The 43,306-nt window shown below is 69.9% G+C and carries 23 protein-coding genes and 1 tRNA gene; 13 read left to right on the top strand and 11 right to left on the bottom strand.

The genetic code is table 11. The features are described from left to right. From D7V88_RS07630 to D7V88_RS07620, 3 genes are all read right to left on the bottom strand, one after another. Nucleotides 1–3,466: condensation domain-containing protein (locus D7V88_RS07630; RefSeq protein ID WP_147448653.1), on the bottom strand; the 3,466-nt coding region annotated here is incomplete at its 3' end. After that, entirely contained in the window at nt 3,466–12,798 is a 9,333-nt protein-coding gene (locus D7V88_RS07625; protein ID WP_120539939.1) for a non-ribosomal peptide synthetase, read from the bottom strand. The genes D7V88_RS07625 and D7V88_RS07630, both read right to left, overlap by 1 nt. Beyond that, the gene (locus D7V88_RS07620) at nt 12,795–21,866 is read right to left on the bottom strand and encodes a type I polyketide synthase (RefSeq protein ID WP_120539938.1); all 9,072 of its coding nucleotides are present in this window, start codon (nt 21,864–21,866) and stop codon (nt 12,795–12,797) included. Before D7V88_RS07620 ends, D7V88_RS07625 begins: the two co-directional genes overlap by 4 nt. 293 nt (nt 21,867–22,159) lie before the next feature. Between D7V88_RS07620 and D7V88_RS07615 the strand changes: the two genes are divergently transcribed. After that, a tRNA-Leu gene (locus D7V88_RS07615) sits at nt 22,160–22,245 on the top strand. Nucleotides 22,246–22,252: 7 nt separating this feature from the next. On the opposite strand, the gene D7V88_RS44300 is transcribed toward D7V88_RS07615, so the two are convergent. Then, the gene (locus tag D7V88_RS44300; RefSeq protein ID WP_244238042.1) at nt 22,253–22,561 is read right to left on the bottom strand and encodes a tyrosine-type recombinase/integrase; all 309 of its coding nucleotides are present in this window, start codon (nt 22,559–22,561) and stop codon (nt 22,253–22,255) included. A gap of 607 nt (nt 22,562–23,168) precedes the next feature. Between D7V88_RS44300 and D7V88_RS07605 the strand changes: the two genes are divergently transcribed. Together D7V88_RS07605 and D7V88_RS07600 are read left to right on the top strand one after the other, a co-directional pair. Next, complete coding sequence (locus tag D7V88_RS07605; protein ID WP_341870662.1) at nt 23,169–23,807, top strand: DUF6310 domain-containing protein; 639 nt, start codon at nt 23,169–23,171, stop codon at nt 23,805–23,807. After that, on the top strand, nt 23,804–24,559 hold the full coding sequence (locus D7V88_RS07600; RefSeq protein WP_120539943.1) for a DUF5953 family protein: 756 nt from the start codon (nt 23,804–23,806) through the stop codon (nt 24,557–24,559). Before D7V88_RS07605 ends, D7V88_RS07600 begins: the two co-directional genes overlap by 4 nt. A 215-nt stretch (nt 24,560–24,774) precedes the next feature. Here the strand turns inward: D7V88_RS07600 and D7V88_RS07595 are convergent, their stop codons facing one another. Beyond that, a complete protein-coding gene (locus tag D7V88_RS07595) occupies nt 24,775–25,161 on the bottom strand; it encodes a VapE domain-containing protein (RefSeq protein ID WP_120539935.1) in 387 nt (128 codons plus the stop codon). Nucleotides 25,162–25,200: 39 nt separating this feature from the next. On the opposite strand from D7V88_RS07595, the gene D7V88_RS07590 reads away from it, so the two are divergent. Further along, nucleotides 25,201–26,115, top strand: coding sequence for a DUF6310 domain-containing protein (locus D7V88_RS07590; protein ID WP_120539934.1), 915 nt, complete (start codon nt 25,201–25,203; stop codon nt 26,113–26,115). A gap of 1 nt (nt 26,116) precedes the next feature. After that, entirely contained in the window at nt 26,117–26,875 is a 759-nt protein-coding gene (locus tag D7V88_RS07585) for a DUF5953 family protein (protein ID WP_120539933.1), read from the top strand. Between the two features lie 303 nt (nt 26,876–27,178). Here the strand turns inward: D7V88_RS07585 and D7V88_RS07580 are convergent, their stop codons facing one another. Further along, the gene (locus tag D7V88_RS07580; protein WP_147448652.1) at nt 27,179–27,430 is read right to left on the bottom strand and encodes a hypothetical protein; all 252 of its coding nucleotides are present in this window, start codon (nt 27,428–27,430) and stop codon (nt 27,179–27,181) included. A gap of 335 nt (nt 27,431–27,765) precedes the next feature. On the opposite strand from D7V88_RS07580, the gene D7V88_RS07575 reads away from it, so the two are divergent. Then, the gene (locus D7V88_RS07575) at nt 27,766–28,011 is read left to right on the top strand and encodes a hypothetical protein (RefSeq protein WP_244238041.1); all 246 of its coding nucleotides are present in this window, start codon (nt 27,766–27,768) and stop codon (nt 28,009–28,011) included. A gap of 55 nt (nt 28,012–28,066) precedes the next feature. Here the strand turns inward: D7V88_RS07575 and D7V88_RS07570 are convergent, their stop codons facing one another. From D7V88_RS07570 to D7V88_RS07560, 3 genes are all read right to left on the bottom strand, one after another. Beyond that, the gene (locus tag D7V88_RS07570) at nt 28,067–29,485 is read right to left on the bottom strand and encodes a hypothetical protein (protein ID WP_120539930.1); all 1,419 of its coding nucleotides are present in this window, start codon (nt 29,483–29,485) and stop codon (nt 28,067–28,069) included. Between the two features lie 163 nt (nt 29,486–29,648). Next, nucleotides 29,649–30,623: an NADP-dependent oxidoreductase gene (locus D7V88_RS07565; protein WP_208726166.1), complete on the bottom strand. Its 975-nt coding sequence runs from the start codon at nt 30,621–30,623 to the stop codon at nt 29,649–29,651. Nucleotides 30,624–30,735: 112 nt separating this feature from the next. Continuing rightward, nucleotides 30,736–33,753, bottom strand: a complete 3,018-nt coding sequence (locus tag D7V88_RS07560; protein ID WP_120539929.1) for a DEAD/DEAH box helicase — start codon at nt 33,751–33,753, stop codon at nt 30,736–30,738. Between the two features lie 383 nt (nt 33,754–34,136). On the opposite strand from D7V88_RS07560, the gene D7V88_RS07555 reads away from it, so the two are divergent. The 6 genes from D7V88_RS07555 to D7V88_RS07530 all read left to right on the top strand — a co-directional run bounded on the left by D7V88_RS07555 (nt 34,137) and on the right by D7V88_RS07530 (nt 40,498). Next, nucleotides 34,137–35,522 (top strand): di-heme oxidoreductase family protein, encoded by a 1,386-nt coding sequence (locus D7V88_RS07555; protein WP_120539928.1) that lies wholly within the window; start codon nt 34,137–34,139, stop codon nt 35,520–35,522. A 138-nt stretch (nt 35,523–35,660) separates the two neighbouring features. Next, nucleotides 35,661–37,109: a UbiA family prenyltransferase gene (locus D7V88_RS07550; protein WP_120539941.1), complete on the top strand. Its 1,449-nt coding sequence runs from the start codon at nt 35,661–35,663 to the stop codon at nt 37,107–37,109. Between the two features lie 13 nt (nt 37,110–37,122). Further along, nucleotides 37,123–38,514 (top strand): FAD-binding oxidoreductase, encoded by a 1,392-nt coding sequence (locus tag D7V88_RS07545; RefSeq protein WP_120539927.1) that lies wholly within the window; start codon nt 37,123–37,125, stop codon nt 38,512–38,514. A 14-nt stretch (nt 38,515–38,528) separates the two neighbouring features. Continuing rightward, nucleotides 38,529–39,266: an SDR family oxidoreductase gene (locus D7V88_RS07540; protein ID WP_120539926.1), complete on the top strand. Its 738-nt coding sequence runs from the start codon at nt 38,529–38,531 to the stop codon at nt 39,264–39,266. Between the two features lie 186 nt (nt 39,267–39,452). Next, a complete protein-coding gene (locus tag D7V88_RS07535) occupies nt 39,453–39,968 on the top strand; it encodes a redoxin domain-containing protein (RefSeq protein WP_120539925.1) in 516 nt (171 codons plus the stop codon). Then, a complete protein-coding gene (locus tag D7V88_RS07530) occupies nt 39,965–40,498 on the top strand; it encodes a DsbA family protein (protein WP_120539924.1) in 534 nt (177 codons plus the stop codon). Before D7V88_RS07535 ends, D7V88_RS07530 begins: the two co-directional genes overlap by 4 nt. 11 nt (nt 40,499–40,509) lie before the next feature. Here the strand turns inward: D7V88_RS07530 and D7V88_RS07525 are convergent, their stop codons facing one another. Beyond that, entirely contained in the window at nt 40,510–41,343 is an 834-nt protein-coding gene (locus tag D7V88_RS07525; RefSeq protein WP_120539923.1) for a mechanosensitive ion channel family protein, read from the bottom strand. A 239-nt stretch (nt 41,344–41,582) separates the two neighbouring features. On the opposite strand from D7V88_RS07525, the gene D7V88_RS07520 reads away from it, so the two are divergent. Next, nucleotides 41,583–42,746 carry an alpha/beta hydrolase gene (locus D7V88_RS07520; RefSeq protein ID WP_120539922.1) on the top strand — a complete coding sequence of 388 codons (1,164 nt, stop codon included), beginning with the start codon at nt 41,583–41,585 and terminating at the stop codon, nt 42,744–42,746. 4 nt (nt 42,747–42,750) lie between these two features. Here D7V88_RS07520 and D7V88_RS07515 read toward each other — a convergent pair. Continuing rightward, the coding region (locus D7V88_RS07515; protein ID WP_341870660.1) for a hypothetical protein at nt 42,751–43,306 on the bottom strand (556 nt) is incomplete at its 5' end.

Here is a 43,306-nt window from a genome sequence, read left to right as displayed (position 1 = left end):
GGGGAGCGCGGTCGACGCGCAGCCGCCGCGAGCCCTCGGGCCATTCGCCCCGCTCATCGATCCACGGTTGGGTGACGATCCACGTGGCTTGGCTCTGGGCCAGCAGGGCCTGACGCCGCTCCTTCGGGAGCGAGGGATCGACGGGGACGTAGGCGGCGCCGGCCATGAGGATGCCGAGCACGGCGACGACCTGCTCCCAGCCCTTCTCCATCACCACCGCGACCAACGTGTCGGGCTGGACGCCCGCTTCCCGCAACTGGTGGCCCAGATGCCGGGCCAGCGTGTCGAGCTCCCCGTACGTCAGCGTGGCGCTCGGCGTGATGACCGCGACGTCGCGCGGACGGAGCCGGGCCTGCTCCAGGAAGGGTTCGTGCAGGAGCTGCTCGGACAGGGGGGCTTCGGTGGCGTTGACGGCGGCCCGTCGCGCCAACTGCGCCGGCGGCGTGAGCTCCGGGTGGAGTTCGTGCCACGCGGCCCCGGAGTCCACCAGGCGCGCGAGGAAGCGACAGTAGGCCGCGAACATGTCGTCCAGGAGGCCGGGCGGAAACAGTGCCTCCACCGCGTCCCAGTTGAACAGCAGCGCCCCGTCCTGCTCGATGACCTGATGATCCAACCAGACCTGCGGCGTCTGGCCGACGGCGTAGGTCATTTCGCCGAACTGATTGAGGACGGAGGCCTCCTGGCCCGCGGCGCCGAGCGCCAGCGTGCTGGTGAACACCACGGGCATCAGCGCGCGCTGGCTGCCACCCTGCCGGCGGGCCAGCTCCCGCAGCACCCGCACGCCTCCGAAGTGGCGGTGATCCAGGTCCTGCCAGAGCTGCTGCTGGACGCGCTGGGCCCGCGCCGTGAAGGGCTCCAGGAGCGAGGCATCCACCTCCAGCAGCGACAGCGAGGTGAAGTCCCCGACGATCTCGTGGGTCTGCGGGTGCAGGGGCAGGCGGTTGAAGAGGGTCAGGTTGAGCGTGAAGCGGGGGCTCTTGCTCCAGCGGGCCAGCACCTCGGAGAACGCCGTGCAGAGGACGGCGGAGGGCGTCAGGCCTTCCTCGGCGGTCCGCTGCTTCAGCTTCTGCCAGTCCTCGCGGGACAGACGTGAGCCCCGGCGCTGGAAGCGGCCCGCGCCCACCGCGTCGGGCGTCCTCGCGAGCGGCAGTTCGGGAGCTGGCGCCATGCGCTCCACCCGCTCCATCCAGTATGCGCGCGAGCGTTCATACAGCGGCGTGCGCCGCAGCCCTTCTTCCGCGAGCACGTAGTCCCGGAACGTGAGCTCCAGCGGCGGCAACCGTGCCTCCGGCTCCTGGTAGAGCCGCGCCCACTCCTGGAAGAGACAGAACATGCTCCAGGCGTCGGCGATCAACGCGTCCAGTCCCACGTGGAGCCGCAGGTGCCCGTCGTCCAGCAGCGAGGCGCGGATCTCGAACAGCGGCCAGCGGTCGGCGGGGAGCACCTGATGGGACATCTCCTCGCGGACCGCGTCGAGCTGACGGGTGCGTGAGGCTTCGTCCTGTCCACGCAGCTCCAGGATCCGCAGGTGATAGGGCGGCACCTGCTTGAGCACCTGCTGACGGCCATCCGGGAGGATGACGGCGCGCAACATGTCGTGGCGGTCGATGAGCCGGCGCCACGCCTGCTCCAGGCGGGAGACCTCCAGCCCCTGACCGTTGATCTCGAAGTAGATGTGCGTGGACACCTGCCCCAGCTCGTAGTCGCCCGAGCGGCCCACCCAGTAGGCCTGCTGGATGTCGGTGAGCGGGAAGGGTTCGAAGCGGGCCTCCGGGGCGGGCGTCACCTGGGGAAGGGCCGTGCTGCTGGGGGCGCTCGCCGAGGGCGCCGTCCGCTGGAGTGAGGCAATTCGCTCAGCCAGGGCACCGAAGGTGGACGACTCGTAGAGGCCCACCAGCGGCAGTTGCACGGAGAACGCCTCGTTCACCGAACTCACGAGGCGCGCGGCCAGCAGCGAATGTCCCCCTCGCGCGAAGAAGTTGTCCCGCATGCCGACCCGCTCCACGCCCAACAGCTCCGTCCAGAGGCGGGCCAGACGCAGTTGCAGCGGGGTGCTCGGCGCTCCGCCTTCCGTGAGGGAGTCCGTGGGCGTGGCTTCGCGGGGCGCATGCACGGCGGGGATCAGGTCGTCCGGGAGCAGGGACAGCAGGGCGCCCAGCCGCTCCGGCGCTCCGTCCGCCACCGCGACGGACAGCGCCAGCAGGCCCTGGAGGACGCGCTCGGCGGACGCCGCATCCAGCCGTGAGCGGTCATGCACGAGCCGGACGGTCAGCTCGGAACCCGGGAGGATGAGCAGGGTGAGCGGATGGCGCGTCCTCGCGCCGATGGAGCGCAGGTCGGCCAGCGCGAGGCCGGGACCCGAGGACGACGAGGCCTGAAAGGCCTCCATCGGATAGTTCTCGTAGACGAGGATGCTCTCGTGGAGCGGGAGCGCTCCGGGCACTTCGCTCCACTCGTGGACCTGTCCCGCGGAGCAGTATTCGAAGGCGCGCTGGTCGTTGCGCTGGGTCTGCCCCTCCTGGAACCAGGACCACAGCTCGCGCGAAGGCTCCACGACCCTGCGCACGGGCAGGGTGTTGATGAACGGGCCGATGATCGACTCCACGCCCTCCAGCTCCGGCGGCCTGCCAGACACCGTCGTTCCGAAGACCACGTCCGTTTGCCCGCTGTAGCGGCTCAGCAGCACGGCCCAGAGCCCCTGGAAGAAGGAGCTGGGAGTGAGCCGGTGCTGCTTGAGCGTCGCGAGGAGCGCTTCCGTCCGCGCTGGAGGCAGGCCTGCCTGCACGACGCCATAGCCCGCGTCGGAAGTTGCCTGCGCCGCGGGCCTTCCGAGCGGCGTCGGTCGGGTGAAGCCCTTCAGACGGGCGGACCAGAAGCCGCGCGCGGCCTCGGGCTCCTGTCGCTTCAACCACGCGACATAGTCCCGGAAGGGGCGGCTCGTTCCCAGGCGGGGTGTCTGGCCCTGGAGGAAGGCCTGGTAACAGCTCAGGACCTCCTGAAGGAGCAGGGGCAGACACCAGCCATCCAGCAACAGGTGATGGAAGGTCCACACCAACCGGGCCTCGTCATCACTGAAGCGGAAGAGGGCCAGCCGCATCAGCGGCGCCTTCGCGAGCTTGAAGCCGCGCAGGCGCTCCGACTCCAGCTCCGCTTCCAGCCGCTGCTGCTGTTCGTCGGGAGGCAGCGCCCGCAGGTCCTGGCCGCGCAGGGGCACCGCGACGCGAGGCAGGACGACCTGGACGGGCTCCGACTGCTGCTTCCAGGCGAAGCCGGTGCGCAGGACCGCGTGCCGCTCCACGACGTGCTGCCAGGCGCGTTCGAGGGCGGCCTCGTCCAGGGGCCCCTCCATGCGCCAGACGAGCTGCTCCACGTGGATGCCGGACTCGGCGGCAGCGAGGCTCTCGTAGAGCATTCCCTGTTGCGAGGGCGAGAGCGGGTAGATCTGCTCGACTTGAGGCTTGCTCACTAGTCCTCCGTGGAGTCCTGCTCGAGCTCATCCAGGATGAGGTCGAGCTGGGACTGGCTCAGGTTGGCGTCGGGAAAGTCCGAGGCGGAATAGCCGCCCGCATCGGGCGACCGACAATGGGCGATGAGCCCGCGCAAGGCTTCGAGGTAGTCGCGGGCCCGCGCTTCGATGGTGGAGCGGTGGTGGACGCGGCTGCCGTACAGCCAGTCCACGCGCAGCCGTCCCTCCGTCACGACGGCGATGATGCTGAGCAGGTGCGGGCGCCGTCCGTTCGGATCATGCTCCAGCCCGAGCGTCGCGGGGGACGCCCGGAACGCGGCGCTGTCCTCCTGGGTCCGGGCCTGCTGTCCCAGGTAGTTGAAGCTCACCTGCGGTCGGGGCAGGGCGCGCAGGTGTTCGCGCAGCACGCCCTCTCCCAGGAAGCGAAGCACGCCGTAGCCGATGCCCGCATCCGGGATGCTCCGCAGCGCTTCCTTCACCTGCCGCAGGGCCTGTCCCTGCGATGACAGACCGCCCTGCTCCAGCAGCACGGGGAAGGTGGACGTGAACCAGCCCACGGTGCGGGAGAGGTCCAGTCCATCGAACAGCTCCTCGCGGCCATGGCCCTCCAGGTCCACCAGCACACGGGCGTGTCCGGTCCACTGGAAGAAGCTCCGGGCCAGCGCGGCGAGGAGCAGCTCGTTGATCCGGTTGTTGTAGGCCCGGGGCGCCTCACGGAGCAGGGCGTGGGTCTCCTCCGGCGTCAGCCAGGTGGAGACCGTGGCCATCGTGCCCAGCGTGTCTTGCGCTGCCTCCTGGGACACATCGACCGGCAGCGGGACCAGGGCTGTCCCTGCCAATCCCAGCCAATGCGGCGCGGAGCCTGCGACCCGCACGGGGCCATCCTTCTCCAGACGGCGGGCCCAGTGCGGGAACGAGGTGGTCCGCGCGGGCAGTCGCACGGGTTCGCCACGCTGGAGCTGCCGGTAGGCGGTGTCCAGGTCCTCCAGCAGGATCTGCCAGGAGACCGAGTCCACGACCAGGTGGTGCGCCACCAGCAGGAGGCGATCCGGCGGGGTGCCTCCCACCCGGATCAGGGCCGCCCGCAGCAGCGGTCCCTCCGCGAGTGACAGGCTGGCCTGGAGTCGCCCGGCGGCCTCGTGCACCGCCTGTTCGTCACCTCCACGCGCTTCCAGCAACTCGAGCGGTACCGCTTCCTCCGGCGGCGCGACGTGCTGCTGCCAGCCCGATGGCGAGCGGGTGAAGCGCAGGCGCAGGGCCTCGTGCTGTCGCAGCAAGTGCTGGAGCGCACCCGACAGGAGCTCCACCTCCACGCGGCCGGCCGCTTCGAGCAGGCACGACTGGTTGAAGTGGTGGGGCGAGGGCAGGTCCAGTTCGAAGAACCAGCGCTGGATGGGCGTGAGCGGCACCGCGCCGCTGGCCTCGGCTTCCTCGGGGGCGGCGTGGAGCGGCGTGGCCACGGCGGCCAGCTCCTCGATGACGGGGTGCTCGAAGATGTCCCGCACCAGCAGCCTGAGTCCGGCCTGGGTGGCGCGAGCGACGATGCGCATGCTGAGGATCGAATCGCCCCCCAGCTCGAAGAAGTTGTCCTGGACGCCCACGCGCTCCAGCTTGAGCGTCTCCGCCCAGATGGTGGCGAGCGTCTCCTCGTTGCGCGTGCGGGGCGCGACGAAGGTCCCCGCTTGCTCCGAGGGTGCCTGGGGCGCGGGGAGGGCGCGTGAGTCCGTCTTGCCGTTGGGCGTGAGCGGCAGCGCTGGCAGGTCCACGAGCGCGGACGGCACCATGTACGCGGGCAGCCGCTCCTGGAGGAACTGGCCGAGGTCCGCCAGGTCGAGCACCTGCCCGGCGTGGGGGACGGCGTAGGCCACGAGCCTCCGGTTGTCCGGCACGTCCTCCCGCACGAGCGCCACCGCCTCGCGCACCGAGGGGTGCCGCAAGAGCGTCGCTTCAATCTCTCCCAGCTCGATGCGGAAGCCGCGCAGCTTCACCTGATGGTCGCCGCGGCCGAGGAACTCGATGGCGCCGTCCGGCGACAGCCGCACGCGGTCCCCGGTCCGGTAGAGCCGGCCTCCGGGCTCCTTCGCGAACGGATCCGGCGTGAAGCGCGTGGCGGTGTGCTCCGGGTGGTGGAGGTAGCCTCGCGCCAGTCCCTCGCCTCCGAGGTACAGCTCGCCCGGCACGCCGATGGGGACCGGTTGCAGTTGCGCGTCCAGCACGTGCGCGCGCGTGTTGGAGATGGGCCCGCCGATGGGCAGGTTGGTCGCGCCGGGAGGCACCCGGTCCACGCGCCAGGACGTGGCGAACGTGGTGCTCTCGGTGGGGCCGTAGACGTGTTGGAGCTCACCGGGTGCGGACTGTTCCAGGGCCTCGCGCACCCAGCGGGGGTTGACCTGCTCGCCCCCGAAGAGGACGTAGCGCAGCAAGCGGAAGGCCCGGGGCGCCTCCCGGATGACCTGGTTGAAGAGCGCGGTGGTCAGGAACAGCACGCTGATCCGCCGCGCTTCGAGGAACGTGGCGAACTCCGGCGGGGACAGCGTCACGTCACGGCCCACCCCCACCACCGCGGCGCCATGCAGCAGCGCTCCCCAGATCTCGAAGGTCGCGGCGTCGAAGGACGCATTCGATGCCTGGGCGATCCGGTCGGTCGGCTCCAGCTTCACGTAGCGCGCGCCGAGCACCAGCCGGTTCACCGCCCGGTGCGTCACCATGACGCCCTTGGGCTGCCCGGTGGAGCCGGACGTGTAGATGGCGTAGGCGAGCTGCTCCGGATCCACGTCCCAGGACGGGTTCTCGGAGCTCTCGCGGGCGACCTGCTCCCAGTCCGAATCCAGGCGCACGCGCCGCGCCCCGGTGTTCGGCAGGCTCGCGGCGTGTCGCTCCTCGGTCAGCAGCACGGGGGCGCGGGTGTCCGCGATCATGAAGGCGATGCGCTCGGCGGGGTAGCTCGGGTCCAGCGGGACGTAGACGCCCCCGGCCTTGAGGATGCCCAGCATGGCGACCAGCATCTCCGGCGAGCGCTCCACGCAGAGCGCCACCATCGATTCAGGGCCCACGCCCAGCGCACGCAGGTGGTGCGCGAGCTGGTTGGCCCGCCCGTTGAGCTCACGGTAGGTCCAACGCCGCTCCCCGTACTCCACGGCCACGGCCTCCGGCGTCCGCGCCACCTGCGCCTCCACGAGGCGATGGATTGGCTGCTGCCGGGGGAAGTCGGTCCACGTCTGGTTCCACTCCTCCACCACGAGCCGCCGCTCGCTCTCCGCCATGGCGGGCAGTTCGCCCACGCGCTGGTGCGGGTGCGCGAGCAGGGCCGCGAGCAGCGTCTCGAAGCTGGCCGCCATGCGGCTGATCGTCGCCACTCCCAACCGGGTCGGGTCGTAGCTGAGCCGCGCGTTCAGCGGGGCGCCGGGCAGGACGACGAGCGCGAGCGGGTAGTGGGCCCGCTCCAGGTCATGCAGGTTGAGGATCTCCAGGTCGGCGACGGCGCCGTCCATGGGGTAGTTCTCGAAGACCACCATGCTCTCGAAGAGCGAGGTGCCCTGGGGCACTTCGCTCCAGCGCTGGATCTCCGCCAGCGGCGCGTAGGCGTACTGGCTGCCCTGCTGGAGCCGCGCCTGGAGATCCTGGAGCCACGGCACGAGCTGCGCGTCCGGGGCCACGTGCGCACGCAGGGGCAGGGTGTTGATGAACAGCCCCACCATGTCCTCGATGCGCGGCAGCTCCGCCGGACGTCCGGAGACGGTCGCGCCCCAGACCACGTCCTGCGTGCTGCCGTAGCGGCTCAGCATCAGGGCCCACGCGCCCTGCACCAGCGTGTTGGGCGTGAGCCGGTGTTCGCGCGCCAGGGCTTCGAGTCGGGACCCCGGCAGACGCAGCACGTGGCTTGCGCGGGCGCCCCGGCGGATGTCCGCGCGGGCCGGCTCGGCGGAGGGCAGCGGCGTCGGCGCGGTGAAGCCCGCGAGCGTCTGGCGCCAGTAGCGCTCCGCCGCGGGAAGGTCCTGCCGGTGGAGCCAGTCGATGTACGCGCGGAAGGCCGGCACGGCGTTCGCCGGCGTTGGCTGGCCCTGTCGCGCGGCGTGGTACGCGGTGAGCACCTGACGCAGCAGCAGCGAGAGCGACCAGCCATCCATCAGCAGGTGGTGATGGCTGCAGAGGAACTCACAAGCCTCGTCGCCGACGCGGATGAGCGTGCAGCGCATCAGCGGCGCCCGGTCCAGGGCGAACCCGCGCTGGCGGTCTTCTTCGAGCAGGGAGGCCATGCGCCCCTGTCGTTCGCTCTCGCTCAGTCCGCGCCAGTCCAGCTCACGCCAGGGCAGCTCCACGCGGGAGTGGACCACCTGCACCGGATGGGCGAGCGCGTCCCAGTGGAACGAGGTGCGCAGCAGGGGGTTGTCTTCCACCGCCTGCGTCCATGCGCGTTGGAAGGCGCCCGCGTTCAGCCCGTCGCGGAAGCGCAGGGTGAGCTGCTCGAAGTAGATCCCCGTCTCCGGCGCGTAGAGCGAGTGGAAGAGCAGCCCCTGCTGCATGGGCGCCAGCGCGTAGATGTCCTCGATGTCCCCGGGCTCCGTGCCCGCCGCCTGGAGGCGGGAGCGCAGCGTCTGGAGTTCCGCTGACGTCAGTGCCGCGGCGGGGAAGTCCCCGGACGCTGTCTCCGGGTTCCGGACGGGCCGCTCGCCTCGGAGGATGTCGCGCAGGGCCGTGAGGAACGCCTGGGCGAGGCGTTCGATGGTGGCCTTCGAGTGGACGCTGGGGGCGTAGATCCACTCCACCTGGAGCTGGCCCTGGCGCACGGCGGCCACCAGGTCGAGCAGGTAGCGCCGACGGTTGAGGGGGCCATGCTCCCGCCCCTTCGGTTCGTCGGCCACGGAGAACACGGCGTCGCCGGGCAGGAGCTGATCCAACTGGCCCAGGTAGTTGAAGCTGAGCTCCGGCTCGGGGCCTTGTGCGAATTGGCGCCGCGTCTCGTCCGGTCCGAGGAAGCGCAGCAGGCCGTGGCCGATGCCCCTCCGGGGGATGGCCTGGAGTTGCGCCTTGACCGCGTGGAGGGCTTCCACGGGATCGGCGCTCCGCCCCTGCTCCAGCAGCACGGGGAAGACGGAGGTGAACCAGCCCACGGTGCGGGAGAGATCCACCCCTTCGCCCATCGGCTCGCGTCCGTGCCCCTCCAGCGCGACGAGCAGGGGCGAGACGTTCGCGGCCTGATGGAAGCTTCGCGCGAGTGCCGAGAGCAGCACGTCGTTGATCCGCGTGCCATGCGCGGCCGGAACATCGCGCAGCAGGGCGCGGGTCTCCTCGGCACCCAGGCTGACGTGGACCGTCGCGCTCGCGCCCAGGGTGTTCGCCTCCGCTGGCGTTCGCGGCTCGGGGCGCAGCGTGGGCACGGGCCCGCGCGGCGCGGCCCAGAAGTCCCGCTCACGCGCCAGCTCCGGGGAGCGGGCATGGTCCTCCAGCCGCACCGCCCATTCCTTGAAGGAGGTCGTCTTGGGCGGCAGTTGGAGCGCCTCTCCACGGCCGAGCTGTGTGAAGAGCGTCTCCAGGTCCTCCAGCAGGATGCGCCAGGAGACGGCGTCCACCGCCAGGTGGTGGACGGCGAGCAGCAGCCTTCCCGGCGCTCCCTCGCCCCGGTCGAAGAGGACCGCGCGCAAGAGGGGGCCCTGTCGCAGGTCCAGGCTGGCCTGTGCCTCGTTCGCGGCGGCCTCCATCGCGTGGGTCCGCGCGTCCTCGGCAAGCGCGCCCAGGTCCAGCCGGTGCAGCGCGACGGGCTCACCGGGTGCGGCCAGCCGCTGGCTCCAGCCCGTACCCATGCGGGTGAAGCGCAGGCGCAGCGCATCGTGATGGCCCAGCAGGTGTTCGAGCACCCGCGCGAGCCCTTCCTGCTTCAATCCGGGCGGCGTCTTCAACAGCAGGGACTGGTTGAAGTGGTGCGGCTCCACGGGCTCCAGCTCGAAGTACCAGTGCTGGATGGGCGTCAGCGGGACCTCGCCCGTGACCGCGCTTTGTTCGGCCACGGCGGTGGGGAGGGTGGAGACCGCGACGGCGGCCAGCTCCGCGAGGGTCTGGTGCTGGGAGATGTGCTGGGGCGTGAGCTGGAGTCCGGCCCGACGCGCCCGGGTGACGACCAGGATGCCCAGGATGGAGTCGCCGCCCAGTTCGAAGAAGTTGTCGTGACGGCTCACGCGTTCCAGCCGGAGGACCTCGCTCCAGATGGGGGCCAGCCGTAGCTCCGCGTCGGTGCGGGGCGCCTCGCGGGGCGCGTGGGCGTCGTCGCTGGCGCGCGTGGGGACGGGCAGCGCGCGCGCGTCCACCTTGCCATTGGGGTTCAACGGCAGCCGGGCCAACGTCATGAACGTCGCCGGCACCATGTGGTCTGGCAGCCGCTCCTTCAGGAAGCGCCGCAGCTCCGCGGGCACCGGGGTCTGCCCTTCGCGCGGCACGACGTAGGCCACCAGTCGTCGGCCGAGCGGCTCGTTCCGGGCCACCACCACGGCTTCGAGCAGCGTGGGGTGCGCGAGCAGGGCCTCCTCGATTTCTCCCAGCTCGATGCGGAAGCCGCGGATCTTCACCTGCTTGTCCTGCCGGCCGAGGAACTCCAGGTTGCCGTCGGGCAGGTGGCGGGCGAAGTCCCCCGTCCGGTACAGCCGCGAGCCAGGGCTCGCGCCGAAGGGGTTGGGGACGAAGCGCTCCGCGCTCAGCGCGGGCCGCTCGAAGTACCCCCGGGCCAGTCCTTCGCCTCCCAGGTACAGCTCTCCCGCCACACCGGTCGGCACGGGCTGAAGGTGCCTGTCGAGCAGATACACCTGCGTGTTGGCGATGGGCCGTCCGATGGTCGGCGCGCGCTGGGAGGCGCCGTCCAGCAGCGCGAAGGTGGAGTAGGTCGTGTCCTCCGACGGCCCGTAGAGGTTGTAGACGCGCCGGACCGAACCGCCCCGGTGGATGCGGCGCACCAACTCGCTGGAGAAGGGTTCGCCCGCGAGGTTCACGGTGAGAACCGAGGGCGGCAGCCGCCCCACCTTCAGCAGCTCGTTGATGGCCGAAGGCACCGTGTTGATGAGGGTGACCTCCGCCGCGGCCTCCAGCGTGGGCAGGTGCAGGGCGTTCTCGGCCATCAGCACCTTGCCGCCCCAGCTCAGCGGGACGAAGAGCTCGAAGACCGAGAGGTCGAAGCAGATGGAGGTGGAGGCGAGGACGCCCGCGTACTCCTCGGGCGTGAACACCGTCCGCGCCCAGTGCAGCAGGGTGACGGCGCTGTGGTGGGTGATGGACACGCCCTTCGGCGTGCCGGTGGAGCCGGAGGTGTACAGCACGTACGCCAGGTTCTCCGCGCGCGACGTGTCGCCCAGGTTGGTGTCGTCTTGATCCGCGCCAGGAACCTCGTCCGGCCCCACGCAGACGCAGGTGGCCGTCTGGGAGGGCAGGCGCTCCAACAGCTTGCGCTGCGTGAGGAGCACGGGCGTGCGCGCATCCCCGATCATGAAGCGCAGGCGCTCCTCGGGGTAGGCGGGATCCAGCGGGACATAGGTGCCGCCCGCCTTGAGGATCGCCAGCAGTCCCAGCACCAGCTCCAGCGAGCGCTCCACGCAGACGCCGACCCGCACCTCGGGCCCCACCCCGAGCGAGCGCAGGTGTCGGGCGAGCCGGTTGGCGCGCGCGTTCAGCTCGCGATAGTCCAGCCGCCGCCCGCCATCCACCAGCGCCTCGGCCTCCGGGGTCCGGGCGGCCTGGGCCTCGAAGAGCTCGTGGATCCGCTGCCCGGTCGGGAAGTCGGCCCGGGTGTCGTTCCAGGTCCGCAACAGCCGCGCGGCTTCGTCCTCGGAGAGCAGGGGGAGCCGGGAGATGGGCCGGCGCGGCTGTTCCAGCACGCCCCGGAGCAGCGCCACGTAGTGCTCCTCCATGCGGCGCAGCGTGGCGGCGTCGAAGAGGTCGGTGTTGTACTTGAAGAAGCCGCCGAGCCCGTCCTGCGTCTCCATCATCTCCAGCGTCAGGTCGAACTGCCCCTCCTGCTGCCCCATCGCGAGGGGTTCCAACTGGAGGCCCGCCCACTCCAGCGAGGCGTGTCCGCCCGCCGGTGCCCAGAGCTCCATCAGTGGCTCCAGCCGGGGCGGCTTGTGCAGCGCGAACAGCACCTGGAAGACGGGCGACAGGCTCGCGTCGCGGTTGGGCTGGAGCCGCTCGACGAGCAGCGGGAAGGGGTAGTCCTCGTGGCGCATCGCGCCCAGGACGCGCTGCCGCACCTGCGCGAGGAAGTCGCTGAACGTGGGGTCGCCGGACAGGTCCGCGCGAAGGACGACGGGGTTGACGAAGTAGCCCGTCACCTCGGCGAACTCGGACTGGCCGCGTCCAGCCATCAGCGAGCCCACGAGGATGTCCTGCTGATCCGTGTAGCGGTGGAGCAGGACCTGGAACGCGGCCAGCAGCACCGTGTAGACGGTGGCGCTTTCGGACCGGGCCAGCGCCTTGATGTCCCGGGTCAGCGAAGGACCCAGCCGGAAGCCATGCGAAGCGCCCCGGTACGTCTGCACGGGCGGGCGCGGACGGTCCACCGGCAGGTTCAGCGCGGGCAGGGCGCCCGAAAGCTGCTCCTTCCAGTACCGCTCGAGCCGCTCGCCTTCGGGACCGGCCAGCAGCTCCGCCTGCCAGTCGACGTAGTCGGAATACGCGCGGGTGAGCGGCGCCAGCTCCGCCCGCGTGCCCTGTTTGCGCGCCTGGTACAGGGCGCCGAGTTCATCCACCAGCACCATCAAGGACCAGAAGTCGATGACGATGTGGTGGAGCGACATCAGCAGCACGTGCTCCCGGGGCGAGAGGGTGAACAGCTCCACCCGCATCAGCGGTCCCTGCTCCAGGTCGAACGGCCGCCGGTAGGAGGCGGACACGCGCGCGGAGAGCTGCTCCTGCGACCAGCCCGACGCGTCCACGAGCTCCAGGTGGGCTTCGCGCTTCGCGTGCACGTGCTGGACGGGCTGGCCTTCCGACAGCGGGAAGGTGGTGCGCAGCGTGGCGTGGCGATCCACGAGCGCCTGGAGCGACTCGCGCAGCGTGGGGACCTCCACCTCCGAGCGCAGGCGGCCCGCGAACGCAACGTTGTAGGCCGGGCTGTCGGGAGCGACCTGGTACAGGTACCAGAGCGCGCGTTGGCCCTGGGAGAGCGGGTGGCGGCGCACCGGAGCCGCCCGTTCCCGGAGCAGTTCGAGCAGCCCGGCCTTGTGGTGCTTGAGGTCGGCGAGGATCGCTGGCGTCAGGACGTTGTTGGGCGCGCGGTAGCGAAGCTTGTCGCCTTCGGCCCACAGCTCCACGCCCTGCCCGGAGAGGTCGCGCAGGAGCCGCGACGGCGTCATAGCTCGCCCTCCACCCAGCCGGCGTCCGCGGGGGCCGGGGCCAGCAGGGTGGTCAGGTGTTGTCCCAGGAGATCGACGAGGCTGACCACGCTGAAGCCCTCCATGAATTTCACCACCGGCACATCGGCCTTCAGGTCGTGGCGCAGCCGGGTCCTCAACTGGATGGCCATCAGCGAATCGAGCCCCAGCACATGCAGCGACTGCCGCACGTCGAGCTGCCGCACGCCCAACCCGAGCACCCGCGCGACGTGCTCCTGGACGTAGGTGCTCAGCTTCCCGGCGCGCTCCTCCGGCGGCGCTTCCGCGAGCTGTTGCAGGAGCGATGCGCTCGAAACCTGCTTCACCGTGATGGGGACGGGCAGGGGGGCGCGGATCGCGAGTTCCTCCAGCAGCAGCCGGCGCCGCCGTGCCTCGTACACTTCCTTGAAGGTGCTCCAGTTCACGCGGGCCACGGTGACCTGGGCCGCGCCCGTGGCCATGGCCTGTCCCATGGCCAGCAGGCCGTCCTCCACGCGCATCGCTTCGACGCCAATCTGGCGCAGCGTGCTGCCGTACCCTTCGGGGAGCATGCCGCCCTCGCCGATGAGCGCCCAGTTGACGGTCAGCGCGGGCAGGCCGAGCGCGCGCCGGTGGTGGGCCAGGGCATCGAGGAACTGGTTCGCGGAGGCGTAGCTGGCGTGTCCCCGGGCGCCCCAGGTGGAGGAGGCCGAGGAGAAGCAGACGAAGAAGTCCAGGTCGAGCTCGCGCGTCAACTGGTGCAGCAGCCACGCTCCCGCGACCTTGGGACGGAACATGCTCGCCAGCGCCCGAGGCGTCGTGTCGGTGAGCGGCTCATAGCCGGCGACCCCCGCGGAGTGGATGACGCCGCGCCACGCGGGCCGCACCGCCGTCGTCGGCTTCAGGAGTCGTGAGAGGGCCTCCGCATCGCCGACATCCACCGCATGGCATTCCACCGTGGCGCCCTGCTGCTCCAGCGCGAGGAGGGCCTCCGCGCGCTGCTGCTCCTCGGAGCCCTCGGGGAGCTGGGCCCACCGGGCGCGCTCCGAGAGCGCACTCCTGCCGACCAGGACCAGATGCCGCGCGCCCTGCCGCACCAACCAGCGCGCCACCTGGAGCCCCAGGAAGCCGAGCCCTCCGGTGATGAGATAGGCGCCGTCCGCCTTCACGGTGGGCGCGCGAGGCTCCTGCACGCTGCGAGGCGCGAGGCGGCAGGCGTAGCGATGCCCACCCCGGAAGGCGAGCTGCTCCTCGCCGCCCGACGCGGTGAACTCCGCCAGAAGCGCCTGGGCATCCACGGGCGCTTCGGGATCCAGATCCACGAGCCCGCCCCAGGCCTCCGGGTGCTCCAGCGCGATGACCTTGCCCAGGCCCCAGAGCGGAGCCTGTGCCACCCCAGGCACCCGGGCCGAGGGACCGGCCGGCACCGCGCCGCGAGTCACCAGCCACACCGGAGGGGTCCTGGGCATGGCCACCCGGACCAGGGCCTGCACGAGGTGCAGGGCGCTTTCGACATTGTGCCGCGCGGCTTCCTCCAGGCCCGAGACATCCTGGGGGCCGGTGTCCTCCCGCACGTCCAGGCTCCACAGGTGCACCACGCCGCGAGGGACGATCCCCGCGCCCAGCACCTGCCGGAGCACGCGCTCGAAGTCGCCAACCTCGGAGGCCGCGACCTCGAACGCGTGTTCGGAGCGTTGGGCGAATCCCGCTCCGGCGTGGATCCGGATGCAGGGCTCGCCCCGGGTCTTCAGCAGCGCTTCGAGCTGATCCGCCACGCCACCGCGATCGGCCAGCACGAGCCAGGGGCTCGCCGGGGCCCGAGGCTTCACGGCCGTCGCTTCCCCGGCGCGTGCGAGGAGGACCGCCTGCCGGGAGAGCATTCCGCCTCGCGGATCAGACAAGGCGATGACCTCGGAGTGGGGCAGGCCACTTCGCGCCATCACCTCCTGCCAGCGGGGTGCGGACAGCAGCGGATGCTCCGGCCGCAGCTCGGTGTCGGTGAACCGCCACCAGCCCTCCGTGAGTCCGAAGGTGAGATCCGTCCAGCGCGCGGGCGCGGTGACCTCCAGCAGCACCAGCGAGCCACCGGGCGCGAGCAGTCGCTGGATGTGCTCCAGGCTCGTGCGTAGCTCCCGCGTCGCGTGGAGCACGTTGGCGGCCAGGATGAGGTCGAATGAGTGCTCCTCGAACCCCTGCGCCCGTGGATCCTGCTCGAGGTCGAGCACCTTGCCCCGCAGGAAGGGCCAGGCGGCGAATCGCTCCCGGGCCTGGGAGACGAACATCGGCGAGACGTCACTGAAGACGTACTCGGTCCGCTCCCCGGGCAGGATGGGCAGCACATGGGCCGTGGTCCCGCCGCTCCCTGCGCCAAGCTCGAGGATGCGCAAGGGCTTCTGGGGGCGTTGTGAGAGCCACCAGGACAGGGTGCTCCGGACCAACTGGTTCATCGGCAGGAACGAAGAGGACCCTTCGTAGAGCCGGGCGGTGGTCGACAGGTCGCCTTCGGGGAAGAGGAGCTGGAGCGGATCCTGCTCCCCGCGAAGCACCGTACCGAGGGATGTTCCGCAGCGATCGAGCAGCTCCAGTTCCACCGCGGGCGGGTGTGTGCCCGTGCGGCCCACCCAGGTTTCAGGTGAGGCTTCCTCGGGAGTTCGCAGCACCTGCCACCGCGCACCGTCGCGCCGCAGCACACCTTCTTCCGAGAGGATTTCGAGCAGCCGGCCCAGCAGCCGATGGTGCCGAGCGACGACGTTCAGCCGCGATGCGAGGGCGGAGGTCGTGAACTCATCTCCACGCGGGAACGTCCAGCCGAGCTGCTGGAAGGCCTGGACGACGTAGGCCGCGCTCAGCGCTTCGAGTCGGTGGAAGAGCGCGTCCTGGGCCGTGAGATCCTGCCCGGCGACGAGCCGCTCCAGCTCGGCCCGCAGGGGGATGCGAGCCTCCTCGGGGAAGGGTCCGCCCTCGCGCGCGGGCAGGAGCACCGGACCCTGATCACGCCACTCGGACGTGTAGAGCCAGGACTGCCAGGGCTTCGCCGCGCGGCCCTGCAAGGCCTCCGGGGTGGCCCGCTTGAACAGCATGCCTTCGACGCGCGCCAGTGAGCGGCCATCGGAGGTGAAGAAGTCGAGGTCGACGGTGAAGGTCTCCGCCCCCTCGCGCGCACCCGCGTGGAGGCGGGCCCTGCTCCACACCTCGGTGCCCGGGGTCGCGTCCACCGTGAACCGCTCGATGCTCACAGGCATGTACGTCCCCGTGGAGAGGGCCCCATAGGTCACCTGGAGCGCGGCATCGAGCAGCACGGGATGCAGCAGATAGTCGCCCGCCTCCCTCGCGATGTGCTCGGGAAGCCGGATCCGTCCGAGCGCCTCGCCCTCGCGTCCCCAGAGTTCCTCGACGGCCTGGAAGCTGGGCCCGTAGTGGATGGAGCGCGCATCCATGCGCGTGTAGAAGTCGCCCACCTTCTGTCCACCGGGGATCCGGCGGTCAGGGACCTCCAGGTTGGGAGTGGCCGGGACCACGGGACGGGCCACCAGCCTTCCGGAGACATGGAGGGTCCACGCGGGCTGCTCCGCGTCGTCCTCTTCCGGCCCGATGCTGGAGATGCGGAAGGTGAACGCGCGCGCGTCCTCTTCGGGCACGAGGACGGTCTGGAGCGTCCGGGGCTCCTCGGGTGACAGGAGCATCGCCTGCTGGAGGACGACGTCCTCGAGGGCGAAGGACTCCGAGCCGAACACCGCGGAGCCCGCGGACAGCACCATCTCCAGGTAGGCCGCGCCGGGCAGGACGATGGATTCGTGGACGACGTGCTCGGCCAGGTACGCGGGGGCGTTGGCGTGGAGCGTGGACTCGAACTGGATCGCCTCCAGCGCGGAGCGGAGCCGCCGGCCTCGCAGCGGATGGCTCCGACCGCCCTCGCGCGCACGGGGCGTGGGGGTCCGCGACGAAGACGTGCTGAACCAGGCGCGTTCGCGCTGGAAGGGGTAGGTCGGCAGCGAGACCTTGCGCCCCGGCTCGTGGCGATGGAGTGCGGCCCAGTCCACCCGGGCCCCTCGCGCATAGAGCGTGGCCAGGCTCTGGAGCAGTTGCTGCTCGTCGTCGATGCCGGGCCGCAGGCTGGGAAGCCAGACGCCGGCGTCCTCGGGCAGGCACTGTCGCCCCATCCCGAGCAGGGTGGGCTTCGGGCCCAGCTCCAGGAAGGTGTCGCAGCCTAGCGCGTGTAGCGTCCGCATCCCTTCCGCGAACCGGACGGGCGCGCGGACATGGCGGCACCAGTAGGCCGTGGTGGTGAGCTCCGGACCCGCGAGCGCCCCGGTGACGTTGGAGATGACGCCGATGCGCGGAGGCCGGAAGTCGATTCCGGAGGCGACGCGCTCGAACTCCGCCAGCATCGGCTCCATCAGGGCGGAGTGGAAGGCGTGGGAGACCGTCAGCGCGCTGCCCTGGACGCCGCGCTCCTTCAGCGTCGCGGCGAGTGCTCGCACGGCCTCGTCGGGGCCGGAGATGACGACGCTGGCCGGGCCGTTGATGGCGGCGATCGACACGGGCGCCCCGCTGGCGCGGATCGCTTCGGCGACCTGCTCCTCGCCGGCGAGGAGCGCCATCATCGTCCCTCCGGAGGGGAGGGCCTGCATCAGCCGCGCCCGGCTGGCCACCAGCCGCAGTCCTTCTTCGAGGCTGAACACGCCGGCCACGCAGGCCGCGACGTACTCGCCCAGGCTGTGGCCCATGACCAGGTCCGGCACGATGCCCCAGGAGCCCCACAGCTCGGCCAGCGCGTACTCCACGGCGAAGAGGGCCGGCTGGGTGAAGCGGGTCTCGTGGAGGGGCGAGGAGGTCCCCGACGCCGGATACAGCACGTCCCACAACGAGGCACCGAGCAGGGGACGCAGCAGCGTGTCGCAGCGGTCGAAGGCCCGCCGGTAGACGGGCTGCGTTTCGTGGAGCTGGCGCGCCATGCCCACGGACTGCGCGCCCTGTCCGGTGAAGAGGAACGCCCGCTTGCCCACGGACGGACGGGGTCCCGGCTCCTGGCTGGCGAACGTGGCCAGGGCTTCGCGCAACTGCTCGGGAGTGTGTGCGACGAAGGCCTGCCGGTGGTCCAGGTGCGCGCGCCCCGTGCTGGCCGTGAAGCAGACATCCTGGAGCGAGGGCACGTGCGCACTGGCCAGGGCCTCTTCATGGGCACGGGCGAGCTGCCGCAGCGCGGGAGCGCTCCTGGCGGAGAGCGCCAGCAGGTGGTGTCGGTGTGCGCCCGGGTCGCGACGCGGGGCCGGTGCGGGCGCCTCTTCCACGATGACGTGGGCGTTGGTGCCGCTGAAGCCGAACGCGCTCACGCCCGCGATGCGGCGGCGTCCCGGCTCGCCGCGCCAGGGCAGTGGCTCGGTGGGGATGCGCGCGGGAATGGTGTCGAGCCGGATCTGCGGGTTGAGCCGCGCGAGGTGCAGGTGCCGGGGGATGGACTCGTGCTGGAGCGAGAGGACGACCTTGAGCAATCCCGCAAGTCCCGCCGCCGCCTCGGTGTGGCCGATGTTCGTCTTCACCGAACCGATGGCCAGGGGCTGCTCGGGCGTGCGCCCCGCGCCGTACACCGCGCCCAGGGCGTTGAGCTCCACCGGATCTCCCAGCGGTGTGCCGGTGCCATGGGCCTCGACGTAGGAGACCTCCGCAGGCGCCACGCGCGCGTCGGCCAGGGCCTTGCGGATCACCGCCTCCTGGGCGAGCCCGTTCGGAGCGGTGAGGCCGTTGCTCGCGCCATCCTGGTTGATGGCCGTTCCGCGCAGCACCGCGAGGACGGTGTCTCCGTCCGCGAGCGCCTGGGACAAGCGCTTCAGGATGACCGCGCCACAGCCCTCGCTGCGCGAGTACCCGTTGGCGCCCGCGTCAAAGGTCTTGCAGCGCCCATCCGGCGAGAGCATCCCCGCCTGGGCGAAGGTGACGTTCAGCTCCGGAGACAGCAGCAGGTTCACGCCCGACGCGAGCGCCACGGTGCACTCGCCCTGGCGCAGGCTCTGGGCCGCCAGATGGACCGCGACGAGGGACGAAGAGCACGCCGTGTTGACAGTGATGGCGGGGCCCTGGAGGCCGAGGAAATAGGACAGGCGTCCCGAAGCGAGCGCGCTGGAGTTGCCGGTCGCGAAGTACGGGCCCAGCTCCTGCGGCGACTGCTGCCGGAGCTGAAGCGATTCGTAGTCGTGGGAGAAGATGCCGGTGAACACGCCGGTGGGCGTGCCCGCCAGGGATTCGGGATCGAGCCCTGCGTTCTCCAGTGCCTCCCAGGACACTTCGAGCAGCAGCCGGTGCTGCGGATCAATGGAGCCCGCCTCCCGGGGTGAGATCCGGAAGAACGAGGCATCGAATCCGTCGATGCGCTCCAGGAATCCGCCGTGCCGGGGGAAGGGGTCGTCAGCGCCCGGTCGCGAGGCATGCAGCGAGAGCAGCTCCCCGCGCGAGTGGGGGATGGCGCTGATGGCATCCGTGCCCTGGTGCAGCAGCGACCAGTAGGCCGCGGGGCTGGTGGCGCCGCCTGGGAAGCGGCACGCCATGCCGATGATCGCGACGGGCTCGTGCGACGTCTCCGCCCGCGAGGCGCCCTCACCGCGAAGTTCCCGGAGCTCGTCGGAGGCTTCGTCGTGGACCCGCGTCCGCTCGGGAGCGCGGACGGTGGTTGCGCCACCCCGGGCCTGCTCCTCGAAATATTGGAAGAGGGTGGCTGGGGTCCCGTGACGGAAGAAGAGGGTGGACTCCACGGACGCGCCGAAGTGCCGACCGAGCAGCGAGGCCAGCTCCATCAGGTCGAGCGAATCCAGGCCCATCTCGTTCAACGAGGCGCGAGGCGCGAACGCCGCCGCGCGTCGCTCGCCGAGCACCTGTCGGATGGCGGCCTCGACGGTGTCCGTGACGGCGGGGCGCTCCTGGGCTCCTGGGGTGGAGACCGGGGCCCCCTGGCCGCGCGTCCGCGTGCGCAGCTCGTAGGAGATCCGCACGCCCGCGCCCTGGTTGTCGGTGTCCTCCGGACGGTAGTCGGGCACCAGTCCGACGATGGAGGCGCCGTGTGCCTCGTGGAACCGGAGGATGGAGTCCACGCGCTTGCCGCTGCCGTCCTTCAGTTGGAGGTAGTCCCGCTGCGGCAGGTGCGCATGTGCCGGGTAGTCCCGGCAGCGGGTGATGCCCACCACGCGTTCGACGTCGCTCAACAGCGTGCAATGCTGGAGCATGAATTCGAGGAGCTGATCCCCCAACCCAAAGCGTTGCATCTCCGGCAGGACGTTCAATCCCAACAATTGGATGAGCGCTCCTCCCGGCGCATGCAGGGCGCCCAGCTCCGAGTGCCTCGCCCGCGCCAGCAGGGACTCATCCGTGATGCGCTGCGAATAGACGACGCCCGCCGTGCGGCCCTCCAGCTCCAGGAGGAGGTTGCCGTCCGGGGACTGCTCCAGCCGGGACCGCAACTGCCGCTCCGAGGCCCGCAGCGCAGGAGGCATGCACGCCTCTTCCAACTGGAGCAGGGCGGGCAGATCCTCCAGCCGTGCGTGGCGCACGGTGTAGGGACGCTTCTCGAAGTGGCTCAGGGTGATGCGGGTGAAGGGGAACGTCCGAGGCGAGCGGCGAGGAAAGCCGAGCTTCGGGAACAGGCCCGCCTCCGCCGCGGCGAGCAGGAAGACGTGGGGCTCCACCAGGTACTGCTTCGAGAACGCGTGGTACGCGTCGAAGTGGAGGTTCTCGCACTGGTCCAGGAAGCGGTGGACCGTTTCAGGCGGGAGGCTGTGGACCTCAAGCAGGAGCAGGCCGTGCTCCGTCACCACGTCCGCCCAGCGCTGGAAGTGCTCGACGAGGCTCTGGAACATGACGCCGGGAGGGATGAGCGCGCCCTTCGGATCCACATACACGCCCTGGAGCGGAAGCCGGGCCCGCGCCTCCGTCTCACGAGGCCGAGCGGGAGGGATGTAGGGGCGGTCATGGTCCAGGAACGAGCGCACGTGCAGGGTGCGTTCGAGCTCAGGAAGTCCGAGCGCGCGCAGGTCCGCCATCAGCCGGGCCGGGTCTCCGATGTCGCCATGGACGACGAGGTGGGGCACCTCCGCCAGGGTCTTCGCGGTGGCGGCGCGCGCCGCTTCATTGACGTCCGCGCCGATGAAGAGGACGGGGTGCTGCTCCAGGTGCTGGCCCCGGGCGGTGCGTGAGCGGATGAGCGCATGGATGCGCAGCAGGAACGTCCCATCCCCGCAGCCCATGTCGATGACGTACCGGGGCTGGGCTTCGAGGGGCAGGCGGTCGAACATCGCGAGGACGACGTCATCGACCTCCTGGAAGAAGCGCTCGTGCTGGAAGCCGCTGGCGACGACGTTGGTGGTGCGGTCGACATGGCTTTCGGCGCCGCCGTGCGCCCGCTCGAACGCGGCCTGGGCATCCCCGAACAGCAATTCAGGCATCCGCGCGAGCATCGGAGCGTAGGAGGCGGTGGTCCCGGCGATGAGGCCGCGCTGCGTCAGGAAGCGCCCGGTATCGGTGAGCTGGAGGCCCTCTGGCACGGGCTCCGCCCAACCCTTGCTCAGGAACAGCGCGTCCAATTCCTCGCGGACCGGAGGGCTCACGCCGACAGGCCAGGGCAGCGTCCCGGGGGCCGCGGGTCCAGGGCCCGCGCGACCCAGCGAGGACAACAGGGGGACGAGCAGGACCCCGTCCAGGAGATCCGCGAGCAACGGATCCGTGACATCCCACCGCTGTCGTGAGCGAGCGATCCACCGCGAAAGGGGGCCGCCTGGCTCTCCGGGCGACAGGTAGCGGGCCATGGAGAGGCCGCTCAGTTCGAGCAGGTCCGAGGGGAGCTGCTGGTGGAGTCCGGCCTCGGGGGTGACCTGATAGGTGCCAGCCTCATCGCGTGAAAGCCAACCCAGTGCGTGAAGCATCCGGAGCGCGGCCTGGAGGTGGCCGGAGTTCGCGCTCAGCGCTTCCGCGAGGGATTCCAGGGTCTTGGGTTGCTCCAGGCTGGAGAAGAGCCCCTTTTGCTTGCATGCGACGATGACGGGGACTGACACGAAGCCATGGGCGTAGCGATTGATGAGTCGCAGCATGGCAGCCTCACCCGGGGGGAGCCCTCGCTCATGAACCTGAGCGATGAGGGGGGCACTTCATATCAGGCGAGAAGCAAGGAGGGCGAAGTATCCTGGAATGTGATCAGCTTCCGGGAAGGGCTCCGCGGCAGGGGGGAACGCAATGCAGTGCGTGATGGCCGCACCAGGCGGATCCGGTGGGCCGGGGGTCGGATCAGGCCCGCCCCAGGGCGGTGGCCCCCTGTTCCCCAACGCGGCAGGTCACCGTTCTTCTTCCCCGCAGCAAGAGGCTCTAGGATGCTGGACGTGGTGGAGCACGGGTGGCGAAATTGGCAGACGCAGCGGACTTAAAATCCGCTGACCCGAAAGGGTCGTCCGGGTTCGATCCCCGGCCCGTGCAAGTGTAACTAACTGAAAACGTTAGGGCGTTCGGCGCTGTCGGCGCCATGTGCCCCCAGTGTGCCCCTGGACTGCGCTTCCAGCACCTTCACCACGTCCTTCTTCACGTCTGGACTCAGATGGGCGTAACGCATTGTCATCTCCATCAATGCGTGTCCCAGCAGTTCCTGCACAGCCTTCAAAGACACTCCGCGCATGACGAGATGACTGGCGAAGGTGTGTCGCAAGGCGTGCCAGCCAATGGGTTGGAGTCCTGCGCGCTTGCTAGTGCGAAGTATCGCATTCTGGAGCCGCAGCACCTGCGACTGGACGTCCACGGGCCCCGTACGCCTCAACCCCTCCCTGGATGCCCACCGCGTCCAAGCTTCGGATTCCGAGCCGTTGATGCCCCGATGCCGCGGCCTCGCGATTTGTGCTGCGACCGTGATGATGCGCACCGTGCCCGTCGCGCTGGTTTCTGTGAGCTGCGCCGCTCCTTCGCGTGTCTCATTGTGCCCGTGCTTCTTCGCGCCGCTGGTGCGCTCCGGGCTTGTGCTACCGCGATTCGGCACGCTCCGAGCACCATGGCCATCAGGGCGTGCTGGCATACTTCAGGGCGGGCGAGCCTTGACCCACAGCATCGCGCTTGATTGAAAGGAGGTGACCATGCGTCTCCGAGCTTGCATCGCACTTCTGCTTTTTCTCTCCGCCTGCGCTACGCCCGCACCGCCTCCCAGCGCGCGGGGAACTCGGAGCCAGAGACTCGCCAACCTTGAGCGGGCGGCGAAGCTGCCGTGGACTGACGGGGGACGGTGCGTCGTCCGTGAGGCTTCCCAGCCTTGGCCCGCGCTGGTGGAGAAGTGCTACCGGACCCTTGACCATGACCGGATCGAGTTCCACGACACTGCGGGAAGATGCGCGGTCGCCTCCGTTGGCGCTGGTGCCATGGGAGTCGGGTTCTGCGTGCTGGCGGCTCCTGAGATTGCCGTGGGAGCCGTGATCGTGCTTGGCGTGGTGGTGGTCGGCGTCGCCATCAAAGAAGCGATGGCTGCGTATGAACTCCGCCATTCCTACCCCGAGGAAGCAGGTACCTCACGAGGAACGAAGGTGGCATCCCGGGAAGCTGAAGTGCAACGCAAGCCCAAGTTGAAGCCCGAGCCAGCGGGGCAGGACTGGCAGCCCCCGGTGCCACCTGTGCCCGTGGACCGGACGGGGCGCGTCAGTTGCGAACCCGTTCCGGTGCCCCACGCGGGCGAGGATGTCCCGCATAACGAGTGCGCCGACAAGTTCCCGCCGAACCGCTACCCCGGCATGGACGTGCTCGTGAACGGAATACGGTTCGATGCGCTGCAAGTAGGCGTGCGCGTGTTGTGGGAGATCAAGACCCATCGGTTTGACACATATAATGGTTTTATCCAAGAGCGGGAAATTGAGAAGGAAATTGTGCAATTGGATAAGGAGCGCGACGCTGCGCTGGCCTGCGGATATGACTTCGTTGTCGGCGTAAGTACCGACGCGCACAGACTCGCGCTGCTCAAGCAGGAGCCCACCTTCAAAATCGTCGTAACGGGATGCAAACGATGACCACTCAAAGCCCCCTCATTCTCAACGTCTATGCGCCTGCGCTTGTGGGTGGAGGCAACCGCACACTCGCTGCCGTCCATGGGATGGAAAAAGCGCTCCCCGGCTTGCGCCTGGAGTGGAGAGTCACCGACAGGCGACGGCTTTCCGCGTTGCCACAGCGCGATGCGTGGTTGACTGAGGAGGCCACGCGCGGCGAGTTTCCGATGGTATGTAACAACGATGAGCGTTACCCCGTGACAATTTCCGGGCGCCACCGATCCGCGTATGTGAGCCCAGGAGGCCGACCCCAGCTCCAAGTCCATGCGAAGTTGCCGCTAGATGCGGCGGTTATCGCGGCAGCGGTGGATGTGCTTGAAGCAGTGGCAGAGGGCGCACGCGCGTTCTGGGGGCAGGCGACGCCGGACGGCGCTTCGGGGGACATCGCGGAGCAGATAGCTCCCACGCTGGAAGGGCCGCCGTCTCCTCCCCGGGGCCTGCCAGCCCTCAAGCTCTTCGAGCACATCCGCTCGCCCGAGATCCCCTATTACCTCGGGTGGCTGAACTACTGGTCCGCCACTGCCGCGCAAGCCATCGGATTCCCGGACCCGGCCCGCGACTCCGAGTTGCTTTCACGGGCGCGGCGCACAGCATCGGGCGGCTGGGTCGTGCAGCTCACCGACACGCCGCTCGACCTGGACAACCCCGAACATCTGGACACGCTCAAGCGGACCTACGAGCGCTTCCCGGAGATCGGCGGACGCGCAGCGCCTTGAGCTCGATCAAGGGGCTTGGGACGCGGACCGGGCTGTAGGAATGAGACCCACTGCGCGAGCGTCCATGAGGGGAGCCTTCCCATTCGGGAGGTCATGCAAATCCTCTGGCCAGACTTCCTTCCATGCAGTGCTGATCAGGCAGCTCCCGCAGGCGCGCTTCCTGGCGGGGGTATGCCCGGAGCGCATGAGCGCTCCGGGCACGCCCACCGTCTGCTTCACCGGGCGAGGGTCGCCTGGGCGTCAGGCTCAGGGCACGATGGCGGCGCAGTCGGCTCCGCAGGAGAAGGTCGCAGACGTGCAGGCCCGGTCCGTGAGGCAGGCATCACAGCTCGGCGCCCCTTCTCGTCGGGCAGCCACCAGGGCTCGTTCTTCTTGAAGCGCAGCACGGCCTCCGCCCAGAGTTGGTCCCGGTCGTTGCGTAGCCCCTCGATGTCGATGTGCGAGCAACGCACAGGCCAGAAGCGACGATGTCCCGTGGGGTCCCGCAGGTAGGCGTCGTCGTTCGTCGTCCCCACGAGCCGTTGCTCCGCGACTTGCCGCCGCCCGTGCTGGAGCGCTCCGAGCCCACTTGGATGCTGGCATGCTCCACATGCGGCCAGCATTGCCCTGCAACTCGCTGGCTCGCTTGAAAGGACGTAACCATGCGACTCCGCGCCTCCGCCGCACTCCTACTCTTCCTTTCGGCGTGCGCCACGTCGGCACCGAGCCCAGCAGAGCGCGCATCCCGGAACTCGAGGATCGCCAATCTCCAGCGTGCGGCGGCGCTGCCGTGGACTGACGGAGGACGGTGCGTGGTCCGTGAAGCGTCACAGTCTTGGCCGGTTCTGGCGGAGAGGTGCTATCGAGCCCTTGACCATGACCGGATCGAGTTCCACGACACTGCGGGAAGATGCGCGGTGGCCTCCGTTGGCGCTGGTGCCGTGGGACTCGGGTTCTGCGTGCTGGCGGCTCCTGAGATTGCCGTGGGAGCCGTGATCGTGCTTGGCGTGGTGGTGGTCGGCGTCGCCATCAAGGAAGCGCTGGACGCATATGAACTCCGCCATGCCTACCCCGAGGAAGCAGGAACCTCACGAGGAACGAAGGTGGCATCCCGGGAAGCTGATGCCCAACGCAAGCCCAAGCTGAAGCCCGAGCCAGCGGGGCAGGACTGGCAGCCTCCAGTGCCGCCCGAATCACCGGAGCGCGAGCGCCACCCCGAGTGCAGGCCCGTTCCGGTGCGACATTGGGGCGGCAATGATCCACACAACGAATGCGCTGACAAGATTCCTAACAACAGCTTCCCTGGTTGGGATGTGCTCGTCAATGGAAAGAACTTCGACGGGCTGGTGCTCATGACTCGCACGCTGTGGGATGTCAAGACGGATGACTTTGAAAGACAGACGCCACGTTCTCAAAGGTTCTTTGTCAGGATGAAGTTGTCTGAGTTGAGGCGCGAAGCCAAGCTCGCAAGGGACTGCGGGTACCACTTCGTCATTGGAGTGCGAAGCGCCGCGCATAAAGCCGTGCTGTTCGACGCAGATCCCACCCTGAAAGTTGTCATCATGGATTGGTGCTGAAATGACGGTCGCTCATAGAACCCTCATCGTTATCGCCCATGCGCCTGCGCTCAAGAACAACGACGACCGCCCGGCCGCAGTTGTCCATGCAATGGAACGTGCGCTGCCCGGTTTGCGCTTGGGGTGGACGATGTCAGAAAAGGAAGACCTCATCGCATTGCCTCAACGCGACGAGTGGGTCGCGGCCAACACGGCAAACGGAGGGTTTCCGTTCCTCTGCAACGATGATGATAACCATCTCGTGACGGTTGCTGGACTGGAAAACCCAAACGGTCTTGCCGCAGGGAGCCCGCCGCATTTTGAAATCCATGCGGACCTGCCACTCGACGCAGTCGGCATCGCGGGGGCGGTCGACGTGCTTGCAGGTGTAGCGGAGGGGGCGCGCGCGGTATGGGGACATGCGACGCCGAGCGGTTATGGTGCGATCGTGGCGCAACAGTTCCGGCATCCCGGCGATGAGCTGCACGTTCCGCCCCATGGGCTGCCGTCGCTCAAGCTCCCATGGGACAGGCCCACGCCTGAGACTCCGCACTTCCTCGGGTGGCTGAACTACTGGTCTGCCGCTGCCGCGCAGGCCATCGGGTTCCCGGATCCTGCTTGCGACGCCGAACTGCTCACGCGCGCGCGGCGCACGGCGTCGGGCGGGTGGGTCGTGCAGCTCACCGACGCGCCGCTCGACCTGGACAACCCCGCCCACCTCGACACGCTCAAGCAGATCTACGAGCGCTTTCCGGAGATCGGCGGACGCGCAGCGCCTTGACCTCGATCAAAGGGCCTGGGACGCGGACCGGGCTGTAGGAAAGAGACCCACTGCGCGAGCGTCCGCGAAAGTAGTCTTCCCATTCAGATCGTCATCTCCGTCGGTACAGAAGCCGAAGGCGCCGAACGAAATCTGGGCCAATGAATCATGACAACGCAATCAAGCACACCCCTCGCATCGGTGAGTGCTGATCAGGCAGCTCCCGCAGGTGCGTTTCCTGGCTGGGGTATGCCCGGAGCGCATCAGCGCTCCGGGCACGCCCACCGTCTGCTTCACCGGGCGAGGGACGCCCGGGCGTCAGGCTCAGGGCACCACGGCGGCGCAGTCGGCTCCGCAGGAGAAGGTCGCTGACGTGCAGGCCCGGTCCGAGAGGCAGGCATCGCAGACGTCCGCCTTTCGCTTGTAGTCCTCGTCGTCCGCCGCGTTGTCGCGGCAGCGGCTCTCACAGGCGGAGGTGTCGTAGTCGCTGTCGTAGCAGGACGCGTACTTGTCGCAGATGGCGTTGCAGTCCAGCGCGGCGTCCACGCCACAACCGGCCATTCCCGTCAAAGCCATGGCTGAAACCAGCAGGTTCCTGAGGTGCTTGCGCATTGTTGCTCCCGTGGGGGTGTATCCAGGAGGGCGGTCGCGCCTTCGCGACGCAGGACCGCCTTCCAGGTGAAGAGGACCTCGCACCTGGGGTGCGAAGTGGCGTCTGTTGAACGCTTCCTTTTCGTGTGCCGGAAGTTAGGAACGAAACCCCCAACGTCAAGCGATCCCCCTCTCGAATCCCACATCGCGGTCCAGAGGCGGGGAGCGGACGTCGGACTTCCTGGGTACGCTCAGCCCCCATGATGGGTCCGCGACCAAAGACCTGTGCGGCCTGCCGGCGAGTCCTGGCGGCCCATGAGGTGTACTACCGCTTCAGCCTCGTGCTCGAAGGGGAGCAGGACGTGCTCGACCCTCCGGAGGAGGCGGACGGCGGCCGGGGGGACGCGCTCGCCGAACTCGTCCAGCGGCTGGAGGCCGGGACCGAGGACCCGAGCGAGCTGGAGGCCCAGGTGCACTGGGAGCGCTCCGGGGTGGCGTGCGCCGAGTGCCGCACCGTGGCGGTGCGGATGCTGACCCCCGAGTCCGAGGACGCCGGGCCCCATTGAGGGCCCTCCCGGCGGCATCCCGGGTGGGACACTCCGCCGGGCCCTGCCCACCGGACTACGGCTTCATCACCCCGGAGTCCTTCAGGAACGCCACCATGTCACGGGCCTTGTCATTGCCCTTGGCCTCCAGGTCCCGCAGTTGCTGCCCCAGCTTCGACGTGTACGCCTCCACGAGCGAACGTCGCAGCGCCTCCTGGTCGAAGCCCCAGTTCTCCAGCGCCTTGGGCAGGAACTGCGACGCCCTCGGGTCCTTCAGGCGCACCAGCGCCGCGGTGGCGGCCGCCATGGAGTCCGGGCAACGCTGCGCAATCCCATACGCGGTCTCCGCCGCCTGCTTCGTTCCCAGATAGCCCAGCAGTGACAGCTCGTTCTCGCCAATCTTGCTGCGGCAGAACATCATCCGGTCGAGGGCGGCCTTGGCGTCCGGGTTTCCCTGACGCAGGGCTGCCTCCAATTCATCCCGGCTGTGGAAACCCCGGTCTTCCTTCCAGGTCACCTTCGTCGACACGGTGTGGCCGGCGTTCACCAGCTCCGCCGCCAGGTGGTTGCGCCTGATTTCTGCGTAGTGCTTCAGGTCGCGCGCCGCCCGTTCGCCCGCGGCCTTCCTCAGGTCCTGACCCTTGCGCAGGTGCGTGGCCAGGGGCATCACCAAATCCTCGAGGTACGTTCCTCGCGCGGCCACCGCGTCGTAGGCCGCCAGGGCGCACGCGGGGCTCAGGGAGACCTTCTCGCCGTTCGCGCGTTTCGCGTCCAACTCGAACGAATCGTTGGAGGAGGACCAGCCTCCGGCCGTGGCCATCCCCCCGGCCAGCTCGTCCACCAGCGTCTGCGCCAGTTCGGCGGGCTCCACGCACCGCAAGGGTTCCCGAACGTCCTCGGCCAGCTCGGCCAGGTGCTTCTCCTCGATGCGCATCGCATCGAGCGAGGGATCGCCCCGGCGCTCCGCCGAGCGGACGAAGCAGGTCGCCGCCGCGCTCGCCCACAGGCGCAACTCCGCGTCCGGTTCCTTTCGCATCGCCGCCAGGGCTTGCGCCTGGGCTTCGGGAATCCGTGCCGTGGAGAGCAGCGCCAGGGCCCGCTCGAAGGGCTCCACGGACGTCTGGGCCCGCCTGCGCAGCGCTTCATCCTTCATCAACAGACGTCCCGCGAGCTCCGCGGCCCTGCCAGGAAGTTTGGGCCCGTTGTTGGAGGAGCGCATCCCCGAAATGATCCGGAATTGGGGCGAACCCATACAGAAGGGCACCGGGCCCGCGGCGGACACCGCCTGATCCCTGCCTCCTACCCGGGCCAGCTTCGTCAGGATGTCATACGCGGCGGTGCCTCCCTGGAGCAGCTTGGACTCCGCGTCCGCGAGCACCGCAGGAGGCGAACCGTCCAATGCGAAGGCGGCCTTCCACAACGTGGCTTCATCCGGTGCGGGCGTCGGCGCTCCCGCGAGCGCGAGCGCCGTGAAGAGGGCGGGCAGGTGCAGCATGGTTCACCTTGGGGTTGAGAGCAGGGTGAACCAGTTTCGCCTGGATTGAGGTGACCCGCCTACTCCTGGCGCTTCGCGGGGCGCTCACGCTCCGTGCGCAGGTGAACGGCCGCCCCCGGCGTCGGCCTCGTGGGGCCGTGCACCGGGGGCGTGGAACGCTGTGTCATTGGATTCGCAGCGCGTACTTGCCCAGGTGGTGCTTGAGCACCTCCTGCTGGGCCTTGGCGGCCTCCTCCATCGCGTACATGCGCCCGATCTCCAGATGGAAGGGGCCCGCTTCGATGAGCTGGTTCATCTTCTTCAAGAGCTCCGGGCTGGGGATGCCGTCGTAGGCGGAGGCCTCGACCCCCTCGGGGGATTTCGGGGCGGGCTCCACGCCGTTCGGCCAGGCGATGCGCCCGCCCTTGCGGACGTGCTGGAGGACCGCCTCGGCGGTGTCTCCCGGTGCCAGGACCAGCGCCGCGTCGAGCCCGTCCGGGGCGAACTCGCGGCAGGCCGCGGCCACGTCGCCCTTTCGGCCGTCAACGACGGCTTCCGCGCCGAGCCGCCGGGCCAGCTCCACCCCGTCCTCCCCCGACGCGACCGCCAGCACCTTCACTCCCAGCCTCCGCGCGAACTGCAACGCGAGGTGCCCGATGCCGCCGCTGGCGCCGAAGATGAGCAGGCGTTGGCCGGATTTGATCTGGAGAAGCTCCTCCAGGCCCCGGAGCGCGGTGATGCCATCCGCCCCGAGCGCCGCCGCCTGTTCCACCTTCAGTCCCTTGGGGATCCGCGCGGCCTGGCTGGCCTTCACGGCGGTGTACTGCGCGTAGAAGCCTCCCTTGGGGCTTCCGAGCGCGAAGCCGAAGACGCGGTCTCCGACCTTGAGGTCCTTCACGGCCTTGCCTGCCGCGACCACCTCTCCGGCGCCGTCGGTGCCGGGCACGTAGGGGAATTTCGGCTCGCCTCCCATCAGCTCCACCATCTGGCCTTCACGCTCCATGAAGTCCCAGGCGCCAATCCCTGCGGCCTCGACGCGGATGAGGACTTCGTCGTCGCCGCAGGTGGGAACGGGCACGGTCTTGATGCCGAGGACCTCGGGGCCGCCGAAGCGGTCGAGCGCCGCGGCCTTCATCTTTTCGGGAATGGACGTAGGCATGCTGTGACTCCTTCTCGGGAAAGTCCGACTCCCCGAGACGGTGCGCACTTGCCATGGGGCGGTCAGGGACCGTCCCTTCAGGTCCCACTCCCGTCAGTGGGAGGGCAGGCGTTCAGGCCAGCAACTGCATGAGGTCCGCGCGCGTGAGCGCGGCGCCGCCTCCGGTGGAGCCTCCGAGCGCGGCTTCGAAGAGGGCCCGCTTCTTGTCCTGGAGGAGCAGGATCTTCTCCTCCACCGTGCCCTGGGACACCATCCGGTACACCATCACCGGGCGCTGCTGGCCAATGCGGTGCGCCCGGTCCGCTGCCTGGGCTTCCACGGAAGGGTTCCACCAGGGATCCACCAGGAAGACGTGGTCCGCCGCCGTCAGGTTGAGCCCCGTCGCTCCCGCCTTCAGCGAGATGAGCATGACGGGGGCTCCCTTTTCCTCCTGGAAGGAGCTGGCCACCGCGCCCCGGTTCGCCGTGCTGCCATCCAGGCGGATGAACCCGATGTCCGCTTCCTTCAGCGCGGGTTCGATGAGGTCCAGCATGGAGGTCCACTGCGAGAACACGAGCGCCTTGTGCCCGTCCGCCACCGCCGTGCCGAGCGCCTCCACCAGCGCCTGCACCTTCGAGGACGTCCTCGCCTGCTGTCCTGGCACCAGCGCGGGATGGCAGGCCGCCTGCCGCAGCCGGAGCAGGGCCTCCAGCGCCTTCATCACGCTGCCGCCTTCCTCCAACTGGGACACCACTTCCTCGCGCGTCGCGGCGTGGACCGCGTCGTAGACGGCGCGCTCCTGCTCGGTGAGGGTGACGTGGCGGACGGCTTCGGTGCGGGGCGGCAGTTCGGGCGCGACATCGCGCTTGAGCCTGCGCAGCACGAAGGGCCGGATGCGCGCGCGGAGCTGTTCGGCGGCGCCCTTCTGGTTGTCCGACACCGGCCGGGCCCAGCGCTCGTCGAACGCCTTGCGTCCGCCCAGGAGCCCCCGGTTGGTGAAGTGCATCAGGCTCCACAGCTCCTCGAGCCGGTTCTCGATGGGGGTGCCGCTGAGCGCCACGCGGAAGTTCGCGTCCAGTTCGTAGGCCGCGCGCGCGACCTGGCTGTCCGGGTTCTTGATGGCCTGGGCCTCGTCCAGCACCACCGTGTCCCACGTCTTCGCGCCGAGCACCGCCGCGTCCAGGCGCAAGAGCGCGTACGTGGTGAGCGTCACGTCGGCCGTCTCATCCAGGGCGCGGTTCACGCCGTGGTAGACGGACACCTTCAACCCCGGGCGGAAGCGCTTCACCTCCGCCTCCCAGTTGGGCAGCACGCTCGTGGGCGCCACGACGAGCGTTCCGGGGCCCAGCGTGCAGATGGTCTGGAGCGTCTTGCCCAGGCCCATGTCGTCCGCGAGCACGCCGCCGAGTCCCGCCTGTCGCAGGAAGGTGAGCCAGCTCACGCCCTGCAACTGGTATGGGCGCAGCGTCGCGGTGAGGTCCTTCGGGAGGCGGGGCTCGGGGAGCTTCTCGAAGCCCTGCACCAGCGGCGCCAGTCGCTCCAGTCCCGGCGGGGCAGGGTGCTCCAGCGCGTCGCACAGCCCGGTGAGCTGGGGGATGGCGTGGTTGGCGATGCGCCCGTCCGTCTCGCGCGCGGCCAGCAGGTCCGTGACGCGCTGGCCGTGTGCTTTCAGCCAGCCGGTGGGCAGCGGCGCCCAGCCTCCGCCCTCCAGCGGCACCAGCCCCAGGCCTTCTTCCCAGGCGCGCATCACGGAGGCGGCATCCACCGAGCGCGTCACGCCGGGCCCCAGGCCCTCCACCTGGAAGTCGAGCGCGAAGCCCACGCGCGGCACTCCGTCCGGGGTGGTGGTCGTGTCCAGCGTGAGGGTGGGCCGCAGCTTCACGTCGGGGCTGACCACGCCCGCCGCGTCGCCCGTGAGACCGCCGCGCCAGCGCCGCAGCTTGTCCGCGAGCTGAACTGCTTCCTTGCCGTGCACCATCACGCGCCGGCCCGGCGCCATGTTCAGCTCGTCGCGGAGCTGGTGGATGAGCTTCGTTTCGGTGGGCTCGTCGCGCACGGGCGCGGCGCCCTGGAGGTACACCATGCGCCCGTTGTCGATGCGCGCCGTGGGCGGTGAGCCGTAGACCAGCGTGGGCAGCACGGAGAGCCCGGCGTCGAGCTTGTCGAGCTCCAGCGAGATGCGCGGCTTGAGCGTCCGGTCGATGGGCGGCAGCCGCCGGCTCTTCACGTCCACCGGCATGCGCCGCGCGAAGTCCGGAAGCACCTTGCCGGTCAGGTCCGCCAACTGCTCGGCGGAGAAGACGCGCTCCTGGGGAAGGTTCTCCAGCCTCGCGCCGGTGAGGGTCTGTTCACCCAGACGGCAGAGCATGCCGGCGCTCAGCGCGACGCCGGGGCTGACCAGTTCGGTGATGCGCGGATCCCGCTCCACCTTGAGCACCGTCTGCTCGCCGCGGTCCTCGACGGTGACGCGGGGCAGGAGCGGCTCGTTGGAGACGGACACCAGCGCGCCGTCGAAGAGGACGGTGCGCGCCTTCTCCAGCACGTGCAGCAGCGCGTCGAGCCGGCTCGTCGGGAGCGCGCCCTTCGTGGGCTGCGCGAGGAGCTTGTCCGCGAGCAGGTCGCAGGGGTCCACCTGGATGCGCGCGGCTTCCACGGGGTTGTTCAGGAGCGACGTCAGGCTGCGGGCCAAGAGGCGCGCGGTGTTGTCCGGACGGACCACCAGCCGTTCCAACTGGAGGCCGCCGTCCACGCGCTTGAAGCGGTACACCATGCGCTCGGGCTTCGGCGTGGTGCCGGGACGCGCGGCGGCGGGCGCGGTGCCGGGACGCGCGGCGGTGGGCGCGGTGCCGGGACGGGCAGGGGGCGGGACGCGGCGGCCTTCGGCCTGGTGGAGGAAGAACGCGGCCGCGACCACGTGCTCGCAGGGGTCGTGCTTGCCGCGACAGTCGCACTCCCAGATTTCGTCCTCCGGGTAGAGCACGGACTTCACGGGCGCTGGACGCCCCGGGACGCGCACGCGCACCACGGTCTCTTCTTCGCCGACGGAGAGCACCGACACCGCGCCCGCGCGAGCGAGCGCCATGCCGGCGGACCAGGTGTCCGGGCGGGATTCTTCCCGGAGGGAATCGAGCAGTTCCGCGAGCGCCGACATACGAGGACCCCGTCCCTAGCCCCCCGTGAACCGGCGCGCAACAGCACAACCCGGTCCAGGGCACCCACACTTGGAGTCCCCGTGTAGGCCTCCCTCGGTCTGGGGCCGGCGGAGGCATCGAGCGTGCAACTCCGTGTGTCCAGGTGGCGCTCCGCCTCGCAAGGTGGATCCAGCTCGGGGTGTCACCGCAATCACACGCACGGATATGCCTTTGTCCTGGCGGGATGGAGGCCGCTGTGACGGGGGCTGATACAACCCCGGTCCCCTTTGTAACCTCTCGCGCTACAGCGGCCGGAACCACCGTGTCACATCCCGTCTCATCGCCGAGTCGGGGCACGATGGCTGGGGGCATGGCGTGAGAGGTGCAATACTTCCAGTTACCGATGCGTGTGCCCTGGTCCATTGTTGGCGTCTCCGCTGGCGCTCTTCTCGTCGGCGCCGCATGGGCCACCGTGGTCCGCCGCCCCGTCCCCCTGGTCCTGGGGCCTCTGCCCGCCATCGTCCTTCCGTCCGTGGAGCAGTCCGGTGGAGCCACCACCGTGGCGGATCCGGGCCGCAACGCCTTCGGGCGCTCGCCCATGAACATGCCGCACTCGCGCTGGCCGGACTTCCACGCTGGCAAGGGCGTGTTCGACCGTGACTGGAGCGAGGCTCGCGGTGGGAAGCCTGTCGCCGTGGGCCCGCTGTTCAGTGCGCCCTCCTGCATGACCTGCCACGTGAAGGACGGCCGAGGCCAGCCCCCCGCCACCCCTTCCGAAGTCCCCGTCTCGCTGGCGTTCCAGTTGAGCGCGCCCGATGGCACCGGTCCGCACCCGCTGTACGGCGCCCAGCTCGATGCTCGCGCCGTGGACGGACGCGCCCCCGAAGGCCACGTGCGCGTCGACTTCGAAGCGACGCGCGGCACGTTCGCGTCCGGCGAGACGTACTCCCTCGTGCGGCCCCGCTACCAGTTCCAGGGCCTCGTGCACGGCCCCCTGGGCGACGGCGCCCGGTTCTCCGCGCGCGTGTCCCCCGTCAACTTCGGCCTGGGCTTGCTGGAAGCCCTTCCCGAAGCAGCGTTGCTCGCCCGAGCCGACCCCGACGACCGGGACGGCGATGGCATCTCCGGCCGCGCCAACCAGGTGCTGGACCTGGAGACCGGAACCCCCCGCCTGGGCCGCTTCGGGTGGAAGGCCAACCAGCCCACGCTGCGCCAGCAGGTGGCGCACGCGCTCGTCGCGGACATGGGGGTCACCACGTCCCTCTATCCCCAGGAGCAGGGCCGCGAGGTCCCCGGCGAGCCCGAGGTGTCCGCGGACGACCTGGACCTGTTGATGCTCTACATGCGCCTCTTGGCCGTGCCGAAGCGGCGCGACTGGGACACCCCCGAGGTGCAACGCGGCCATGCCGTGTTCCGCGCTGTCGGGTGCGCGGCCTGCCACGTCGACACGCCCCAGGAGACGGAAGCCGTGGAGGGCTTCGACGAGGTGTCCCGTCAGGTCATCTACCCCTACACGGACCTGCTGCTGCACGACATGGGCGAGGACCTGGCGGACGGACGCCCGGACGGGCTCGCCACCGGCAGCGAATGGCGCACCCCTCCGCTGTGGGGCATTGGCCTGGTGGAGGTCGTGAACAAGCACACGCGCTTCCTCCATGACGGCCGGGCCCGCAACCTGGAGGAGGCCGTACTCTGGCACGGCGGCGAGGCGGCCCCGGCCCAGGACCGCTACGTACGGCTGCCCCCCGAGGACCGGGCCGCGCTGCTTGCCTTCCTGAAGTCGCTCTAGCGTTGAAGGAAGGCCAGCCCCCGGTCCCCCGTCCGACCGGCGGCCAGGAAGCCCGTCGTCTGGAAGGGACTTCCGGCCCCTCCCAGGTACGGAACGGTGGACGCCCCGGGTCCTTGGGCTACCCTGCGTTCCCCCTTCATGCAGCCTCACGCTCCCATCCCCGATGATGCCCCCGACGTCCCGCTCGCGGTCGACCTGGACGGGACGCTGGTGCGCACGGACACGCTGCACGAGAACCTGCTCGTGCTCTTCAAGCACGCGCCGTGGCTGCTGCTGCTGGCGCCACTCTGGATGCTCCGGGGCAAGGCCTTCTTCAAGGCGGAGGTCGCCCGCCGCGCGCGGCTGGACGTCACGTCACTGCCCTACAACGAGGCCGTGCTGGTCTTCCTTCGCGAGGAGCACGCCCGGGGCCGGCGGCTCGTCCTGGCCACGGCGGCGGACCGGCGCATCGCTGATGCCGTGGCGGCCCACCTGGGCCTGTTCAGTGGCGTGTTCGCCAGCGAAGACGGGGTGAACCTTTCCGGTGCACGCAAACTCGCGCGCCTTCGCGAAGCGCTGGGCACGTTCGACTACGCGGGCAACGACACCGTGGACCTGCCGCTGTGGCGTGAGTCCCGGCGGGTCGTGGTGGTGCATGCCACGGCCGGGGTGCTGCGTCAGGCCCAGGCCCTGGGCCCGCCCGTGCACCGCGTCTTCGAGGCGCCGCCCACGGGTTGGCGCGTCTGGGTCCGGGCGCTGCGCGTTCACCAGTGGGCGAAGAACGCGCTCGTCTTCGTGCCGCTCTTGGCCGCGCACAAGGCGACCCAGGGGGACATGGCGCCTCGCGCGGTGCTCGCCTTCGTGGCCTTCAGCCTCTGCGCTTCCAGCGTGTATGTGATCAACGACCTGCTGGACCTGGCGTCGGACCGGCGGCACCCCACCAAGTCCCGGCGCCCCTTCGCCTCCGGCGACCTTCCGGTGCGGGCGGGCGTGGTGCTGGCGCCGGTGCTGCTGGGACTCGCCGTGGTGGTGGCCCTGGGCACGCTGCCCCTGTCGTTCGCCGCGCTCCTGGGCGTGTACTCGGTGCTGACGCTGGCGTACTCGCTGCGGCTCAAGCAGGTGGTGATGCTGGATGTGCTGGTGCTGGCGGGCCTGTACACCGTGCGCATCTTCGGCGGCGCGCTGGCGGTGGGCGTGCCCACGTCGAGCTGGCTGTTGATGTTCAGCACCTTCCTCTTCCTGTCCCTGGCCCTGCTCAAGCGCCTGAGCGAGGTGCGGCGTCTGCGCCAGTCCAACGAGGTGTCCGCCCACGGACGCGGCTACCTGGCGCAGGACTACGAATTGCTCGCGAGCCTGGGCACGGCGGCGGGGCAGGTGTCCGTGCTGGTGCTGGCCCTCTACATCACCAGCAAGGAAGTCACCGCGCTGTATGGCCATCCGGAGCGGCTGTGGCTGCTCTGCCCGGTGATGCTGTACTGGGTGGGCCGCATCTGGGTGCTGGCCCACCGGGGACTCGTGAACGAGGACCCACTCATCTTCGCGCTGCGTGACCGGGTCAGCTACGTCGTGGGACTCGTCGCGGCGCTGGTGCTGTGGGTGGCGACGTGACAGGAGCCTCGCGATGAGCCCGGCGGAATCCTGGGGGCGCTACCCCCACGTGGAACAGCACACGCGTTCGCTCGTGTGGCGCTCGGATGCGCTGCCTCACGGGGAGGGCACGCTGCTGCCTCGCGGCCTGGGCCGCAGCTACGGAGACTCGTGTCTCAACGCCGGGGGCACGCTGCTGCTCACCCACGGGTTGGACCGCCTCATCGACTTCGACCCCTCGACGGGCGTGGTGCGCTGCGAGGCGGGCGTGTCGCTGGATACGCTCCTGCGGCTGTGCGTGCCCCGGGGCTGGTTCCTGCCGGTGACGCCGGGCACGAAGTTCGTGACGGTGGGCGGCGCCATCGCCAATGACGTGCACGGCAAGAACCACCACCGCTCCGGGACCTTCGGCCGGCACGTGAGGCGGTTCGAACTGCTGCGCTCGGATGGCAGCCGGCGGCTGTGCGCTCCCGACGAGAACCCGGACTGGTTCGGCGCGACGGTGGGGGGCCTGGGTCTCACGGGGCTCGTCACCTGGGCGGAGGTGCAGATGGTGCCCATCCGCAACCCCTTCATGGTCCAGGAGACGGTGCCCTTCGAGAACCTGGACGGCTTCTTCCGCGTGTCGCGCGAATCCGAGGCCGACCACGACTTCACCGTGGCGTGGGTGGACTGTCTGGCGCGCGGCCGGAAGCTGGGGCGCGGCCTGTTCTACCGGGGCAACTTCGCGCCGACGCAGTTCGAACGGCTGCCCCTGGCCAAGAGCCACCTGTCGCACGGCGCCGGACTCGCGGTGCCCGTGGACCTGCCGGCCTTCTGTCTCAACCGGCTGTCGGTGGCCGCCTTCAACCTGCTGTACTACCACCGCCAGCGCGGACGCCCGTCCCAGCAACTGATCCACTACGATCCGTTCTTCTACCCGCTCGACGCCGTGCACGGGTGGAACCGCATCTATGGCCGCCGGGGCTTCCTCCAGTTCCAGTGCGTGGTGCCCCACGCCACCGCGCGCGACGCGGTGAAGGAGCTGCTGGAGCGCAGCGCCCGGGGTGGGCTGCCCAGCTTCCTGTCCGTGCTCAAGACGTTCGGCGACCTGCCGTCTCCCGGCTGGCTGTCCTTCCCGCGCCCCGGCATCACGCTGGCCCTGGACTTCGCCAACCGGGGCGAGAAGACCTGGCGGCTGGTGGAGGCGTTGGACCGGGTGACGCGTGAAGCGGGCGGCGCGGTGTATCCGGCCAAGGACGCGCGCATGAGCCCGGAGAGCTTCGCGGCGTACTTCCCCCAGCGTGAGCGGTTCGCGCCGTATGTCGACCCGGCCTTCTCGTCCTCCTTCTGGCGCCGGGTGAATCCGGTGTCGCTGCCCCTGCCTTCGCTGGAGGGACGCGGCGACAGCGCTGCCTCTCCGGTGTCACTGCTCGCCCTTCGCTGACAGGCTCCGTCCCCATGAAGAAAGTCATCGTCCTCGGCGCCACGAGCGCCATCGCCCAGGCCACGGTGCGGCTGCTCGCCGCGCGCGGAGCGTCGCTGTATCTGGTGGGCCGCAACGCCGCGAACCTGGAGGCGGTGGCGAAGGATGCGTCCACGCGCGGCGCGCCGAAGGTGGAGTTCCGTGCGTTGGACCTGAACGACTGCGAAGCGCACGGAAGCCTCGTGGAGCGCGCGTGGCAGGCCCTGGGCGGCCTGGACGGGGCGGTGCTTGCGCATGGCGTGCTGGGCGACCAGGAGGAGAGCCAGCGCTCGTGGGCGGCGGCGGAGGTGGTGCTGCGCACGAACTTCCTCTCCGCCGCGTCGCTGCTGACGGAGCTGGCCAACCGCTTCGAGGCGCAGAAGGCGGGCACGCTGGTGGTGATTTCGTCCGTGGCGGGCGACCGTGGCCGTCAGAGCAACTACGTGTACGGCGCGTCCAAGGGCGCGCTGACCGTGTTCCTCCAGGGCCTGCGCAACCGGCTGGCGAAGTCCGGCGTGGCGGTGGTGACGGTGAAGCCCGGCTTCGTGGACACACCGATGACGGCGCACGTGCCGAAGAACAAGCTCTTCGCCTCGCCGGAGCAGGTGGCGCGCGGCCTCTTGAAGGCTGCGGACGGGCGCAAGAACGAGGTCTACGTGCCCGGCTTCTGGGCGCTCATCATGCTCATCATCCGCAGCATCCCGGAGCCGGTGTTCAAGCGGCTGAAGCTCTAGGCTCCAGCCGGTGGTTCACACCCGGGCGGTAGCGCGAGCCCCTTCCGGGTCGCCTGCTGTAAGGCATGGGGCTGCTGAGTGCTGGCGGCTGGCTGCTGTCAGAGCCACGGGTCGAGCCCTGGATGCGGCATGGGTTGGCGGAGGCCGGACGGCCCTCCCAGATTCACCGCAGCGAGGACTTCTTCCATGGCCACTGCCACGCCGTCCCTGTCCCTCCCGCTGCCTTCCGGTACCCGGGCCCCCTCATTCCAGCTCGCCGCCACCCCCGAGCAGTCGGTGTCGTTGGCGTCCTGCGCGGGGTCTCCCGTGGTGCTCGTCTTCTACCCCGCGGACTTCAGCCCGGTGTGCAGCGATGAGCTGGCCCTCTTCAACGAGGTGCTCCCGGAGCTCCAGCGTCACGGTGCGCGGGTGTTCGGCGTGTCGGTGGACAGCGTCTGGTGCCACCTGGCGTTCGCCCGGGAGCGAAAGCTGCGCTTCCCCCTGCTCGCGGACTTCCATCCCAAGGGGGAGATGTCCCAGCGCTATCACGCGTGGCGCGAAGGGGAGGGTGTCTCCGAGCGCGCCCTGTACGTGCTGGACGGCGGCGGGGTGATTGCCTGGAGTGACGTTTCGCGCCCGGAGGTGAACCCCGGCGTGGACGGCGTGCTGGAGGCGCTGGAGAAGCTGTCCGCCGGGGCCTCGTCGCGGGAGGCGCGGTCATGAGCCGGCTGCACAGACCGACCGGGCAGGAGGATCATTTTCAGGGGAGCCGCGACGCGCCCCTCCTCCTGGTGGAGTTCGGCGACTACCAGTGCCCGTACTGCGGAAGGGCATATGGGGAGGTGAAGCGGTTGCAGGAGGCGTTGGGGGACCGCATGGCGCTCGTGTTCCGCAACTTCCCGCTGACGCAGGCGCACCCGCTGGCGCTCCAGGCCGCGGAAGCCGCCGAGGCCGCGGGCGCACAAGGCCGCTTCTGGGAGATGCACGACCTGCTCTTCGAGAACCAGGACGCGTTGGAGTTGCCCGTGCTGCTGTCCCACGCGGAAGGGCTGGAGCTGGACGTGGACCGCTTCCGCAAGGACCTGGCGTCGCACCGGTACGAGGAGCGCATCCGGCGCGACTTCATGGACGGTGTGCGCAGCGGCGTGAACGGGACGCCCACCTTCTTCATCAACGGGCACCGGCACGACGGTGACTTCAGCACCGCGTCTCTGTTGGCGGCGATGACGGGAGGCCTGGGCGCCTCCCGCTGACCGCCGGGACTTCAGCCGGCCTTCGCTTCCCGCGGAGGCTCGGCCAGGGCCGGGGCGGGGAAGGAGGCGCCGTAGTTGGCGAGCTGGAGGATCTCCACGATGGCCTCGCCCACGTTGGCCTGCGTGTCGTTGAACTCGGTGGGCTTGCAGAAGATGCACACCGCCAGCACGGGACCGTGGACGGTGAACTCGCCCACCTCCACCTGGGGCGCGGGCTTCGCCTGGACGCCGGTCACGCTGGCCATGCGATCCGTCAGGGCCCGCATCAGCGTCCGCGCGTCCGCGCTGTGCACCAGCGGCACCTTGACCGTCATCTTGCGGTGCGGGTGGTGGCTGTAGTTGATGATGTTGTCGCTGAACATCTGGTTGTTGCCCACGGAGATGCGCACGTTGTCGGACGTGTCGATCGTGGTCACGAACAGGCCAATCTCCTGCACGATGCCCGTCACGCCGCCGGCGCAGATCTCCTCGCCCACGCGGAAGGGACGCAGCACGAGCAGGAAGACGCCCGCGGCGAAGTTGGCGAGCAGGCCGGACCACGCGGCGCCGATGGCGATACCCGCGGCGGCGATCAACGCGGCGAAGGACGTGGTCTCCACGCCCATCACGCCCAGGATGCCGATGACCAGCATCATGGTGAGGGCGCCGGTGAAGAGCGACCCGATGTAGCGGATCAGCGTGGCGTCCAACTGCCGCCGCTGCAGGGCCATGTCCAGCACCTTGCGGAATCCGCCAATGACCGTGCGGCCGACGAACCAGACCAGCAGCGCGACGATCACCTTGATGAGGAGCGGCAGCGCCTCCGTCAGGGCCAGCGCCTTCAACTGTGCGACAATGGCATCCATTTCCCGTGAACTCCCTCGACCCGGGGCGGGCCGCTCTTCTGTCGCCTTTTGCACTCGGCAGGCCAGGACGCGCAAGGGGCCCACCAGGGCGGAAGAGTGTGGGTTGGAGGGCAATCCTGACCTCCTGGACGTGTCAGCGGCGACCTGACACGCACAGGGGTTCGCGCTGACGTGTCATGCGCTCCGGCGTTGCAGCCGGTCCTTGCGTGCGGCGCGGTGCTGAGCGAGACCGTGGGCCCATGCGCCTGTTTTCACTCCCGGTCCTGATGTTGTTGAGCGCCTGCACCGCCTCCCGCGTCGCGGTGCCCCCGCCCACCGGTGAGGAGGTGACGGTCTTCATCCACGGCTACCGGGGCTCGTTCCTCACCTCGTCGGATGCGGAGCGCGAGCGGGCCTGGGTGTCGGTGGGGGACGTGCTGTCGCGCGGTGAGCGCTCGCTGGCGCTGCCGTTTCCCGGCCAGCGGCCCGCTCCCCGCTTCGGCGCCCTGGAGTCGGATGGGCCGGTGACGCGCTTCACGGTGCTGCCGTGGGTGGCGAAGTACGACGTCTACAAGGGCTTCCTGGAGTTCGGGCGCGACCACCTGCCGGGCTTCGTCGTCTTCGACTACGACTGGCGCCAGGACAACCGGGAGACGGCGAAGCGGCTGTGCGCGCTGTTGGACACGCTGGCGGAGCAGCGCGGGGGCAAGGTGAAGGTGAACATCGTGGCGCACAGCATGGGGGGCCTCATCACCCTGCAGTGCCTGCGCTACGGCATGGGCGACGACACGGGCGAGCCCACGTGGGCGGGCGCGCGGCACGTGAAGCGGGTGGTGTTCCTGGGCACGCCCTTCCGTGGGGCGCCGGGCATGTTCGACGACTTCACGCTGGGCACGCCGGTGGGCAGAAACCACGCGCTCCTGTCACCCGATGCGCTGTTCACCTTCGCGTCCGCCTTCCAGTTGCTCCCCGCCGAAAGCGACTTCTTCGTGGACGCGAGCGGTCAGCCGGTGGCCTTCGATGCGTACGCTCCGGAGGCATGGGTCCAGGGCGGCTGGGGCGTGTTCCAGGACGCGGGGCTGCGCGCGGACCCTGCGTACCGCGAGCAGTTGGAGCGCATGCTGGAGGCGAGGGCGGGCCTGGCCCGGTCGCTGTCGGAGCGGGAGGGGCCGCCGCCGCCGTTCCGCACGCTGGCGGTGGTGGGCGTGGGGCAGCAGCTCATCAAGTCCTTCCGGGTCATCGACGGGAAGCCCACGTTCGAGGACCCCATCATCGCGGCGGGCGACGGCTCCGTGCTGATGACCCGCGCGCTGCCCCCGTCACCCCTGCACGTGGACCGGCTGGAGACGAAGGCCGACCACGTGGGGATGGTGGGTGACGAAGAGGTGCAGGCGGCCGTCGCGCGGTTCCTCACCGGCGACTGAGCCTTCAGTCCCCGGCGACGGCGAGCTGCCAGTCCCCGTCCACGGTGATGCCGACGCGCAGGCCCAGGTAGCTCTTGTCCTTGCGCATCGCCTTGAGCTGGTCGTCGGGGTAGAGGCCCTTGAGCGCGCGCCAGTCCGCGTCGGTGGCGCCCTCGCGGAACGCGGTGGGCCAGTAGATGAGATTGCCCTCCTGGTAGAAGGGCAGGTTGAGGACCTGGACCAGCCGCGACAGCACCGGCTGCGGGGCCTCCGCCCACTCCTCCTGGATGCGCCAGGTGGTGGCCATGTCCTGGTCGGGGTCATAGGAGAAGCGCACGGCCTTGCCCTTCTCGTCGCCCAGCGTCTGGAGCGCCGCGTAGTCGCAGGCCACCGCCGCCGCGATGATGCGCTCGCGCATGGACGCCGCTGGCGCGGGCAGGGGCTTCGCGGTCGGTTTCGGCACGGGGCTCAGCTCGCGCGCGGAACACGTCGCGCTCGCCGTCGTCCCCGCGTCGGCGGTGCTGCCCGCATCGGCCAGGGCCCCGGCGTCGGGCTCTTGCGTGGCGGGCGTGGGAGGGGGC

This window comes from Corallococcus terminator (assembly GCF_003611635.1).
GTDB lineage: Bacteria > Myxococcota > Myxococcia > Myxococcales > Myxococcaceae > Corallococcus > Corallococcus terminator.
This window is presented reverse-complemented; position numbering and strand designations above follow the sequence as displayed.

What these genes read in the sequence shown, in the direction of transcription:
- D7V88_RS07625 (WP_120539939.1), bottom strand. Translation starts at nt 12,798, where the DNA reads ATGACGCCGTCGCGGCTCCTGCGCGACCTCTCCGGGCAGGGCGTGGAG.
- D7V88_RS07620 (WP_120539938.1), bottom strand. Translation starts at nt 21,866, where the DNA reads ATGCTGCGACTCATCAATCGCTACGCCCATGGCTTCGTGTCAGTCCCC.
- D7V88_RS07605 (WP_341870662.1), top strand. Translation starts at nt 23,169, where the DNA reads ATGGGAGTCGGGTTCTGCGTGCTGGCGGCTCCTGAGATTGCCGTGGGA.
- D7V88_RS07600 (WP_120539943.1), top strand. Translation starts at nt 23,804, where the DNA reads ATGACCACTCAAAGCCCCCTCATTCTCAACGTCTATGCGCCTGCGCTT.
- D7V88_RS07595 (WP_120539935.1), bottom strand. Translation starts at nt 25,161, where the DNA reads ATGCTGGCCGCATGTGGAGCATGCCAGCATCCAAGTGGGCTCGGAGCG.
- D7V88_RS07590 (WP_120539934.1), top strand. Translation starts at nt 25,201, where the DNA reads ATGCGACTCCGCGCCTCCGCCGCACTCCTACTCTTCCTTTCGGCGTGC.
- D7V88_RS07585 (WP_120539933.1), top strand. Translation starts at nt 26,117, where the DNA reads ATGACGGTCGCTCATAGAACCCTCATCGTTATCGCCCATGCGCCTGCG.
- D7V88_RS07580 (WP_147448652.1), bottom strand. Translation starts at nt 27,430, where the DNA reads ATGGCTTTGACGGGAATGGCCGGTTGTGGCGTGGACGCCGCGCTGGAC.
- D7V88_RS07570 (WP_120539930.1), bottom strand. Translation starts at nt 29,485, where the DNA reads ATGCTGCACCTGCCCGCCCTCTTCACGGCGCTCGCGCTCGCGGGAGCG.
- D7V88_RS07565 (WP_208726166.1), bottom strand. Translation starts at nt 30,623, where the DNA reads ATGCCTACGTCCATTCCCGAAAAGATGAAGGCCGCGGCGCTCGACCGC.
- D7V88_RS07560 (WP_120539929.1), bottom strand. Translation starts at nt 33,753, where the DNA reads ATGTCGGCGCTCGCGGAACTGCTCGATTCCCTCCGGGAAGAATCCCGC.
- D7V88_RS07555 (WP_120539928.1), top strand. Translation starts at nt 34,137, where the DNA reads ATGCGTGTGCCCTGGTCCATTGTTGGCGTCTCCGCTGGCGCTCTTCTC.
- D7V88_RS07550 (WP_120539941.1), top strand. Translation starts at nt 35,661, where the DNA reads ATGCAGCCTCACGCTCCCATCCCCGATGATGCCCCCGACGTCCCGCTC.
- D7V88_RS07545 (WP_120539927.1), top strand. Translation starts at nt 37,123, where the DNA reads ATGAGCCCGGCGGAATCCTGGGGGCGCTACCCCCACGTGGAACAGCAC.
- D7V88_RS07540 (WP_120539926.1), top strand. Translation starts at nt 38,529, where the DNA reads ATGAAGAAAGTCATCGTCCTCGGCGCCACGAGCGCCATCGCCCAGGCC.
- D7V88_RS07535 (WP_120539925.1), top strand. Translation starts at nt 39,453, where the DNA reads ATGGCCACTGCCACGCCGTCCCTGTCCCTCCCGCTGCCTTCCGGTACC.
- D7V88_RS07530 (WP_120539924.1), top strand. Translation starts at nt 39,965, where the DNA reads ATGAGCCGGCTGCACAGACCGACCGGGCAGGAGGATCATTTTCAGGGG.
- D7V88_RS07525 (WP_120539923.1), bottom strand. Translation starts at nt 41,343, where the DNA reads ATGGATGCCATTGTCGCACAGTTGAAGGCGCTGGCCCTGACGGAGGCG.
- D7V88_RS07520 (WP_120539922.1), top strand. Translation starts at nt 41,583, where the DNA reads ATGCGCCTGTTTTCACTCCCGGTCCTGATGTTGTTGAGCGCCTGCACC.